General features: G+C 64.7%; 42 protein-coding genes. 15 read left to right on the top strand and 27 right to left on the bottom strand.

All coding sequences use genetic code 11. The annotated features are described in order from the left end of the window. The 6 genes from WCJ41_RS09045 to WCJ41_RS09020 form a co-directional block, all read left to right on the top strand. Positions 1-600: superoxide dismutase (locus WCJ41_RS09045; protein ID WP_336905523.1), on the top strand; the 600-nt coding region annotated here is incomplete at its 5' end. A 66-nt stretch (positions 601-666) separates the two neighbouring features. Beyond that, positions 667-1,716 (top strand): dipeptidase, encoded by a 1,050-nt coding sequence (locus WCJ41_RS09040; RefSeq protein ID WP_336905525.1) that lies wholly within the window; start codon positions 667-669, stop codon positions 1,714-1,716. Positions 1,717-1,765: 49 nt separating this feature from the next. Then, a complete protein-coding gene (ribB, locus tag WCJ41_RS09035) occupies positions 1,766-3,046 on the top strand; it encodes a 3,4-dihydroxy-2-butanone-4-phosphate synthase (RefSeq protein WP_336905522.1) in 1,281 nt (426 codons plus the stop codon). A gap of 28 nt (positions 3,047-3,074) precedes the next feature. Further along, positions 3,075-3,527, top strand: a complete 453-nt coding sequence (locus WCJ41_RS09030) for a RimK/LysX family protein (RefSeq protein ID WP_336905521.1) — start codon at positions 3,075-3,077, stop codon at positions 3,525-3,527. Continuing rightward, positions 3,524-4,429 (top strand): 30S ribosomal protein S6--L-glutamate ligase, encoded by a 906-nt coding sequence (rimK, locus tag WCJ41_RS09025; protein ID WP_336905520.1) that lies wholly within the window; start codon positions 3,524-3,526, stop codon positions 4,427-4,429. Before WCJ41_RS09030 ends, rimK begins: the two co-directional genes overlap by 4 nt. Next, positions 4,426-5,436, top strand: coding sequence for a succinylglutamate desuccinylase/aspartoacylase family protein (locus tag WCJ41_RS09020; protein ID WP_336905519.1), 1,011 nt, complete (start codon positions 4,426-4,428; stop codon positions 5,434-5,436). The genes rimK and WCJ41_RS09020 overlap by 4 nt, the downstream gene beginning before the upstream one ends. Positions 5,437-5,557: 121 nt before the next feature. Here the strand turns inward: WCJ41_RS09020 and WCJ41_RS09015 are convergent, their stop codons facing one another. Next, a complete protein-coding gene (locus WCJ41_RS09015) occupies positions 5,558-7,036 on the bottom strand; it encodes a helicase HerA-like C-terminal domain-containing protein (RefSeq protein ID WP_336905518.1) in 1,479 nt (492 codons plus the stop codon). Positions 7,037-7,127: 91 nt separating this feature from the next. Between WCJ41_RS09015 and WCJ41_RS09010 the strand changes: the two genes are divergently transcribed. From WCJ41_RS09010 to scpA, 3 genes are all read left to right on the top strand, one after another. After that, positions 7,128-7,523 carry a DUF2267 domain-containing protein gene (locus WCJ41_RS09010; RefSeq protein ID WP_336905517.1) on the top strand — a complete coding sequence of 132 codons (396 nt, stop codon included), beginning with the start codon at positions 7,128-7,130 and terminating at the stop codon, positions 7,521-7,523. Positions 7,524-7,607: 84 nt separating this feature from the next. Continuing rightward, positions 7,608-8,807 (top strand): methylmalonyl-CoA mutase family protein, encoded by a 1,200-nt coding sequence (locus WCJ41_RS09005; protein ID WP_336905516.1) that lies wholly within the window; start codon positions 7,608-7,610, stop codon positions 8,805-8,807. Further along, positions 8,804-10,954: a methylmalonyl-CoA mutase gene (gene scpA, locus WCJ41_RS09000; RefSeq protein ID WP_336905515.1), complete on the top strand. Its 2,151-nt coding sequence runs from the start codon at positions 8,804-8,806 to the stop codon at positions 10,952-10,954. The genes WCJ41_RS09005 and scpA overlap by 4 nt, the downstream gene beginning before the upstream one ends. Before the next feature lie 111 nt (positions 10,955-11,065). Here the strand turns inward: scpA and WCJ41_RS08995 are convergent, their stop codons facing one another. From WCJ41_RS08995 to WCJ41_RS08985, 3 genes are read right to left on the bottom strand one after another with little or no spacing between them, the layout of a single operon-like run. Then, the gene (locus WCJ41_RS08995; RefSeq protein ID WP_336905514.1) at positions 11,066-12,013 is read right to left on the bottom strand and encodes an endonuclease/exonuclease/phosphatase family protein; all 948 of its coding nucleotides are present in this window, start codon (positions 12,011-12,013) and stop codon (positions 11,066-11,068) included. A gap of 52 nt (positions 12,014-12,065) precedes the next feature. Further along, positions 12,066-13,043, bottom strand: coding sequence for an asparaginase (locus WCJ41_RS08990; RefSeq protein WP_336905513.1), 978 nt, complete (start codon positions 13,041-13,043; stop codon positions 12,066-12,068). Beyond that, positions 13,040-14,272: an MFS transporter gene (locus WCJ41_RS08985; RefSeq protein ID WP_336905512.1), complete on the bottom strand. Its 1,233-nt coding sequence runs from the start codon at positions 14,270-14,272 to the stop codon at positions 13,040-13,042. Before WCJ41_RS08985 ends, WCJ41_RS08990 begins: the two co-directional genes overlap by 4 nt. Before the next feature lie 126 nt (positions 14,273-14,398). Here WCJ41_RS08985 and WCJ41_RS08980 point away from each other — a divergent pair, with 126 nt between their 5' ends. Further along, the gene (locus tag WCJ41_RS08980) at positions 14,399-15,136 is read left to right on the top strand and encodes a type 1 glutamine amidotransferase (protein WP_336905511.1); all 738 of its coding nucleotides are present in this window, start codon (positions 14,399-14,401) and stop codon (positions 15,134-15,136) included. Positions 15,137-15,375: 239 nt separating this feature from the next. After that, the gene (locus WCJ41_RS08975; RefSeq protein WP_336905509.1) at positions 15,376-15,678 is read left to right on the top strand and encodes a hypothetical protein; all 303 of its coding nucleotides are present in this window, start codon (positions 15,376-15,378) and stop codon (positions 15,676-15,678) included. On the opposite strand, the gene WCJ41_RS08970 is transcribed toward WCJ41_RS08975, so the two are convergent. Beyond that, positions 15,675-16,556, bottom strand: coding sequence for a helix-turn-helix transcriptional regulator (locus WCJ41_RS08970; RefSeq protein ID WP_336905510.1), 882 nt, complete (start codon positions 16,554-16,556; stop codon positions 15,675-15,677). The genes WCJ41_RS08975 and WCJ41_RS08970 overlap by 4 nt on opposite strands. 448 nt (positions 16,557-17,004) lie before the next feature. Here WCJ41_RS08970 and WCJ41_RS08965 point away from each other — a divergent pair, with 448 nt between their 5' ends. Further along, positions 17,005-17,307 (top strand): hypothetical protein, encoded by a 303-nt coding sequence (locus WCJ41_RS08965; protein ID WP_336905509.1) that lies wholly within the window; start codon positions 17,005-17,007, stop codon positions 17,305-17,307. Here the strand turns inward: WCJ41_RS08965 and WCJ41_RS08960 are convergent. From WCJ41_RS08960 to WCJ41_RS08930, 7 genes are all read right to left on the bottom strand, one after another. Beyond that, complete coding sequence (locus WCJ41_RS08960; protein WP_336905508.1) at positions 17,304-17,981, bottom strand: hypothetical protein; 678 nt, start codon at positions 17,979-17,981, stop codon at positions 17,304-17,306. The genes WCJ41_RS08965 and WCJ41_RS08960 overlap by 4 nt on opposite strands. A gap of 18 nt (positions 17,982-17,999) precedes the next feature. Further along, positions 18,000-18,131 carry a hypothetical protein gene (locus tag WCJ41_RS08955; RefSeq protein WP_336905507.1) on the bottom strand — a complete coding sequence of 44 codons (132 nt, stop codon included), beginning with the start codon at positions 18,129-18,131 and terminating at the stop codon, positions 18,000-18,002. 177 nt (positions 18,132-18,308) lie between these two features. Then, the gene (locus WCJ41_RS08950) at positions 18,309-18,914 is read right to left on the bottom strand and encodes an amino acid synthesis family protein (RefSeq protein WP_336905506.1); all 606 of its coding nucleotides are present in this window, start codon (positions 18,912-18,914) and stop codon (positions 18,309-18,311) included. Beyond that, positions 18,911-19,495, bottom strand: coding sequence for an amino acid synthesis family protein (locus WCJ41_RS08945; RefSeq protein WP_336905505.1), 585 nt, complete (start codon positions 19,493-19,495; stop codon positions 18,911-18,913). Before WCJ41_RS08945 ends, WCJ41_RS08950 begins: the two co-directional genes overlap by 4 nt. After that, the gene (locus WCJ41_RS08940; RefSeq protein ID WP_336905504.1) at positions 19,455-20,327 is read right to left on the bottom strand and encodes a UPF0280 family protein; all 873 of its coding nucleotides are present in this window, start codon (positions 20,325-20,327) and stop codon (positions 19,455-19,457) included. Before WCJ41_RS08940 ends, WCJ41_RS08945 begins: the two co-directional genes overlap by 41 nt. Further along, the gene (locus tag WCJ41_RS08935) at positions 20,324-23,053 is read right to left on the bottom strand and encodes a molybdopterin cofactor-binding domain-containing protein (protein WP_336905503.1); all 2,730 of its coding nucleotides are present in this window, start codon (positions 23,051-23,053) and stop codon (positions 20,324-20,326) included. The genes WCJ41_RS08940 and WCJ41_RS08935 overlap by 4 nt, the downstream gene beginning before the upstream one ends. Continuing rightward, positions 23,050-23,880, bottom strand: coding sequence for an FAD binding domain-containing protein (locus WCJ41_RS08930; protein WP_336905502.1), 831 nt, complete (start codon positions 23,878-23,880; stop codon positions 23,050-23,052). Before WCJ41_RS08930 ends, WCJ41_RS08935 begins: the two co-directional genes overlap by 4 nt. 167 nt (positions 23,881-24,047) lie before the next feature. Here WCJ41_RS08930 and WCJ41_RS08925 point away from each other — a divergent pair, with 167 nt between their 5' ends. From WCJ41_RS08925 to WCJ41_RS08915, 3 genes are read left to right on the top strand one after another with little or no spacing between them, the layout of a single operon-like run. Continuing rightward, a complete protein-coding gene (locus WCJ41_RS08925; RefSeq protein ID WP_336905501.1) occupies positions 24,048-25,892 on the top strand; it encodes an adenylate/guanylate cyclase domain-containing protein in 1,845 nt (614 codons plus the stop codon). 2 nt (positions 25,893-25,894) lie between these two features. Then, entirely contained in the window at positions 25,895-26,674 is a 780-nt protein-coding gene (locus WCJ41_RS08920) for a fumarylacetoacetate hydrolase family protein (RefSeq protein ID WP_336905500.1), read from the top strand. Further along, on the top strand, positions 26,671-27,165 hold the full coding sequence (locus WCJ41_RS08915; protein ID WP_336905524.1) for an ureidoglycolate lyase: 495 nt from the start codon (positions 26,671-26,673) through the stop codon (positions 27,163-27,165). Before WCJ41_RS08920 ends, WCJ41_RS08915 begins: the two co-directional genes overlap by 4 nt. Here the strand turns inward: WCJ41_RS08915 and guaD are convergent. The 15 genes from guaD to WCJ41_RS08840 form a co-directional block, all read right to left on the bottom strand. Beyond that, on the bottom strand, positions 27,155-28,444 hold the full coding sequence (gene guaD, locus WCJ41_RS08910) for a guanine deaminase (protein ID WP_336905499.1): 1,290 nt from the start codon (positions 28,442-28,444) through the stop codon (positions 27,155-27,157). The genes WCJ41_RS08915 and guaD overlap by 11 nt on opposite strands. Beyond that, complete coding sequence (uraD, locus tag WCJ41_RS08905) at positions 28,441-28,938, bottom strand: 2-oxo-4-hydroxy-4-carboxy-5-ureidoimidazoline decarboxylase (protein WP_336905498.1); 498 nt, start codon at positions 28,936-28,938, stop codon at positions 28,441-28,443. The genes guaD and uraD overlap by 4 nt, the downstream gene beginning before the upstream one ends. Further along, positions 28,935-31,013 carry a urate hydroxylase PuuD gene (locus tag WCJ41_RS08900; RefSeq protein WP_336905497.1) on the bottom strand — a complete coding sequence of 693 codons (2,079 nt, stop codon included), beginning with the start codon at positions 31,011-31,013 and terminating at the stop codon, positions 28,935-28,937. The genes uraD and WCJ41_RS08900 overlap by 4 nt, the downstream gene beginning before the upstream one ends. A 71-nt stretch (positions 31,014-31,084) precedes the next feature. After that, positions 31,085-32,152: a BMP family ABC transporter substrate-binding protein gene (locus tag WCJ41_RS08895; protein ID WP_336905496.1), complete on the bottom strand. Its 1,068-nt coding sequence runs from the start codon at positions 32,150-32,152 to the stop codon at positions 31,085-31,087. A gap of 95 nt (positions 32,153-32,247) precedes the next feature. Next, positions 32,248-33,171: an ABC transporter permease gene (locus WCJ41_RS08890; RefSeq protein WP_336905495.1), complete on the bottom strand. Its 924-nt coding sequence runs from the start codon at positions 33,169-33,171 to the stop codon at positions 32,248-32,250. Next, a complete protein-coding gene (locus WCJ41_RS08885; RefSeq protein WP_336905494.1) occupies positions 33,168-34,274 on the bottom strand; it encodes an ABC transporter permease in 1,107 nt (368 codons plus the stop codon). Before WCJ41_RS08885 ends, WCJ41_RS08890 begins: the two co-directional genes overlap by 4 nt. Next, positions 34,258-35,793: an ABC transporter ATP-binding protein gene (locus WCJ41_RS08880; RefSeq protein WP_336905493.1), complete on the bottom strand. Its 1,536-nt coding sequence runs from the start codon at positions 35,791-35,793 to the stop codon at positions 34,258-34,260. Before WCJ41_RS08880 ends, WCJ41_RS08885 begins: the two co-directional genes overlap by 17 nt. Positions 35,794-35,796: 3 nt before the next feature. Beyond that, positions 35,797-36,699 carry a xanthine dehydrogenase accessory protein XdhC gene (xdhC, locus tag WCJ41_RS08875; RefSeq protein WP_336905492.1) on the bottom strand — a complete coding sequence of 301 codons (903 nt, stop codon included), beginning with the start codon at positions 36,697-36,699 and terminating at the stop codon, positions 35,797-35,799. Then, a complete protein-coding gene (gene xdhB, locus WCJ41_RS08870) occupies positions 36,699-39,008 on the bottom strand; it encodes a xanthine dehydrogenase molybdopterin binding subunit (protein ID WP_336905491.1) in 2,310 nt (769 codons plus the stop codon). Before xdhB ends, xdhC begins: the two co-directional genes overlap by 1 nt. After that, a complete protein-coding gene (gene xdhA / locus WCJ41_RS08865; RefSeq protein ID WP_336905490.1) occupies positions 39,008-40,474 on the bottom strand; it encodes a xanthine dehydrogenase small subunit in 1,467 nt (488 codons plus the stop codon). The genes xdhB and xdhA overlap by 1 nt, the downstream gene beginning before the upstream one ends. Before the next feature lie 6 nt (positions 40,475-40,480). Next, positions 40,481-40,828, bottom strand: a complete 348-nt coding sequence (uraH, locus tag WCJ41_RS08860; protein ID WP_336905489.1) for a hydroxyisourate hydrolase — start codon at positions 40,826-40,828, stop codon at positions 40,481-40,483. 128 nt (positions 40,829-40,956) lie between these two features. Then, entirely contained in the window at positions 40,957-41,865 is a 909-nt protein-coding gene (locus WCJ41_RS08855) for a LysR family transcriptional regulator (RefSeq protein ID WP_336905488.1), read from the bottom strand. A gap of 3 nt (positions 41,866-41,868) precedes the next feature. Beyond that, complete coding sequence (locus WCJ41_RS08850; RefSeq protein ID WP_336905487.1) at positions 41,869-43,116, bottom strand: glycerate kinase; 1,248 nt, start codon at positions 43,114-43,116, stop codon at positions 41,869-41,871. Positions 43,117-43,184: 68 nt separating this feature from the next. Next, positions 43,185-43,595, bottom strand: coding sequence for a universal stress protein (locus tag WCJ41_RS08845; RefSeq protein WP_336905486.1), 411 nt, complete (start codon positions 43,593-43,595; stop codon positions 43,185-43,187). A gap of 106 nt (positions 43,596-43,701) precedes the next feature. Further along, positions 43,702-44,605, bottom strand: a 904-nt coding sequence (locus WCJ41_RS08840; protein WP_336905485.1) for a neutral zinc metallopeptidase, incomplete at its 5' end; no start/stop codon positions are given.

The following is a 44,605-nucleotide window of genomic DNA, read 5'->3' as shown; positions in this document are numbered from 1 at the left end:
ATGGCTCTCGAACTGCCCGCCCTGCCCTATGCCTATGACGCGCTCGGACCCTACATGTCCAAGGAGACGCTCGAGTATCACCACGACAAGCACCACCAGGCTTACGTGACTAACGGCAACGCCGCGCTGAAGGACAGCCCGCTGGCGGACAAGTCGATCGAGGAGATCTGCAAGATCGCCTTCGCCGACAAGATCGCGCCCCTCGTGAACAACGTGGGCCAGCACTACAACCACCTGCACTTCTGGAACTGGATGAAGCCCAACGGCGGCGGCAAGAAGATCCCCGCCAAGCTGCAGGCTGCCATCGACGCCGACCTCGGCGGCTATGACAAGATGCGCACCGACTTCATCCAGGCCGGCGTCACCCAGTTCGGCTCCGGCTGGGCGTGGATCGCCAAGAAAGACGGCAAGCTCGTCATCATGAAGACGGCGAACGGCGAGAACCCGCTGATGCACGGCGCCTCGCCCATCCTCGGCTGCGACGTGTGGGAGCACAGCTACTACATCGACTACCGCAACCTGCGCCCCAAGTATCTCGAGGCCTTCGTCGACAATCTCGTCAACTGGGACTACGTCGACGAGATGTTCTCCAAGGCGTGATCGCCTGCGAGGTTATGAGACAACGAACGGCCGGGTTTCGCCCGGCCGTTTCCACATGAAGGATGCCTGATCTTGGTTCCAGTCTTCGACGGCCATAACGACGTGCTGCTCCGCCTGTGGATGAAGAAACAGGCCGACCCCATCGCCGATTTCCTGAACGGCGATGAGGGCGGCCACCTTGACCTGCCGCGCATGATCAAGGGCGGCTTCCAGGGCGGCTTCTTCGCCATCTTCGCGCCGAGCCCCCAAGACGCCGACCTTGATGACGACGAGGACATGAACCCGCCGCCCGCCAACACGGTGGGCCAGATCGGCGCACTCAACGCCACAATCGGCATGGCCTCCATCCTGTTCCGCATCGAGGAACGTTCGGAAGGCCGATTCAAGGTGTGCAGAAGCGCCGCCGAAATCCGCGACGCCGTGGCGCAAGGCAAGATCGCCGCGATCTTCCACATCGAGGGTGCGGAAGCCATCGACCCTGAACTGAAGTCGCTCGATGTGCTGCACAAGGCGGGCCTCCGCTCCATCGGCCTCGTCTGGAGCCGCGACAATGCATTCGGACACGGCGTGCCGTTCAAGTTCCCGTCATCGCCCGACACCGGGCCCGGCCTCACCGAGGCGGGCAAGGCGCTGGTGCGCCGCTGCAACGAACTCAAGATCATGGTCGACGTCTCGCATTTGAACGAGAAGGGCTTCTGGGACGTGGCGCGGCATTCGACGGCGCCCATCGTCGCCACCCATTCCAATGCACATGCGCTGTCCGCATCATCGCGCAACCTCACGGACGATCAGTTGAAGATCATCGGCAAGTCGGGCGGCATGATCGGCCTCAACTTCGCCAACGGTTTCCTGCGCGCCGACGGCCGCTGGCAGAGCGAGAATGGTTTGGACACCATGCTCCGCCACCTCGACCACCTGATGAAGATGGCGGGCGAAGATCACGTGGGGCTCGGCTCCGACTTCGATGGCGCCCGGATCCCCTCGCAGATCGGCGACGTGACCGGACTTCCCCGTCTGGTCGAGGCTATGGCCGCGCACGGCTATGGCGAGAAGCTCGCCCAAAAGCTGTGCTCCGAAAACTGGATGAAGGTTCTGGAGCAAACCTGGGGCGAATAGCCCGGCGAAGGGGTTTGCGCCCGATTATTAGCAGTGCTAATAATTCATCATGAAATTTTCCGAGTGGCTCGCTAATAGCGGCACATCGCAATCCGAACTGGCACGGCGGCTGGGCATCACCCAGGGCCGCGTCTCGCAGCTTGTGGCGGGGGCGCTCCCCTCGCTCGATCTGGCCAACAGGATTGCCGCCACCACGGGCAACAAGGTGCGCGCGCAAGATTTTGGAGACCAGACCATGGCGAATGAACAGAAGCTCGACCTCGTCGAAGAGGCGATCAAGGCAATTGCCGGCGGTGAAATGGTGGTGGTGGTCGACGACGACGACCGTGAGAACGAGGGCGACCTGATCGGCGCCGCCGCCAAGATCACGGCCGAGCAGATGGCCTTCATGGTGCGCCACACCTCCGGAATCGTGTGCACGCCGATCACCGCAGAAGACGCCAAGCGCCTGAAGCTCGACCCCATGGTGGCGCTGAACGACGCGCCCATGGGCACCGCCTTCACCGTCACCATCGACTACAAGGAAGGCCTCACAACCGGCATCTCGGCCAAGGAGCGCGCGGCCACCTGCCATGCGCTCGCCAACCGCAACGTGGTGGCCGATGACTTCGTGCGCCCCGGCCACATCTTTCCGTTGGTCGCCAGGTCCGGCGGCGTCCTCATGCGCTCGGGCCACACGGAGGCCGCCGTCGACCTTGTGAAGCTCGCGGGCCTCCACCCTGCTGGCGTCATCTGCGAACTCGTCAACGACGATGGCTCGGTGAAGCGCGGGCCCCAGAACTTCGCCTTCGCGCGTGAGCATGGCTTCAAGATCATCTCGGTGGCTGACCTCATCGCCTATCGCCAGCGCCGCGAGCGCCTCGTCGAGCAGACCGCGCAGTTCGACGTCGAAACGGTGATTGGCAAGGCCAGGGGCTATTCCTTCGTTACCCCGTTCGACCAGGTGGAACAGCTGGCGCTGGTGTTCGGCGACATCTCGGCGGCCAAGGCCGTTCCCGTGCGGCTCCACCGCGAGAACGTGATCGAGGACGTGTTCGGCACGCGCGCCACGCTCAACAAGGTGTTCGAGGTATTCAAGCGCGAGGGTTCCGGCATCCTCGTCTACCTGCAGGAAGGGGCCGCCGGCGTTCCGGCAGGCCAGCTGTCGGGTGCGGAAAAGACCGGCAGCGCGGCCCAGCGCCAGCAGTCCTGGCGCGACGTGGGGCTGGGTGCCCAGATCCTGCGCGACCTCAACGTCAGCACGATCCGCCTCATCTCATCCTCCAACCGCCACTATGTGGGGCTCTCGGGCTTCGGCATCGAGATCGCCGAGACGATCAAGCTCGACTAAGGCCCCGGGCGCGGCATAAGTTGGCGCCATGCAGACGGCGCGACCAAAACAGGCAAAGGACGACGAGCCCGTGATCATCGGCTGGCGCGAAAAAGTGAGCCTGCCGCAACTCGGTGTGGGCACCTTCTCCGCCAAGATCGACACGGGCGCGCGCTCCGCAGCACTGCACGCCACCAGCATCGAGCGCGACGATCATCATGTGAACTTCGTGCTGCCGCTACCCAAGCGCCACCAACATTGCCGCCTTCCGCTGAAGGGCCTGCGCCGCGTCAAAAGCTCCAACGGCCAGATCGAAACCCGCGCCGTGGTCGAGACCGACGTGAAGATCGGGGCAACCACGCTGCGCATGGAAATCACCCTCACGGACCGCACCGACATGGGTGTGGCCATGCTCATAGGCCGCAGCAGCATCGGCCATGACTTTCTCGTCCACCCGACGAAGACCAACATCCTGTCCGCGAAGAAACGCAAGGCACCATGAAGATCGCACTGCTCACACGAAACCAAAAGCTCTACTCCCACCAGCGCCTGATCGAGACGGCACAGAAGCGCGGACACGAGATGGTGCCGATCGACTATCTCAAATGCTACATGAACATCACGTCCAAGAAGCCCGAGCTGCGCTTCCAGGGTGAAAGGCTCGAGGGCTTCGATGCGGTGATCCCGAGGATCGGGGCGTCCCACACTTTCTATGGCCTCGCAGTGCTGCGCCAGTTCGAGATGATGGGCGTCTACCCGGTGAATGAATCGGTGGCCATCGGCCGATCGCGTGACAAGCTGCGCTCGCTGCAATTGCTGTCGCGCGATGGCGTGGGGCTTCCCGTCACCGCCTTTGCCCATGATTCAAAGCGCACCGATGACCTGCTTGACATCGTCGGTGGCGCGCCCGTCGTCATCAAGCTGCTGGAGGGCACGCAAGGGATCGGCGTGGTGCTGAGCGAGACGCACAAGTCGGCGAAGTCCGTGGTCGAGGCGTTCCATGGTGCCAACGTGGCGATCCTCGTGCAGGAGTTCATCAAGGAGGCGGAGGGCAGCGACATCCGCGTCTTCGTGGTCGGCCGCTCAATCGTGGCGGCCATGGAGCGCCGAGGCGCCAAGGGCGACTTCCGCTCCAACCTGCACCGCGGCGGCACCGCCAACATGATCGAGCTGACGCCGCTGGAGAAGGCCACTGCGCTGAAGGCCGCCCGCTCCATGGGCCTCAACGTGGCAGGCGTCGACATGCTGCGCTCGTCCCATGGGCCAGTGGTGATCGAGGTCAACTCCTCTCCCGGCCTTGAAGGCATCGAAAAGGCGACGGGCGTGGACGTGGCCAGCACCATCATCCGCTTCGTCGAGCGCCATGCGAAGCCCGGCCGCACCCGCACCCGGGGCAAGGGATGAGCGCCTTCAATCTCGGCGACGTGGACGTGCAGCCGGGCCAGCGCGCCACGGTAGATTTGCCGGTCAGCACGCTGTCGAACCACACCCATGTGACACTGCCAGTGCACGTGGTGCACGGCGAGGCGGCCGGCCCCACCATGTTCCTGTCCGGCGCCATCCATGGCGACGAGATCCAGGGCGTGGAAATCATTCGCCGCATCCTCACCCATCCGGCGCTGCAAACCCTGCGCGGCACGTTGCTGGCGGTGCCCATCGTCAACAGCTTCGGCTTCCTCAACCACACCCGCTACATGCCGGACCGGCGCGACCTCAACCGTTGCTTCCCAGGCTCCGACCGCGGCTCGCTGGCAAGCCTCGTCGCCGACATCTTCTTCCGCGAGGTGGTGCTGAAGAGCCGGTATGGCGTCGACTTCCACACGGCAGCACTCCACCGCTCGAACCTGCCGCAGGTGCGATTGGCGCCGGACGAACCGGAACTCCTCAGGATGGCGCAGGCCTTCGCGCCGCCGGTGATCCTGATCTCCAAGCTGCGCGAGCGCTCTCTCCGGCTTTCCGCTGGCGAGGCGGGCGTGAAGGTTCTGCTTTACGAGGGCGGCGAGGCATTGCGCTTCGACGAACTTGCAATCGACGCAGCGGTGCGCGGCACGCTGCGCGTCATGGCGCATCTCGGTATGGTGGAACCAACGTCACGGCCCGTCGGGCAGACGGTATTTTCGGATGCCAGCTCCTGGGTTCGCTCGCCAGAGAGCGGCATTCTCCACACCACGCGCAGCATCGGCGACCGCGTCGGCAAGGGCGAAGTGGTGGGCGTGGTCGCTGATCCACTGGGTCAGACATCGCTGCCGCTGTTCTCCGAATGGGACGGCATCATCGTCGGCCGTACCAACCTGCCGCTGGTCAACCGCGGCGACGCGGTGTTCCACATCGCGCGGGCCATGCCGCTGGCCAGCATTCATCAACATCCGGGCGAAGCGGTGGCGCTGGCGGACGAGGACGAGATCATCTAGCTCCGCACTCACCACTCATCATGCGCGGGCTTGACCCGCGCATCCTTTTCGCGGCCACTGAAAGAGATGGCCGGGTCAAGCCCGGCCATGATGAGAGAAGGTAGCGTGTCGTTCTGGCAACCTACTTCCACTTCATCCCGCCCAGTATTCCGCGGATGATGATGTTGCCGATCTGCCGCCCTGCGGTGCTGGCCATGTTCTTGACGAAGCGGTCGGTGGCGGTCTCGCGGCCCGACGTGCGGGACTGGGCGCGCGCCTGCTGGTCGGCCTCCTTCTGCGCGGCCTTGTCGACCTTTTCCTGCTCGGCCGCCACGCCGCGCTCCTCGGCGCGCTTCGTCAGTATCTCATAGGCCGACTCGCGGTCCTCGCTCTCCTCGTAGGAGCCATAGACCGGCGAGTTCTTGATGATCTTCTGGCGCTCTTCGGGCGTGATCGGGCCCATGCGGGATGACGGCGGACGCACTATGGTGCGTTCCACCATGGTGGGCACGCCCTTGAGGTCCAGCACGGAGACCAGTGCTTCGCCCTTGCCGAGCTGGGTGATCGCCTCTTCCGTCTTGAAGGCGGGGTTGGACCGGAAGGTCGAGGCGGCGGTGGCCACCGCCTTCTGCTCGCGCGGGGTATAGGCGCGCAGTGCGTGTTGCACGCGGTTACCCATCTGGGCGAGCACGCTTTCAGGCACATCCAGCGGGTTCTGCGTCACGAAATAGATGCCGATGCCCTTGGAGCGGATCAGCTTCACCGTCTGCTCGATCTTCTGCACGAGTCCGGGGGGCGCCTCGGAGAACAGGAGATGCGCCTCGTCGAAGAAGAACACCATCTTCGGCTTTTCGGGGTCGCCCAGTTCCGGCATGCGCTCGAACAGTTCCGACATCATCCACAGGAGGAAGGTGGCATAGAGCTGCGGCGAGTTGATGAGCTTGTCGGCGGCGAGCACGTTCATGTAGCCCTTGCCGGCCGGCGTGGTGCGCATCAGGTCATGGATGTCGAGTGCGGGTTCGCCGAAGAAGTTGTTGCCGCCCTGCTCCTCCAGCACCACCAGGCGGCGCTGGATGGCCCCGATGGTGGGCGCGGCGAGGTTGCCGTATTCGGTGGTGAGCTCCTTGCCGCGGTCGCCCAAATCCTTCAGCAGCGCGCGCAGGTCCTTGAGGTCGAGAAGGGCGAGGCCTTCCTTGTCGGCCAGCTTGAAGGCGATGTTGAGAGCACCTTCCTGCGCATCCGTCAGCCCCATGAGGCGCGACAGCATGAGGGGGCCCATGTCCGAGATGGTGGTGCGGATCGGGTGGCCCTGCTGGCCGAACAGGTCCCAGAAGATGGTGGGGATGGCCTCGAAGCCGTAGTCGTCAAAGCCCATGGACTTGGCGCGCTCGATCAGCGCGTCCTTGGGCTCGCCTTCCATGGCGATACCGGAGAGATCGCCCTTCACGTCCGCCGCGAAGACGGGCACACCCGCATCGCAGAAGCCCTCCGCCAGGATCTGCAGCGTCACCGTCTTGCCGGTGCCGGTGGCGCCCGTGACCAGGCCGTGGCGGTTGGCCATGGCGAGGAACAGCTCCTCGCGCTTGGCGCTCTGGCCGATGAAGATTGTCGAATCGGACATGGTCGCGGACCCCCGGAAAATTCGCTTTGAACAACCCTTTCTTGCTATAAGCGGCCGGGTTTCGCAACGAGAGTGAGCAGGATTTCAGAGCATGCAGGAGCTGATAGACCGTATCGTGACGGCAAGCGGGCTGAGCCCCGAAAAGGCCGAGAAGGGCCTCGGCATCATGCTGAACCTGATCAAGACCCAAGGAAACCAGAACAAGGTGCAGGAGCTGTTCGACAAGCTGCCCGGCGCGGCGGAGCTTGCGCAATCCCAGGGCGGCGACGGGGCAGGTTATGGCGGCGGTGGGCTGCTCGGCATGCTGGCCGGCGGCATGATGGGTGGCCCCCTGGCCGCCATCTCGAAACTCTCTGCCGCAGGCCTGTCCATGGACCAGATCAAGGCGCTGGGCACCGCCACGGTGGACTATGCCAAGGAGCAGGCAGGCCCGCAGCTGTTGAAAGAGGTCGCTGGCTCCATTCCGGGCCTTTCCGGCTACGTCTGACCCATCCCGATTAGACCAAGGGCGGTTTGCGGCGGCCCCCTGTCTTCGCTAGTGTTTTCGCAGTTGCAAAAGACTGGGTTTGACATGAGTGATCTGAAGCTGGCCTCCGAGTTCCCGGCGCTTGGCCGGGCCGACTGGATGAAGCGCGTCGAGGCGGTGCTGAAAGGCGCCTCCTTCGAGGAGAAGCTGGTCCATTCATCGGCCGACGGAATCAGGCTCGAACCGCTTTACGGCCAGCTGGCCGGCCCCCGCGCGGCACGGGCCACGCAGGTGCCGTGGACGCTGCACCAGCGCGTCGACCACCCGGATGCGGCGCGCGCCAATGGACTGGCGCTTGACGACCTTGCCAATGGCGCCACCGGCCTCGTGCTGGTGATGAAAGATTCGGCTACCGCACGCGGCTATGGAATCGATCCCTCGCTGCTGGCGCGCGTGCTGCAGGGCGTTCACCTTCACGCCGTGGCGCTTCGCGTCGAGGGCAGTGCCTCCATGGCGCTGGCCGAACTGATCGCCACGCAGCCCATCGACCCCGAGCGCCTCAACGCCTCATTCGCGCTGACCAATCCCGCCGACGCGGCGGAGCTCGCCCGGCGCGGCTATACCGGTCCCTACATGGAAGCCGACGGCCGCAGCTGGCACGAGCAGGGTGCCACCGAGGCGCAGGAGCTGGGTGCCACGCTGGCGACCGCCGTGGCCACGCTGCGCTCGCTCGAGAGACTGAACGACGTCCACCTCGTGCGGTCTGTCGGCATCACCCTGGCGGCGAACCAGGACATGTTCGCGACACTCGCCAAGTTCCGCGCCATACGCCTGCTGTGGCGGCGCGTGCTGCAGGCGGCGGGGCTTCCCGATGCGCCCTTGCGCCTTCATGCCGAAACCTCATGGCGGATGATGGCCGTGAAGGACCCGCACACCAACATCCTGCGCGCCACCACCGCCGTGTTCGGCGCAGGGCTGGGCGGGGCGGACTCGATCACCGTGCTGCCCTTCTCGCTGGCGCAAGGGTTGCCCAATGCTTTTGCCCGCCGTGTTGCCCGCAATGTGCAGAACGTGCTGGCGGAGGAATCGAACCTGTGGCGCGTCGCCGATCCGGCCTCGGGTGCGGGCTACATCGAGACCTATACGCAGGGCCTGTGCGAAGCGGCCTGGAAAGTGTTCCAGGCGGCAGAGGCTGGTGACTGGCCCGCACCCAACCCGTCTTCAACGGCAGGCCTGCCAGTCATTGGCACCACCGCCTATCCGCTGCGCGACGAATTTGCCCCCGAGACGGAGGCCCTGTCATGAGCCGCATCCCGAACTTTGCGCAGGTTGCGCTCGAGACCTCCCACGTCGACGGTTGTGCAGCACAGGACTGGCTGACGCCCGAAGGCCTGCACGTGAAGTGCGCCTATGGCCCGGAGGACATGAAGGGCATCGACTTCCTCAACACGTGGCCGGGCGCATTGCCCTACCTGCGCGGTCCCTACCCCACCATGTACACGACCCAGCCCTGGACCATCCGCCAATACGCGGGCTTCTCCACGGCGGAGGATTCCAACGCCTTCTACCGCCGCAACCTCGCGGCCGGTCAGATGGGCCTGTCCATCGCATTCGACCTCGCCACGCATCGCGGCTATGATTCGGACCACCCGCGCGTGGCAGGTGACGTCGGCATGGCGGGTGTTGCCATCGACTCGATTTACGACATGCGCACGCTGTTCGACGGCATTCCGCTCGACCAGATGACGGTGTCGATGACGATGAACGGTGCCGTGCTGCCGATCATGGCGCTCTACATCGTGGCGGGCGAGGAACAGGGCGTGCCGCCGGAGAAGCTGGCTGGCACCATCCAGAATGACATCCTCAAGGAGTTCATGGTCCGCAACACCTTCATCTACCCGCCGCCTGCATCGATGAAGATCGTCTCGGACATCTTCAGATACACATCCGAAAGGATGCCGAAGTTCAACTCGATCTCGATCTCCGGCTATCACATGCAGGAGGCCGGAGCGACGGCGGACCTCGAGCTTGCCTACACGCTGGCCGACGGCCTGGAATATGCCAAGGCCGGGGTGGACGCCGGCATGCCGATCGACAAGTTCGCGCCGAGACTCTCCTTCTTCTGGGCCATCGGCATGAACTTCTTCATGGAAGTCGCGAAGATGCGCGCGGCCCGCATGATCTGGGCCAAGCTGATCAAGCGCTTCGACCCCAAGGACGAACGCTCGCTCAACCTGCGCACCCATTGCCAGACGAGCGGCTGGAGCCTCGCCGCGCAGGACGTGTTCAACAACGTCACGCGCACCTGCATCGAGGCGATGGCCGCGACGCAAGGCGGCACGCAGTCGCTGCATACGAACTCGCTCGATGAAGCACTCGCACTGCCCACCGACTTCTCGGCCCGCATTGCGCGCAACACGCAGCTCTTCCTGCAACAGGAGGCAGGCACAGCCAAGGTGATCGACCCGTGGGGCGGCAGCTATTTCGTCGAGCGCCTCACGATGGACCTCGCGCAGAAGGCCTGGAAGCACATCGAGGAGATCGAGGCGATGGGCGGCATGGCCAAGGCCATCGAGGCCGGCATCCCGAAATCGCGCATCGAGGAAGCCGCAGCAAGGACGCAGGCCCGCATCGACACCGGCGAACAGGCGGTGATCGGCGTCAACAAGTACCAGGTGGCAACGGATGAGAAGATCGACATCCTGAAGGTGGACAATTCCGCCGTGCGCGCTGCCCAAATCGAGAAGCTGCAGCGCCTGCGCGCCGAGAGGAACGAGGCCGAGACGCAAGGCCTGCTCGCGAAGCTCACCGAGGTGGCCCGCACCGGCCAGGGCAACCTGCTCGCCGCCGCCATCGATGCCGCACGCGCCAAGGCGACAGTGGGTGAAATCTCGCTCGCACTCGAGAAGGTGTTCAACCGCCACACCCCGGCGATCCGCGCCATGAAGGGTGTTTATGCCGCCACCCCGCGCGACAAGCACAAGATCGAGCAGGTCCAGCATGCCGTGGCGGCCTTCAAGGAGTCGGACGGCCGCGCGCCGAAGATCCTTGTCGCCAAGGTCGGCCAGGACGGCCATGACCGCGGCCAGAAGGTGATCGCCTCGGCCTTCACCGACATGGGCTTCGACGTGGTGATCGGCCCGCTCTTCGCAACCCCGGAAGAAGTGGCGGAGCAGGCCGTGAAGGAGAGGGCCCATGCGGTGGGCGTCTCGACGCTGACGGCAGGCCATCTGACGCTGGTGCCGCTCTTGAAGGCCGCGCTCGACAAGGCCGGCCGCTCCGACATCATGATCGTGGTCGGCGGCGTCATTCCGCCGGAAGACGTGCAGACGCTCATCGACATGGGTGCCGCTGCCGTGTTCCCGCCGGGCACCGTGATCCCCGATGCGGCCCTGTCACTTCTCGAAAGGCTGAACCAGAAGCTCGGCTACGCCCAGCGCGCGGCGGAGTGAGCTAAAGGTAGCCACTTAACTCATCATGCCCGGGCTCGACCCGGGCATCCTTTTTGCGTCCACGGAAAAGAATCGCCGGGTCAAGCATGGCGATGATGAGGTGTGCGGCGATCAGAATTTCACCTTCGCCATGGTGGCGCGGTGGTCGCTGGGCCACGGCGTCACCACGATGTCGGCCTCGGGTGCCTTCTCGCCGACGATGCCGGCGGAGATCACCTGCAGGTCCTTGGCGCGGGCAAGCGCGAAGTCGATGCGGTCGTGGTGGTCGTCCTTGGCGGTGGGTTCGCTGGTGGGCGTCCATGTCATGCCGGGCTTGGCGCCCGCGTCCGGATAGATTGCGCGGAACGTGTCCACGAAGCCCTTGTCCTCGATGGCCTTGACCGTCGGGAACGGCACGACCAGCGGCTGCAGACCGGCCTTCACCGCAGAGTCGGTCCAGTCGCGGTGCGACGGCTCGTTGAAGTCGCCGAACACGAAGGCGGCGTCCGCCTCGCCTGCTGCCGCCATGTCATCGAACAGCAGCTTCAGGGCGGGGCCGCGGGTCGCCTCGGCGGTCTTCACCGCCTCATCCGCCGTCTTCAGGAAAGGCGCATCACCATATTCGATGCCGAGCAGCTGGTATGGTTGGTAGGGCGAGTCATCGAGGTGGATGTTGAACACCTGCACCTTGCGGCCGTCGACCATGATCTCGACGCCCGTGTCATTGGGCGTGGCCTTGCCGATCGGATAGCGGCTCAAGATGGCATTGGCCCACAGCGCATCGTTCTGCTTGGTCTGGTCATAATAGTGGTAGCCAAGCGCTGCTGCGAGCTTGGGGGCAACGCTGTCGCCGACTGCCGGGCAAACGTCGGCGGTGCAGGGATCACTCTCCAGCCGCGTTTCCTGAATGCCGATGATGTCGGGGTTCACGGCCTTGATGACCGCCACCGTCTCATCCACCGGCTTCTGCTCATTGGCACCACCGCCCCAGACGTTGAAGCTCATGACAGTGAGGTCGGTTGCCTGGGCCGCAGTGGCACCGGCAGCGACAAGAAGAGCGGCAAGCAGCGAACGTTTCATGGTGGTCCCCCAAGCTGATGCACAACCTTGGGGACACTATGTGACGGTCGGTTTACAACCGCAAGCCCCGCACCTCGCCCACCTCGATCTTGCGCCAGTTGGCGAGGTCGTGGTGACGGAAGCGCTCCAGCGTGGCTTTCTCTTCCGGCGTCCACACGTCGAGACCCGCAAGGACGGCGGCGATGCCGACTTCGGCGGCACGCCCCGCGCCGTCGTCAACCTTGAGCGCGATGCCGAGGCCGGCATGCGGGATACAGGCGCAGTAGACGCCCTCGGCACCAGTCTTGATGAACAGGCGCGGCACGGCTTCCATGATGAGGGTGTCGAAGTCACCCGTGCCTGCCACCATGAAGGGATGCTTGCGCACCGCCTCGGTGATGCGGCGGGCAGCGGCGTCGTCCGGGTCCGAGAAGCGCGCGAAGGCAAGGGCCAGGTTCTTCAGCGGAATGGCCCAGGTGGGCACCGAGCAGCCGTCGATGCCGACAGGCTGCTGCGATAGGTCGATGTCGCAGAGTTCGCCGATGCGCCTCGCGATGGCCTGCTGCACCGGATGGTCCAGCTTCACATAGCCGTGCGGGTCGGCTTTCAACTGGCGGGCCAGCGCCAGCATGCCGGCGTGCTTGCCCGAGCAGTTGTTGTGCACGGCCGCACAGGGCTGGTTGTGGCGCACGAGATCAAAGCGCGCCTCCTCGAAATAGGGCCAGTGGGCGCCGCATTCATAGAGGTTCTCGGCATTGCCGCCCTTGGCCAGCATGGCGCGCGCCACGCGCACATGCTCGGGTTCGCCATTGTGCGAGGAGCAGCACAGCGCGATCTCTTCGTCGGTGAAGCCGAAATGGTCCGCCGCACCACTCTCGATCACTGGCAGGCACTGGAAGGCCTTGATCGCCGAGCGCGGATAGACGGGCGCCGCGATGCCACCCTCGGCGGCCACCACGTGGCCCGCCCGGTCCACCACGGCATAGGCGCCGCGATGCCGGCTCTCGATGATGTCGCCACGGGTGACTTCGGCGATCACGGGGTTGTTCATGCACGCGTCTCCACAATCTTCCTGTGCGGCGAGGCCGCGAGGTACCATCCATAGGCCAGCAGCTGGGCGGCGAGGAAGATGCCGATGGCCCAGCTGTAGCCTTGCGGGCTGTAGCCCGTCCCGCTCGCCGGGAACAGCCCGATGATGAGGCCCACCAGGTATTGCGAGGCGAAGGCCGCAACGAACATGGTGAAATTGATCGTGGCGTTTGCGCGGCCCGCCACTTCCTTGCCGATGTGCGCGGCGAACCACGGGAAGGCCAGCACCGCCACCTGCCCGAAGGCGGCAACGAAGAGCCATGCCGGAAACATCAGCCCCTCCACCCGCAGCACGATCACCGCCTGCGCCATGAAGTAGAGCAGGTTGAAGCCCAGCATCACCTGCATCGGACCGATGCCGCGCCGCGCCAGCCGATCAGCGATGACGCCCACCGACAGGATGCCCACCATGAAGGCCACCGCCATGAACAGCAGGTGGTGGGCCACCTGCTCGCGCGAGAAGCCCATCACGTCGCGCAGCCAGGGGCCGGCCCATAGTGTCTGGATGCCGATCTGCACACCGGAGGTGAGGCCGAGGAGCGGTGCGATGCGCCAGAACAGCGGCGTCTTCATGATGGCGATCATCTGGCCGAACTGCTGCTTCAGCGGCGCAGGCGTGGTGAGCGTGTCCTTGCGTGGCGCTGCTGCAAGGATGAGGCCGGCGGCGAGCAGGATCAGCCCGGCGAAGACCAGGAAGGCGTTGCGCCAGCCGATGAGGCCGACCAGCCATTCGGTGGGCTCCGTCGCCACCACCACGCCGAGCGCGCCCATGGACATGATCGCCGTGTTGGCGAGCGAGCGGCGCTCGGCCGGAACCCAGGTGGCGGAGGACTTGTAGCTGGCCATCAGCCCGGCCGAGAAGCCAAGGCCGATCACCGCGCGGGCGGCAAAGAGGCCGAGGAAGTCCGGCGCGAAGGCAAAGCCCACGCAACCCGCGGCCGCCACGCTGAGGAGCCCGGCCTGCACCTTGCGCGGGCCATACCGGTCCAGCAGCACGCCCAGCGGCAACTGGAACAGCGCGAAGGCGCCGAGATAGGCCGCCGTGAGCAGGCCCAGTTCGCCCGGCGTGAGGCCGAGGTCCTTGACGAGGTCCGGCGCCACCACGGCGTTCACCGCACGCAGCAGGTAGGACATGAAATAGCCGGCCGCGAAGGGCAGCAGGGCGGAGAAGACGAGGCGAAGCAGTGTCATGACTGCAACACTCTCGTCGTAATCCGGTGTTAAGGCAACGCTGGGAAAAAAAGCGCTTGTGTATCGCGCAGGATTGCTTATGTGCGCGCCTTCACAACGCCATCACCTCTTCGAAGGACCTTGCCCGTGATCCGTCGCGCCCTTGCCTTCCAGCACATGGATGACGAACCGCCCGGCCTGTTCGGCCGCTTCCTTGCCGAGCAAGGCGCGGAGCTCGATGTGGTGATGCTGCACAGGGGTGAGGCGATTCCGTCGCTCGCCCCTTATGATTTTCTGCTGGTCATGGGCGGCGCCATGGACGTGTGGGAGACGGACGCCCACCCGTGGCTGAAAGACGAGATCGCCGCCATCCGCGAATGGACCCTCCAGCGCAACCGCCCCTACATTGGCGTCTGCCTCGGGCTGCAGCTGCTGGCCGTGGCATTGGGCGGCGAAGTTGGCCTCGCCCGCGCGGCCGAGGTCGGCTTCGGCAAGGTGGAACTCAACGCGCTGGGCCATGCTCACCCGCTGACGCGCGGCCTGCCCTCCACCTTCAAGATCATGCAGTGGCACCACGCCGAAGTGACCAAGCTTCCGGCCGGTGCGGAAGTGCTCGCCTCCTCCGCTGTGAGCCCCGTTCAGATCATGTCGGTCGGCCGCGAGATCATGGCAACGCAGTTCCACGGCGAGCTGACCCCAGCGCTGATCGACCGCTGGGCGCAGATCCCGCAGTACCTCGAATGGCTGGACCAGGCCGTGGGCCCGGGCGCTTACAGCCGCGTCAAGAATCAGTCCCGACTGCAGTTGACGCGAACAGAACGGGTGAGTCGCGCCATGTTCGACAATCTGCTGGCGTCCCGCCGCAACCTGCGCAAGGCGGCTTGAGCGCATCTCGGCACTGAATGCCTGTTTAACAGGCAGAATTTGCGCAGAATTTCATCATATTTCTTTGAGATTGCAAGAGAAACGGCTTCGCAGGCTGGCGTAGGTATAACAATTGCCACCCGTCGCTCGACTAAGAAATTTACACTATAGGTTGTTTTATAGCATCCCCACGCACACCAAAGGCGGGCCCGACGACAGCGGCAGCAAACCCTTGTGATAAAATGGGGAAACGTAAACACATGACGAACGTGACTTCGAAAAACCGTGCCGACAAGGATGTGCTGGACGCGGCAACAACCAGAACACGCCTTGAACTGATGTGGGGAAAATCCTTCGACCCGGAGGCCATGGGAACCAACCGCCTTCACCCGGCGGAGACCGCGCGCTTCATTGCCGATCAGATGCGCAAGCTTCGCATCGCGGCGATGCGATCAGGCCATTCGGCCCTCGTGTGGATGATCGAGAGTGCCTACTACGAGGCCTATACGCATGGGTGCAGCAAGCACGGGCTTGAGCCCGAGCCCGCCCGCCGCCGCGCCTAGGCCGGGAGACGGCGAAACGATACGAACTTGGGAAGATCAGAACCTTTAGGCCCTGCCTGGAGGTTCTTTTCTGTAATCGACTGCATCGAGTTGGTGCCCGCTGCGGGCTTGGCACGCATCAACTGGGCAATAACCGGGTCAAGTGTTGGACTGTCGAGACCGATGATCCCCAGTCCGGCCAGGGCACTTCGCACGGTGCAGCCAGCACCCAGGAATTTCATGACCCCTGATACTGCGAGCGGGCCATCGGGGCGGCAGGTCAGGAACATCGTGGAGAAGCAATCAGGGCCTGCCATCGGTTGAAGGTTGACGAACGTGATGCCGCGCAGGAGCCTCGACGCTTGGGCGGAGCCGATCAGGCTTGCCCCGCTCGGGCCATAAACGACCGGGCCGCCATGCCGGACGTGGTTGGCGGTATGGCCCATGGTGTCTGCATTGTGGAAAGAGTTGCGGCAAGTCTGAATTTGCCCGCCCCCTGGACGGTTCATGACATGGACGAGCCACGGCTCCAGAAGGTTCGGGTGTCCGAGGACCGGAAGGAAATTGTAATAGAAACCGTTCTGCAAGACGCCCTGCACCGATTGCCGCTGGGCATGGAGCCCTCCAAAGCTGGAGCGAATGGCACTAAAATCGATTTCTGAGTTGAAAATAAAATTCTCGCCGGGAGGTTCTGTCGCTTGGTCCGCCATGAGGTGTTCCACGCTCACGCCAAGATAGTCGCAGATCTTCCACATGTTGCGGGCGCTCGGGAGCATTTGCCCCGCGAGATACTTGTTGAACTGTTGGCGATTGATGCCCGTCCCCTTGCAGACACGGGCAATCGACCCAACCCTCATACAATGTTCACGCAATTCCTTCGAAAAGGCAGTCGCAGACATGGCCTTAACCCCGTGTAAATGGCGCCCGCAGTCATAGGTAAAATTACGATATTATTACAATCGAAAATGGCATCAGAATCACCGTGACGCAACAATTCCAGTTAGAAATTTGTTGATATCCTTCGGCATTCCCTTACGTCAATCAATGCAGCGCGTTCTCACGCTTGATCTCGGAGACCTTGAGCCCGCCTTCGCGTGGCAACGTGGCGGCCTGGCGGCCCCCCCTCAGTCTGCGAAATCGAAAGGTTCTATTGCGTTCTTTTCAGTATTTCTCCCAATCAGCTAGACACAAATACTTTCGCAAACGCGCGCATGGAAAACAAACTTTACGCTTCGCGAAACTGAGAAATTTGAATTTCATGTTGTTTGCAATAGCCTCATGTCTACCAGAGGTGTGGCTGACGATAGCTAAAACAACCTCTGTGATAAAATGGGGAAACGTAAACACATGACGAACGTGACTTCGAAAAACCGTGCCGACAAGGATGTGCTGGACGCGGCAACAACCAGAACACGCCTTGAACTGATGTGGGGAAAATCCTTCGACCCGGAGGCCATGGGAACCAACCGCCTTCACCCGGCGGAGACCGCGCGCTTCATTGCCGATCAGATGCGCAAGCTTCGCATCGCGGCGATGCGATCAGGCCATTCGGCCCTCGTGTGGATGATCGAGAGTGCCTACTACGAGGCCTATACGCATGGGTGCAGCAAGCACGGGCTTGAGCCCGAGCCCGCCCGCCGCCGCGCCTAGGCCGGGAGACGGCGAAACGCCATGATCTTGGGAAGATTGGAACCTTCGATCTCAGCTCGGAGGTTCTTTTCTGTAATCGACTGCATCCAATTGGTGCCCGCTGCGGGCTTGGCCCGCATCAAATCAACGATGACGGCGTCGGCCGCCGGGTCGTCAAGGCTCACAATGCCCATGCCGGACAAGGCACGGTGAGCCGTGCAATCAGCACCGAGGAAGTGCATGACGCCAGACAGGGCCAATGGAACCTCTGCGCGGCTTGTGAGAACCATTGCCGGGAAATAATCTTGGCCCACCACAGGCTGGAGCTTGACGAAGATATTGCCGTGCATGGGTCGCGGCGTTCGCGCAGTGCCGATCAGGCTCGCCTCATCCGGACCATAGGCCACCGGGCCGCGATATCTGATGCGGTCGGCGGCGTAACCCATGACTGCGCCGTTGCGGAAACGGTTGCGGCAGGTGTGGACCTGCGTCCCGTTGGGGCCGTTCGTGATGTGCACGAGCCATCGCGCCACGAGATTCGGGTGATTGCGGACGGGGAAGTAGGCGCGATAGGAACCATTGCCCAGCAAGGCCTGGTGCGGCGGAATCGACGTCGATGCCGCGAAGCCAAAATCGATTTCTGTCGGGACCGGGCGGTGTTCCCCGGTTGCTGGCGTGAGCCAGCCCGAAATCAATCGCTCTTCGCTGACACCTCAGTAGCTGCAGATCTTCCGCATGGTGCGGGCCCCGGGCATGATCTGGCCCGCGAGGTATTTGTTGAACTGCTGACGGTTGATGCCGGTGTGCTTGCAGGCCTGGACAATGGTGCCCCGGGCCAGAACCAAGCCTTTCAAATCTTTACTAAATTTCTCTGCAGCTCTCTGCATGAGTCGTCCCTTGTGGAAAAATTATTCTAATTTTTTCACTATCTCCCGCTTAAGTTACGTCGCGACCTGCAATCGATACTAATCAATCCAGGACACCGCTGGCTGCTGTGGAAAAATATTTGATAGGAAGCAGCGTCAACGCAACCCGTCTTCACCTTTTATTTCAGAGACTTGCAGGCCGCCGACGCGCGGCAGGGGGCGGCCGCCGGTGGTGACGGCAACGGCGATCACGATTTCGTTAGCGCGCGGCGCATCCGGGACGCGCACTTCCATGCCGTCGAAGTGACTCCGAACGAAGGCGGCGTCCTTGTGGCCCAGCGGAATGTCCAGCGCCACGCCCATGCCGCCGCGCTTCTTGGAGGACGGGATGAGGGCAGCACCCTTGCCCAGCACCTTGCGGAAGGGCGCGCCGAGCTTCGGATGGAGGAGCGCGGCGGCATGCTCGAGCTCGCCGTTTTCACCCACGGCGGCTGCCTTGCCGTAGCTTTCGACGTTGCCGCCGTTGCCACTTTCGTTGTTGCCCGATGCATTCAAAGCAGCAACCGCGCGCTCCGCCAGCAACTGGCCCAGTTCCTCGCCGACGTCGATGAGCTCAGAGAGGTCTTCCTGAAATTTTCCGGCGAAGGGGTTGGCGATGACGGCGATCGCCGCGGCGCGGCGGATGGGTGGTGAGACCGATTGACCCTGCTCGGTCAGCGTCTCGTCCACCACGGTCATGATCTTGCGGATCTTCGCCTTCATCGCAGTCCATCCTCTCCCTTGACGTCGGCCACGGCCAATCCGCCCGCCCGGGCGTGAACGCGCGGGCCTGTTGTCATGACCAGCCCCAGCACCAGCTCATTGGCGCGCGGCGCATCGGTGATGCCGACCTCGACCGAGTCGAAGTGGCTCCTCACGTAGGACGCGTTGATGTGGGTGACGGGAATGTCGAGACGGGTGCCCGGGCCCCCCACCTTCTTGGCGGAGGGCACGATGGCCTTGGCGCCGCCCAGCACCTCGCGCATCGAATAGCCGCCCGGCGCATGCCAGAGGGCGGCGTGCTCGAGTTCGCCCGCCTCGCCGACGATGGAGCCCTTGCCATAGCCCTCGATGGATTTGGGGTCGCCGCCCAGTGCCGCCAGAAGGCGCCGCGCCATGTCGAGGCCCAGCGGCTTCAGGTCGTCCATGAAGGGCAGGATGTTGTCGTGGAAGGACCCGGCATAGGGGTTCTCGACGACGGCGAGGATCACGCCGCGCTTCGGCGGCACGGCAGCGGGAGGGCCACCCTCATGATGGATCTCCTCAACGGAGACGAGGAATTTCCTGACTTTGACTTCCGGCATCGATCCTCCCAAGCGTGCGGGTCTGGCCCGCGAGGTGCAGTGCGACGGCGGTGATGCACCTTTCGCCCAGCAGCAGCTTGGCGAAGGCTACACCAGCATCAAGTGCGGCGGCAATTTCATTGCTGTGCAAGGCCCCGACGCCACGGGTGACCGGCCTTTCGCCAAGGTCGCTGTCGGGCTGGAGATCGACGGCCGGAACGCGGGTCACCGCGGGGTGGGCGGGCAGGTTCACCGCATTGGCGATGAGGGTGGCGGCGGCATCGGCCATTGAGGCACGCGCGGCCAGCACCGTCACCGCATCGGCAATGCCGAGCGAGAAGGAGCGCCCGCGCCAGCCGCTGGTGGCGATGCCGTGCACATGGTCATCCGGGGTTATGCGCGCGGTGGAGAACAGCGAGGGCCGGTCCGGCCGGTCAACGAGGCCCACATCATAGTGCTGGCCCTGCGCGAGGTGGAGCGCAATGTCGCCGCCATTGTTGACGAAGGCGCGGGTGAGCGGGGCTGCTGCGAGCATGGCCGACAGCATTTCCTCTGCCACGCTTCCCGCCACCGCCGCCATGGGCGTGATGAAGGCGTGGCGACCCAAAGGCTCCGTGGCGCGCCACATGCGCCGCGCCACCGCACCCTGCGGTTCCGCCTCCACGCGCCTGCGGAGCAACGGCAGTTCGGCCGTGAGTTCATCGAGCACGGTGGCGAAGCGGGCATGCACTGCGGCATAGGCGCGGCCCACCTCTGCCGCATCACCTTCCGCGCCGATGATCAGGTCAATGGGACCATCATTCAGGTGCAGCCTGCGGCCATCGGGCAGCATGCGCGCCTGAACGCGGGTCATGGGACACGTGCCTTGATCGCTTGCAGCACACGTTCAGGCGTGGCCGGGATCTGCGTGATGCGGGCACCCGTGGCGTGGTGGATGGCGTTGAGGATGGCGGGGGCCGTGGGGATCAGCGCCTGTTCGCCGATGCCCTTGGCACCAAAGGGCCCCGCGGAGGATGCGCGCTCGATGAGGATGGACTCGATGGGCGGCACGTCGCCGATCGTCGGGATGAGATAGTCATGCAGGTTCTCGCCGCGCCCCGGGGTGAACTCTTCCATCAGCGCCATGCCGATGCCCTGGGCGACACCGCCCTCGATCTGGCCCTCGACGAGGATGGGGTTGATGGCACGCCCCACGTCATGCGCCGCCACGATGCGCAGCACCTGCACGCAGCCAAGCCTGGTATCAACCTCGACCTCGGCCAGATGCGCGCCATAGCCATAGACGGCATAGGGAATGCCCTGGCCATTGGCATCGAGCGGTGCCGTCGGCGGATCGAAGGTTTCTTCCGCGCATTGCACATAGCCGAAGCCATCACGCGGCAGGCTTGCGAGATCGATGGTGCGGACGACAGTGTCCTCGCGCACGACAAGCCTTCCGTTGTCGAGCGACAGTGTCGCCCCCTCGCCCGCATTGGCGAGCCTGAGCAGCTTCTGGCGCAGCGCGCGGCCTGCACGCTCGGCGGCGGTGCCGGTGACGAAGGTCTGGCGCGAGGCGGAGGTCTTGCCGCAATCGGGTGTGAGGTCTGTATCCGCCGAGACGAGATCGATCAGCGACAGCGGCAGGCCCAGCGCATCCGCGGCGATCTGCGTGATCACGGTGTTGGCGCCCTGCCCGATGTCGACGGCACCCTGGTGCAGCGACAGGCGGCCATCGGGCTTCAAGCCGAAGCGGATGGTGGAGGGGTTGGGGAGCGAGGTGTTGCCGCAGCCATAGAACATGCCCGCGACACCGACACCGCGCTTGAAACGTTCGCTCGTCGCATTGAACGCCGCCGCCGCGCGGCGCAATTGCTGCCACTGCGGCTTCAGTGCCTCGAAGCAGTCGCGGATGCCGACGCCATCGCCCATCACTTGCCCCGTGACGGTGGGTGTCGTGTCGGTCAGTGCATTGTGGATGCGGAAGTCGAGCGCGTCGAGACCGAGCTTGTGCGCCAGCATGTCGAGCATCTGCTCCTGTGCCACCACGGTCTGTGGTACGCCGAAGCCACGGAACGCACCGGATGGCACGCAGTGGGTGAGCACGGCGCGCGTGTTGGCGCGGTAGTTCGGCACCACGTAAGGACCCGAGGCATGCACCGGCACGCGGTTGGCCACCGTCGGGCCCCAGGAGGAATAAGCGCCGGTGTTGAAGTCGCCCTCGAAATCCATGGCGAGCAGCTTGCCGTCCTTCGTGGCCGCCATGCGCGACCGCATGATGGCCGGGTGGCGCTTGGTGGTGGACTGCAGCGATTCAGGCCGCGTGTAGACCATGGCGGCGGGACGACCCGTCACCCATGCGGCAAGCGCCACATAGGGCTGCACCGAAAGATCGAGCTTGGAGCCGAAGCCGCCGCCGCAGGCGGAGGGGATGATTCGGATCGCTTCCGGCGGCAGGCCCATGATGGCGGCGGTGTCGTCACGGTCCATGTAAGGTGCCTGGGTGGAGGCTGTGATCTCGATGCGATCGCCCACGCGCCGCGCCCAGCCCGCTTCCGGTTCGATATAGGCGTGTTCGACGAAGGCCGTTTCGAACGTGCCTTCCACCAAGACTGCACCCAAAGCCAGTGCCATCGGCACGTCACCCGTCTCGACATGGCCGCGCACGAGGATGTTGCCGGGCCGCTTTTCATGCAGCTGTGGCGCTGCCGGGTCGAGTGCTGCCGCGATGGTGAGGACGGGTGCGCGTTCCTCCCACGTTACGGGGAAGGTGGAGAGATCGAGAGCCTCGATGGCGGCACGCTCGCCCACCACCGCCGCAACGGCCTCGCCACGGAAGCGTGCCTCGCCCTCGGCGAAGACCGGCTGGTCGGCGAAGGGCGGGATGACGCCGAAGATGTTGCGGCCGGGAATGTCTTGCGCGGTCAGCACGCGCTGGAGGCCCGGATGCGCGGAGATGAATCCTGCAATATCGCCGAAGCGGAAGGAGGCGCGATGATGCGGTGAGCGGATGGCCTTCATCCACAGCGCATCCGCCGGGATGGCATCGGCGCCATAGGCTTCCGTGCCGTCGACCTTCGGGACGCCGTCAAGCCGCGCAATGCGCGCGCCCACGGCGCGGCCCTGCTCCGGCATGGCCTCGAGATGAATGCTGCCGCTTGCCGCATCTTCGACTGCGTCGATGATCTTGGCATAGCCGGTGCAGCGGCAGAGCACGCCGCCAAGTGCATCCTCGATCATCGCGCGCGTCGGCTTCGCTTCACGCTCCAGAAGGGCAACGGCCGCAACCAGCATGCCGGGCGTGCAGATACCGCACTGCGCAGCACCGCGCGCCAGGAAGGCCTGCTGCAGCAGAGCACCCTTGTGAGAGGCCTTGAGGCCCTCGACCGTGGTGACGTGCGTGCCTTCCGCCTGTGCGGCGGGAACCATGCAGGCACAGGCGACCTCGCCATCGATCAATACCGTGCAGGCGCCGCAGTCGCCCGCGTCGCAGCCGCTCTTGGTGCCCTTCTGCCCGAGATCGGTGCGCAGCACCTCGCTGAGGCGCGTCGCCGGGGCGGCTTCGCAGCGGACGGCCGTGCCGTTGAGTTCAAAGGAAATCACGCGAACCCCGCTGCAAGGTCCAGCGCCTCTCCGACAGCCGAGCGTGCGGCCTCCAGCCGGTAGGTCGCACTGGCGCGCACATCATCGATGGGCGACAGGCCTGCGAGGTGGCGCGCGGCGACGATGGCGGATGGTTTTCCGGCAAGGCCGCGCAAATCACTTTCAAGCTCGGGCAGGCGTTGCGCCACAGGCGAGGCCGCACCAACCGCCACGGCCGCGCGCGCGATGCGGCCCTGCGCATCCTTCTCGACGACCGCCGCAGCCATGAGGATGGAGATCACGAGATAGCGCCGGGCACCCAGCTTCACGAAGGCGGAGCGCGCAGCGGGCGCCGGGCTCGGCACCAGCACCGCCGTCACGATCTCGCCTGGGCGCAGCGCGGTGCGGCGATAGCCGGTGATGAAGGACGATAGTGGCAGCAGGCGCAGCCCTGTGGGCGAGGCGAGTTCGACGCTGGCATCGAGGCTCAGCAATGGCGGCACGCCATCCGCCGCGGGCGAGGCATTGCACAGGTTGCCGGCGATGGTGCCGCGGTTCTGGATCTGGATGGAGCCCACCTCGCGCGCCGCCGCCTTGAGGCCGTCGAAGGCGGGGGAAAGCGTAGCGCGCAGGATGTCAGTCCAGGTCGTGGCAGCGCCGAAGCGGATGACATCCGCCGTTTCGGTGATGCCGCGCAGGCCTTCGACGCGGGAAAGATCAACCAGGGGGCGCGCCAGTGGCTTGCCAACATGCGCCGGGTAGATATCCGTGCCGCCGCTGACCGCCAGCGCACCTTCGGCGGCCATGGCGCGGGTTGCTTCCTCGATGGTTCTCGGCCGGGCATACACGCCGGGATTTCCTTTGCCTGTTCTTGCGGCAGATAGTGTGTCCCGCCTCCGGCCCTGTCAAGGACGGGTGGTGGCCGCAACCTGATTCATCGCGCGAAATCAAATTGCTAAGACTGAATGTTCACCGTAACTTGTGGTCTCTCACTTTTCCTGTGGAGTGACACTGCTTGGAACGGCGCCTTACCACAATCCTCTCGGCTGATGTCGCGGGCTATTCGCGGCTGATGGAGCGCGACGAGGCGGGCACGCTGGCCGAGCTGATGGAGCGCCAGCAGGCGATCATCGACCCGCTGATCGCGCAGAACGGCGGCCGCATCTTCAAGACGCTGGGTGATGGCTTTCTCGCCGAGTTCGGCAGCCCGGTGAACGCGGTGAGCTTCGCCGCCGCCATGCAGCAGGCCTCCGAGGCGCGCAATGCCAACCTGCCGGAAGACCGGCGCATGAGCTTCCGCATCGGCATCAACCTTTCCGACGTCATCGTCGAGCAGAGTGATATCTTCGGCGAGGGCGTGAACGTTGCCTCGCGGCTGCAGGCCATTGCCGAGCCGGGCAGCATCTTCATTTCCGAAACCGTCTACCAGCAGGTGGGGCGCCAGCTGCCGCTGGGCTTCGAGGATGCAGGCAGGCGCCAGCTGAAGGATACATCCGGCCTCACCCAGGCCTGGCGCGTGGCCGGCAGCACGGAGCGTCAGACGCGGCGGCGCGGCGGTGACGGGCACCAGGCCTCGATCGCGGTGCTGCCCTTCGTCAACATGTCTGGCGACCCGGAGCAGGATTATTTCAGCGACGGCATCACCGAGGACATCATCACCGACCTCTCGAAGATCTCCGCGCTCTTCGTCGTCTCGCGCAATACCGCCTTCACCTACAAGGGCACGACCGAGGACCTCGATCGCGTGGCCGCGAGGATGGGCGTGCAATATCTTCTCGAAGGCAGCGTCCGGAAGGTGAACGACCGGGTGCGCATCACCGCGCAGCTGATCGACGGGCGCACCAACGGACATGTCTGGGCCGAGCGCTATGACCGCAAGTTCGAGGACATCTTCGAACTGCAGGATGCCATATCACATGCCATCGTCGACGCGCTGCGCCTGAAGATGCTGCCAAAGGAACGCGAGACCATCTCACAGCGGCCCACCTACAACAGCGAGGCCTATCGCTTCTACCTGATGGGCCGCAGCTTCTTCCACCGCGGCCATACGCGGCGCTTCTTGAGGCTGGCGAAGCAGATGTTCCAGCGCGCCCTCGACATCGAGCCTGACTATGCTGCGGCCCATGCCGGCATTGCCGATTGCAACTCGCACCTGCTCGACGCAGGCGACACATCGATCACCACCAACGAAATCTTCGAGCAGAGCGAGCGGGCACTGGCCATCGATGCGACACTTGCCGAAGCCCATGCCTCGAAGGGCCTCGCGCTCTATACCGCCGGGCGCTACGAGGAGGCGGAGGCGAGCTTCGACCGCGCCATCGCGCTGAAGCCCGACCTGTTCGAGGCCTATTTCTTCTATGGCCGCAACTGCTTCAACCGCGGGCAATATGGCAAGGCGGCGGAACTGTTCGGCAAGTCGGCGGAACTGAAGAGCGATGATTTCCGCGCGCTGGGCCTGCAGTCCATGTGCTTCCAGTCACTCGGCAAGCTGGAGGAGGCGCGCCAGTCCGCCAAGGCGGCACTTGCCCGGACTGAATCTGCCGTGGCAGAGCGCCCGGACGATGCCGATGCGCTGGCCTTTGGCGCGGGTCTTCTCGCGGTGCTGGGCGAGAACGACCGCACGCGCGACTGGGCCGAGCGCGCCTCGATCATCGAGCCCGACGACTTCTACATGCATTACAACATCGCCTGCGCCTATGCGATCCTGGGCGAGACGGAACTGGCACTCGACCGGCTGGTGCGCATCATGGGACCCACGACGCTGCGCTCGCTGCAGGAATTCATACTGCATGACAGCGACCTCGACGTGCTGCGCCAGCACCCGCGCTTTGCCGAGATATTGAAGAAACTGGGAGACTGAGAATGACCGACCACGCCGCCGCGGCGGACCTGCTGCTGAAGAACTGGGCCGCGACGACACGCATCGCCGCACTGCCCGAGGCCGCACGCCCGAAGAGCCGCGGCGAAGGCTATGAGGCAGCAGCAGCGGTGGCGCGGCAAAGCGGCAGCGCGGTGGCGGGTTGGAAGATTGCCGCCACCAGCGAGGCCGGGCAGAAGCACATCAACGTCGACGGGCCGATCATTGGTCGCATCCTCAAGAGCAGGTTGCTGCCGGACGGCTCATCCGTCACGCTGGGCGACAACATCATGCGGGTGGCCGAGGCCGAATTCGCCTTCGGCTTCGCGAAGGACCTGGCCGCGCGCGCCACGCCCTACACGCAAGACGAGGTGCTTGATGCCGTGGGCTCCCTGCATCTTTCAATCGAGGTGCCGGACAGCCGCTACGTGGATTTCACCAAGGTGGGTGCCGCACAGCTGATCGCCGATACGGCCTGCGCCTCATGGCTGGTGCTGGGGCCTGCGGTGGACAGGCCGTGGCACGACCTCGATCTCTCGTCGCATGTGGTGAAGGGCCTGCTCAATGGCGCCGTGAAGGCCGAGGGCACCGGCAAGGCGGTGCTGGGTGATCCGCGCAAGGCGCTCACCTGGTTCGTCAACGAGGCGTCCACCTACTGCGGAGGGGTGAAGGCCGGGCAGTTCGTGACCACCGGCACCTGCATCGTGCCGATGGCGGTGACGCCTGGTGATGCGGTCACCATCGACTATGGCGTGCTCGGCACCATCTCATGCCGGATCGCATGATGGAGTTGTTGCGCCCTGAACCACTGACGCGCGAGGCGTTCCAGCCCTTCGGCGAGGTGATCGAGATGGCGGGCTCGGCCCACTACACCATCAACCAGGGCTTCACCGAGCGCTTCAATGACCTGTGCTTCGTGGACGTGGCGATGGAAGGTGGTGCCACCAATGTGAGCCTGTTCCTCGGCCAGCCACGGCCCGCACCCATCGCCATCAAGCTGATGGAGCGCCACCCGCTGGGTGCCCAAGCCTTCGTGCCGCTGCAGGACAGGCCATGGCTGGTGCTGGTGGCGGGCGATGTGCATGACCTTGCAAGCTATCGCGCCTTCACCGCCACGGGAAAGCAGGGCGTCAACTATGCCCGCAACGTGTGGCACCACCCCCTGCTGGTGCTGGATGCCGACAGCCGCTTCCTCATCATTGACCGCAAGGGGCCGGGGAACAATCTGGAGGAGGTATGGCTTGGTGAGGGTGAGGCGTTCGGGCTCACGCCGTAGCGCGGTCGTGCAGTTTCCGGCCCTTCACGTAGGTGGCTTTCACCGCGCGGTCATCACCGAGGATCATCAGCGAGAACAGCACGTCCTCGAGCGAGATGGAAAGCTCCTGGCGGCTGGCCAGAACCGGCGTTGCCTTCGGATCCAGCACCACGATGTCGGCGAACTTGCCGTGCTCCAGCGCGCCCGTCTCATGCGCGATCTTCAACCGCTCCGCGTTGCCGCGCGTGGCCATGGCGAAGAGTTCGTGCGCCGAGGGCTTGTAGCCGGCCAGCATCTGCACCTTGTAGGCCTCGCCAAGCGTCGCCAGCATCGAATAGCTGGTGCCGCCGCCCACATCGGTGGCCACACCGAGATGCACCGGCCTGCCCTTCTCGCGCAGCCACGGCATGGACATGAGGCCGGAGCCGAGGAAGGTATTGGAGGTGGGGCAATGCACCACCGTCGAGCCTGACTCCGACAGCCGCGCGCATTCGCGCTCCGAGAGGTGGATGCCGTGGGCGAAGAGGCTGCGGTCACTCAACAGGCCGAAGTGGTCATAGACGTCGGTGTAATCCTTTGACCACGGGAACAGCTCCTTGACGAAGGCGATCTCGCGCGGGCTTTCGGACAGATGCGTCTGCATCAGCGCGCCCGGCAGCGAGGCGAGCAATTCGCCCGACACTTTCAGCTGCGCGTCCGACGAAGTGGGCGCGAAGCGCGGCGTCACCGCATAGCGCAGCCGGCCCTTGCCGTGCCATTTCTCGTAAAGCTCCACCGTCTCGCGGGCACCTGTCTCTGGCGTGTCCTCGACAGCAGGGATGGCGTTCCGATCCATCATGGTCTTGCCGGTGACCAGCGCCATGCCGGCATCCTGCGCGGCGGCGAAGAGCGCGTCCGCACAGGTCTTGTGCACCGAGCAGAAGGCGAGTGCGGATGTGGTGCCGTGCTGGAACAGGCGGGAGAGGAAGATCTGCGCAGCAGCCCGGGCATATTCGCCATCAGCGTAGCGGCTCTCCTCCGGGAAGGTGAAGCGGGTGAGCCAGTCGAGCAGGTCCTTGCCGGGGGCGGCCAGCATCCGGTACTGCGGGAAATGGATGTGAGCATCGATGAAGCCCGGCATGACGAGCATGTCGCCATGGTCATCGGTCTCCGCCTGCTGGAAGGGCTGCGGCAGAAGGCCCTGCGGGCCGGTCCACAGGATGACGCCGTCGTCGCCGATGGCGATGGCCCCCCTGCTCTCGTGCACGGCCTTGCCGTCGGCGGTGAAACTCAGCGTCTGGCCCTTGATGACCCGCGTCATGGCGACACCCTATCCTCGATGCGAAAGCGGAAGATGCGGCAGACTTGGCTCAGCGCTGTCTCGAACTCGACTGCTTCGTCATTGCCGACGCGCGCCTCGAAGCTGTCGAGGATCATGTGCTTGGTCGCACCCTTGACGGCGAAGATGAAGGGAAAGCCGAAGCGCTGCTTGTAACGGGCATTGAGATCGGTGAAGCGGGCGAATTCCTCCGCCGTCAACGCGTTGAGGCCTGCGCCTGCCTGTTCCTTCGTCGAATCCTCCGTCAGCCTCGCCTTGGTGGCGAGATCAGGGTGGGCGCGAATAAGGGCCAGCTGCGCATCGCGGTTGGCGGCGCGGATGGCGGTTTCGAAGTGCTTCACCAATGCCTCGCGATTGGCGAAGGGGCGCGATGCATCGGCCTCGCGCGCCACCCAGGGTGAATGCTCGGCCACGTCGCCGAAGGCTTCGATGAAGGCTTTCGGGCTCATGGCATTCACTTGCGTGATGTTCATCATTGCCTGGCGATCCATGTTCCGAGCTTGGCGCGTTCTTCGTCGGTGATGCCGGTGCGGTTGGCGAGCGGCATGGCCTTGTTGGCGACCGCCTGCACCCAAACCTGCGCCGAATAGCGCTTCATCTGATCCAGCGTCTCCAGATGAACGCCCTTGGGCGCCACCTTGATGGTTGCATCGGTCGGGTATTCCGCATGGCAGGCGGCACAGCGTGTCTGGACGATGGACAGCGCCTCGGCATCCGACACCTCGCCCGGGAACAGCACCAGCTTCGAGGGCTGAGTGACGATCAGGCCGATGGCCAGCGCGGCGCCGATCAGCGGCAGCGTCCAGGCGACATCGGCATGGGCGTCGCCCACCTCGGTGCGCACCAGGAAGTGGCGCGCAAGGCTGCCGGCGAGGATGATCAGACCCGCCAGCAGCCATGCGTGTGGACTGTCGGTGATCATCGGGAAATGGTTCGACACCATCATCGCCAGCACGGGGAGCGTCAGATAGGTGTTGTGCAGCGAGCGCTGCTTGCCGATGGCGCCAAGCCGCGGGTCAGGCCTTTCGCCCTTCAGCAGTGCAGCCGTGATCTTGCGCTGGTTGGGGATGATCACCATGAAGACATTGGCCGCCATGATGGTGCCGATCAGAGCGCCGATGTGGATGAAGGCACCACGCCCCGAGAAGACGTGGGTGTAGCCATAGGCGAAGGCCAGCAGCATGACGAAGAGACAGGCGGCCAGCAGCCCGGTGTTGCGGCCGATGGGTGATTTGCAGAGCGCCGTGTAGAGCACCCAGCCGAGGATAAGGCTCGCCACCGAGATGCCGATGGCTTGCAGCTGGGTGAGCGGCATCACGTTCGGGTCAATGAGATAACTATCGGCCTGCAGGTAGTAGAGCACGACCAGCAGCAGGAAGCCCGTCACCCAGGTGAGATAGGCCTCCCACTTGAACCAGATCAGGTCCTTCGGCAGCGTCTCAGGTGCGGTGAGGTATTTCCGGACGTGATAGAAGCCGCCGCCGTGCACCTCCCACGCCTCGCCACCCACGCCGGGCGGCATGGAGGGCTCCTTGCGGAGCGAGAAGTCGAGCGCCACGAAATAGAAGCTGGTGCCGATCCAGGCGATGCCGGCGATCATGTGGCCCCAGCGGATGAACAGGTTCGCCCAGTCGAGCGAGAACAGCGGCGAGGAGGAAAGCAGCCACGCGCCGCCGAGGGAAACGAAGATGACCGGCAGCGTCCAGGCGATCTTCGACAGCGGGTCGCCCACCTCGTGCCGCACCAGGAAGTGGCGGAGCGCGGCGCCGCCGATGAAGATCAGGCCCACCAGCATCCACGCGTTCGGCGCATTGGTGAGCATGGCGAAATGGTTCGACACCATCATCAGCAGCACGGGCAGCGTGAGATAGGTGTTGTGCAGCGAGCGCTGCTTGCCGATTGCGCCAAGCCGCGGGTCCGGCACGTCACCCTTCAGCAGGGCTGATGTGATCTTGCGCTGGTTGGGGATGATGACCATGAAGACATTGGCCGCCATGATGGTGCCGACGACAACGCCGACATGGATGAAGGCGCCGCTGCCTGAGAACAGGTGCGTGAAGAGGTAAGCGAAACCGAGGATCAGCGCGAAGACGCAGGCCGCGAGCGCGCCGGTGTTGCGGCCGATGGGTGAGCGGCATAGCCCGTCATAGATCGCCCAGCCCGCGACGATGGACACGAGCGAGATGACGATGGCCTGCCACGGTGCCAGATCGGCAACGGCTGGATCGATGAGGTTGGCGCTGGCGTTGAAATAATACACCACCGCCAGCAGGAAGAAGCCGGTGACCCAGGTGAGATAGGCCTCCCACTTGAACCATGTGAGATGTTCGGGAAGCGTGGATGGTGCCGAGAGATATTTCTGCACATGGTAGAAGCCACCGCCATGCACCTCCCAGGCCTCGCCGCGCACGCCTGGCGGAAGGTCGCCGCGCGTCTTCAGCGAGAAGTCCAGCGCCACGAAGTAGAAGGACGTGCCGATCCACGCGATGCCGGCGACCATGTGGCCCCAGCGGATCACGAAGTTCAGCCAGTCGGCGATGAAAGGCTCCAATCTCACAGCTCCTCATGAATACGCCTGCCGGGGATTGCTCCCGCGGCAGGCGCTGGTTTTGTGGTCCGCGCTTACTGCGGCAGCTTGTCGTCGACGCCCTTGATGTAATAGTTCATGCCGAGCAGCTCGCCATCGGGAAGCGGCTTGCCGGCTTCACCGACCGTCGTTCCGTCCTGCTTGGTGATCGGGCCCATGAAGGGATGGAACTCGCCGGACTTGATCTTGGCGACCGAGTCCTCAGCCATCTTCTTCACGTCATCGGGCATGTTGGTGAAGGGCGACAGGACGACCATGCCGTCCTTCATGCCACCCCAGGTGTCATCCGACTTCCAGGTTCCGTCGAGAACGGCCTGGACGCGGGCGACGTAGTAGGGATCCCAGTCATCGGTGTTGGAAGTGAGCTGGGCCTTGGGCGCGAACTTGATCATGTCGGAAGACTGGCCGAAGCCAAGCTTGCCGGCCTTTTCGGCCTCCTGAAGGGGCGCAGTCGAGTCCGTGTGCTGGACGAGGATGTCCGCACCCTGGCCGAGCAGCACCTTGGCGGCGTCGGCTTCCTTGCCCGGATCATACCAGGAGTTCACCCAGACGATCTTGACCTTGAAGTCAGGGTTCACCGACTGGGCGCCGAGCATGAAGGCGTTGATGCCCATGACGACTTCCGGAATCGGGAAGGACACGATGTAGCCTGCCGTGCCGGTCTTCGACATCTTGGCGGCGATCTGGCCCATCACGTAGCGGCCTTCATAGAAGCGCGCGTTGTAGATGCTGACGTTGTCGGCCTTCTTGTAGCCGGTGGCGTGCTCGAACTTGATGTCCGGATACTTGGCCGCGACCTTGATGGTCGGATCCATGAAGCCGAAGGAGGTGGTGAAGATGATCTTGCAGCCTTCGCGCGCCAGGCGCTCGATGGCGCGCTCGGCGTCCGGGCCCTCTGCGACGTTTTCGAGGAACACGGTCTCGACCTTGTCACCCAGTGCCTTGTCGACGGCCTTGCGGCCGACATCGTGCTGGTAGGAATAGCCGAAGTCACCCACGGGGCCCACATAGACCCAGCAAGCCTTCAGCTTGTCAGCCGCGTTCGCAGCACCTGCCGAGGCGCCAAGCGCCAGGGCCGCTGCCAATGCCATCCATTTCTTCATTCTCGTTTGCTCCTTGTTCAAAACCCATTTCCCTGCAGCCCTTGTTCTTGTTGCTTCGAAGGCGGCTGCAGGCCGTGACGAAGCTTCTTCATGCTCTAGCGGTCAGGCACGAAAGGCTGACCGAGGCAAGCCGGCGTGTTGGCCCGTATGAGGGCCCGGTTCCGCGATATGAGGACCAGCACGAGGATGGTCACCAAATAGGGGAGAGCCGAGAGTAGCTGGGACGGGATGCCGATGCCATATGCCTGCAGCGAAAATCCCATCACCGTAATTGTACCGAACAGATAGGCCCCCACCACGATGCGCCAGGGCAGCCAGGACGAGAAGACCACGAGGGCCAGCGCGATCCAGCCGCGGCCGGCCGTCATGTTTTCCACCCATTGCGGCGTATAGGCGAGCGACAGGTAGCCGCCCGCGAGGCCTGAGCAGGCACCACCGAACATGACGCAGAGGTAGCGCACGCCGACCACCGAATAGCCCAGCGCATGGGCCGACTGGTGGCTGTCGCCCACGGCCCGGATGATGAGACCCGCCTTGCTGCGGAACAGCAGGTAGGACACCCCCGCCACGATGGCGAAGGACAGATAGACCATCAGGTCCTGCCCGAACAGGATGGGTCCGATGAAAGGAATGTCCGACAGCCCCGGAACATGCAGCCGCTCAAGGTGGACGCCGGGCTGGCCGACAAAGCTTTCACCCATCAGCCCGGCGGTGCCGAGCCCGAGCAGCGTGAGCGCAAGGCCGGTTGCCACCTGGTTCGAGACCATGGTGAGGGTGAGGAAGCCGAAGAGCAGCGACAGCAATGCTCCGGCGACGAGGGCCGCCAGCACGCCGACGTATGTATTGCCAGTCAGCAGCGCCGCGCCGAAGCCGGATACCGCACCTACCGCCATCATGCCCTCGACGCCGAGATTGAGGACACCCGAACGCTCCACCACCAGTTCGCCGATGGCAGCGAGCAGCAGCGGTGTTGACGCCGTGATGATGGTGAGGATGACGGAGAGCAGCTGGTCGTTCATGCCTTCACCTCCGCCAGCTTCGGCGTGCGCCCAATGAATTTCAGGCGGTAGAGGATGAGGCTGTCGCAGGCCAGAATGTAGAACAGCAGGATGCCCTGGAAGACGCGCGCCGTCTTGTCGGAGATGCCGAGCGCCACTTGCGCGGATTCACCACCCAGATAGCTGATGGCAAGTGCGAAGGCCGCAACCAGCGCGCCGATGGGGTTGAGGCGGCCGAGGAAGGCCACGATGATGGCGGTGAAGCCGTAGCCGGGCGAGATGCCGGGCTGCAGCTGTCCCACCGTGCTCATCACTTCGCAGATGCCGGCAAGGCCAGCGAGGCCACCCGAGAGGAGGAAGCAGAACCACACGGTCTTCTCACGCGAGAAGCCCGAGAAGCGCCCGGCGCGCGGCGCGATGCCCTGCACGCGCAGTTCATAGCCTTTCAAGGTGCGGCCCATCATGAAGGCCAGTGCCAGCACCGCGACGACGGCGAAGATGGCCCCGAGGTTCACGTAGATCGGGCCGATGGACGGCGGGATAAGCTGGAACTGCGGCAGCAGCTGCCAGTCGGTGAAGGCGATGGTCTTGGGGAAGTTGTAGCCCTTGGGATCACGCCAGGGCCCGCGCACCAGCCAGTCGAGCACCAGCTGGATGACATAGACCAGCATCAGGCTGGTGAGGATCTCATTCGTGCCGAAGCGGTTCTTGAGGAAGGCGGGGATCGCTGCCCAGGCCATGCCGCCGATGACGCCCAGTGACAGCATGAGCACAAGCGTGAGCGGCGACTGGAAATCGGGGAAGAACACCGGGATGGCCGAACCCAGGATGGCGCCCGCGGTCAGCTGTCCCTCGGCACCGATGTTCCAGACATTGGCCATGTAGGAGACGGCAAGCCCCGCACCGATCATGGCGAGTGGCGCGGCCTTGACGATCAGCTGCTCGATCGACCACGAGGTGGTGAGGGGCTCGACGAAGAACACGTAAAGCGCAGAAAAGGGATTGAGGCCACGCAGCGCGAAGATGATGCCGCCGGTGACGAGGGTGAGCAAGATGGCGACGATGGGCGACAGGATCGCCATGCGCCCCGAGGCCTCTGCCCGCTTCTCAAGCACGAGCCGCATGGGGCGTCTCCTTCAATTCATGGGCACCCGCCATGAGGAGGCCGATCTTTTCCGACGAGAGCTCGGAGGCCGGATAGGCCTCGGAGAGCTGGCCGCGCGAGATGACGGCGATGCGGTCGGCGATCTCGAAGATCTCGTCGAGGTCCTGGCTGATGACCAGCACGGCAGAGCCCTGTCGGGCGAGGTCGACGATGGCCTGGCGCACGGTGGCCGCAGCACCCGCGTCGACACCCCATGTCGGCTGGTTGATGACGAGGACTCCGGGCTTGCGATCAAGCTCGCGGCCAACCACGAATTTCTGCAGGTTGCCGCCCGAGAGCGAACGCGCTTCCGGGTCGGGCTTGCCCTTCCTCACGTCGAAGTCCTTGATGACGCGCTGGCTGACGCCTGCTGCACCACCACTGCTCACCATGCCGGATTTCACCAGCGCCTCGTCGGAGGAATGGCGCGTGAGCACCACGTTCTGCGAGAGCGTGAAGCCCGGCACAGCGCCATGGCCCAGCCGCTCTTCCGGCACGAAGGCGGCACCCACATTGCGGCGCTTGTTGACGCCGTCATGGCCCATCGGCTTGCCGTCGATGACCAGCATGGCAGCAGATGCCAGCGAGCGCTCGCCCGACACCGCATCGAAAAGTTCCGACTGGCCGTTGCCGGCGACGCCGGCGATGGCCACCACCTCGCCTGCCTTCACGTCGAGCGAGACGTTCCTGAGTTCCACCGCGAAAGGCCCATCGGCAGGAAGCCTGAGGTGATCGAGCTTGAGGCGCGTGGCGCCGCGCTGGTCTTCCCGCGCGCTCTTCACCACATGGATGTCACCGCCCACCATGAGGCGCGCGAGGCTGGCCGCCGTTTCCTTCTCGGGGTCGACATTGGCGACCACCTTGCCGTGGCGCAGGATGGTGACGTTGTGGCAGAGGCGCTTCACCTCTTCGAGGCGATGGCTGATGTAGATCACCGCGCAACCTTCGCCCGCAAGCCGCGCCAGCGTCACGAAGAGCTGGTCGGCTTCCTGCGGGGTGAGCACGGCAGTGGGCTCGTCCATGATGAGGAGCTTCGGCTCCTGCAGCAGGCAGCGCACGATCTCGATCCGCTGGCGTTCGCCCACCGAAAGGTCGGCCACCACGGCGGTGGGCGCCAGCGGCAGGCCATAGTCGCGCGAGACGCGCGTGATGCGCTCGGAGAGTTTCTTCATGTCGAAGGCGCCTGGCATGGCAAGCGCGATGTTTTCCGCCACGGTGAGCGCATCAAACAGCGAGAAGTGCTGGAACACCATGCCGATGCCGAGCTTCCTTGCCGCGGCGGGGCTGGGAATGGTGACGGGTTTTCCCATCCAGCGGAACTCGCCGGAGGTGGGCTGCAGCGCGCCATAGATCATTTTGACGAGGGTGGACTTGCCCGCCCCGTTCTCGCCGAGGAAGGCGTGGATTTCGCCCGGCTTCACCTTGAGAGTCACGTCGTCGTTGGCCTTCAGGGTTCCGAAGACCTTGGTGACGTGGAGTGCCTCGAGCAGGTATTCCATTGATCAGCCAGCGTTCCTTGCCGACAACATGCCGTGGGTTGCGGAGGCTGACAATGCCTCATCGAGGGTTATAAGCTGGGCTGCAACCGAGACCGCGATGGCGGCGGGAAGCTTGGAGCGGATGCCGCCGATGCCGATGGGGCAGATCATCGCCGCCACCCGGACCTCGTCGACGCCGGCGTCTCTCAGCCGGCGCTCAAACCGCGCCCGCTTGGTGGCGCTGCCGATGACGCCGACATGGGCAATCGCCGGCTTACGCAGGGCCGCATCGGCAACTGCCAAGTCGAGTGCGTGGGAATGGCTCATGATGAAGGCCAGCGATCCTTCAGGCGCCTCTGCCACCACCTGCAGCGGGTCGCCCACGAAGCCCGTCACGTTCTGCGGCATGGCACCGGGGAAGGCCTCCGGGCGGGGGTCCGCCCAGGTGACGTCAAATGGCAAGGGGGCGAGCGACAGGATCAGCGCGCGGCCTACATGGCCCGCGCCGAAGACCAGCACGGCGCGGCGGCGCTCGCCGAAGTTTTCCACAATTCCAAGCAGCCGGTTGGTAAGGCTGAACGGCACGGCCTGCTCGCGCGCCGCCATTTCCCTCGCCTCCGCCAAGGAGGTCGCATCGAAGCTTTCGATGGCGAGCGTTACCCGCCCGCCGCAGCACTGGCCAAGATCGGGGCCGAGTGACTGGGTGAGCATCCTGATCTGGCGCGGCTTGCCCAGCATGCGCTGCGCCTCCGCAAGTGCCTTCCACTCCAGCGTGCCGCCGCCGATAGTCCCGTGAAAACCGTTGGCGGTGACCACCATGCGGGCCCCCTCCTCACGCGGCACGGAGCCTTCGGCACGGGTGACGGAGACCATGGCGCAGGAGCCCTGCGTTTCCAGCGTGCGCGCAATCAGGTTCCACACCTTCATCACTGCATTCCGTTCACCGCGCGGAGGATCGCCTCCGGCGTGGCAGGCGCATCGAGCTTCGGGATGTCTCCGGGCTTGATGCTGGCAATCGCATCGAAGATCGCGGTCCACACCGAATTGCCCAGCATCAGCGGCGGCTCGCCCACTGCCTTGGAGCGATAGATCGTGTCTTCCTTGTTGCCTTTGGATTCGAACAGCTTCACCCGGAAATCGGCGGGAACGTCGGAGGCGCAGGGGATCTTGTAGGTCGAAGGCGCATGGGTGCGCAGGCGGCCCTGTTCGTCGAAGACCAGTTCCTCGGTGGTGAGCCAGCCCATGCCCTGCACGAAGCCGCCCTCCACCTGGCCGATGTCGAGGCCGGGGTTCAGCGAGCGGCCGACGTCATGGAGGATGTCGACGCGGTCAACCGTCATCTCGCCCGTCAGCGTGTCGATGGTGACTTCCGAGCAGGATGCGCCATAGGCGAAATAGAAGAAGGGACGGCCCTTGGCCTTGGGCCTGTCCCAGTGGATCTTGGGCGTCGCGTAGTAACCCGTGGAGGAGAGCGAGATGCGCGCGGCATGGGCCTGCTTAGCAAGGTCACCGAAGGCAATGGCGTGCTTGCCGCCCAGAACTCTTCCGCCCTCGAAGCGGATGCGGCTCTTCGGCACCTTCCACTGCTTCGCCACGAAGGCGATGAGGCGGTTCTTGATGGTGGCAGCGGCAGCCTTGGCGGCCATGCCGTTGAGGTCGGCACCTGAAGACGCCGCGGTGGCGGACGTGTTGGGCACCTTGCCGGTGGTGGTGGCGGTGATGCGCACTTGCGCGGCCGCGATGCCGAACTCCTCCGCCACCACCTGCGCCACCTTGGTGTAGAGGCCCTGCCCCATCTCCGTGCCGCCGTGGTTCAGATGCACCGAGCCATCGGTATAGACATGCACCAGTGCACCCGCCTGGTTGAGGTAGGTGAGCGTGAAGGAGATGCCGAACTTGACCGGCGTGAGCGAGAGGCCCTTCTTCAGCACAGCATTCTTCGCGTTGAAGCGGGCGATCTTTTTGCGTCGTGCGCGATAGTCGGAAGACGTCTCGATCTCTTCGATGATCTCGGGCGCGATGTTGTCCTCGACCTTCATGCCATAGGGCGTGACGCTGCCCTTGACGCCGTAAAGATTGGCCTTGCGCACATCGAGCGGGTCCTGCCCCGTGCGGATGGCGATCACCTCCATCAGGCGCTCGGCAAACAGCATGCCCTGCGGGCCACCGAAGCCGCGGAAGGCGGTGTTGGAGACAGTGTTGGTGCAAAGCCTGCGCGTGGCGATGCGCGCGGCGGGATAGAAATAGGCATTGTCCGCATGGAACATGGTGCGGTCGCAGATGGCATTCGACAGGTCCGCCGAATAGCCGCAGCGGGCGAGAAAATCGACATCAACACCGGTGACGCGACCCTTGCCGTCGAAGCCTGCCGTATAGTCGACGCGGAAGTCATGGCGCTTGCCCGTCAGCATCATGTCCTCGTCGCGGTCGAGGCGGCACTTGGCCGGGCAACCCAGAAGGCGCGCGGCGAGTGCGGCGAGGCAGGCCCATTGCGCGGCCTGGCTCTCCTTGCCGCCGAAGGCACCACCCATGCGGCGGCATTCGACCGTCACCATGGAGGCCTGCACATGCAGCATGTGGGCGACAAGGTGCTGAACCTCTGAAGGGTGTTGCGTGGAGCAATGCACGGTGACCGCACCATGCTCCTCCGGCACGGCGAGGCTCACCTGACCTTCGAGGTAGAAATGCTCCTGCCCGCCAATGCGGAAGCTTTCCGAGACGCCATTCTTGGCTGATGCGATGGCCTTCGCCGGATCACGGCGTAGGAACTGGTAGGGATCGCCCACGTCCTTGGTCTTCGCGGCCAGTGCGTCCTCGACCGTCACGGCGGGTTTTTCCGCCGCGATCTCGATCTTCGCCAGCTTGGCGGCGCGGCGCGCGGCCTCGCGCGTGTCGGCGACCACCGCGAAGATCACCTGGCCGTGGAACATGATGCGGCCATCGGCGAGGATCGGGTCGCCACCGAAGACGGGCGCGCAGTCGTTGAGGCCCGGAATGTCCTTGGCGGTGAGGACCGCGATCACGCCCGGAGCGGATTTCACCGCCGAGAGGTCGAGCGCCTTGATCTTGCCCAGCGCGCCGTCCCTGGCGAAGCCGGGATAGACGTGGACGAGACCCTCGGGCTCGCGCATGTCATCAATGTAGGTGGCGGAACCCTGCACATGCAGCGGTGCGCTGTCATGGGCCAGCGTCTTGCCGACAGTCTTCGTTTCGATGCGGCGGCGGGCCACGGCCATCACGCCACCGCCTTGCGATTGGCCAGCACGCGCGTGTTGCCGGCACCTGCCACTTCCATCAGCGCCTTCTTCAGCAGGCCTTGCGCCACGTCGATGCGATAGGCGGCGGAGGCGCGCATGTCGGAAATCGGTTGGAAATCCTTCGCCAGCGCGTCAATGGCGGCCGCCCATGATGCAGGCTGGTCGAGCGAGACACCCTGCAGCGCCACTTCGGTTGCGGCGCCACGCTTCGGCGTTGCCGCCATGCCGCCGAAGGCGATGCGGGCGGATGAGATGGTGCGGCCATCCAGCGTGAACTTGAATCCGGCCATGACAGCGGAGATATCCTGATCGAAGCGCTTGGAAATCTTGTAGGCGCGGAAGGCTTCGTTGCGCTTGAGCTTCGGCACGTCGATGTGCCAGACGAGTTCGCCCGGCTTCCGGTCCTGGCGGCCATAGGCGATGAAGAAGCTTTCGAGCGGCAGCGAACGTTCAGTATCGCCATGACGCAGCGTGAGCGTGGCGCCGAGTGCGATCAGCATTGGCGGCATGTCGCCGATGGGCGAGCCGTTGGCGATGTTGCCGCCGACAGTGCCGGAGGCGCGCACCTGCGTGGAACCCAGACGGCGCAGCACTTCCGCAACATCGGCGTCGATGGTTGAGAGTGCCGGTGTCGCCTCCGCATAGGTTGCCGCCGCGCCGAGACTGATGCGGTCCTTATCTGACTTGACGGCGTGGAGTTCCTTCACGCCACCGGTGAGGATGATCTTCGGCAGCTGGCGCATCTGCTTGGTAATCCACAGCCCCACGTCGGTGGCGCCGGACACGATGGTGGCATCCGGATTCTCTGCCGCGAGCCGTGCCAGCGTCACGGCCTGCGCGGGGCGCGCGATGAAGCTTTCGGGCGTGCCGACGAAGACGTCTGCGCCATCATCCAGCGCGGCGAGCTGGCGGGTGGCTTCCCTGGCAGCCTTCGCCCAGCGGTCCGCCGCCTTGCCGCTGCAACTCAGCTGTGCGGCTTCGATGATCGGGCGATAGCCGGTGCAGCGGCAGAGGTTGCCGGCGATGTGGGTGGCGATCTCGTCACGCGTGGGCGCACCGCCCTGCTGGTAGAGGGTGAACAGAGACATGACGAAGCCCGGCGTGCAGAAGCCGCATTGCGAGCCGTGGGTGTCCACCAGCGCCTGCTGCACCGGGTGCAGCACGTCGCCGTCGGCAAGGTCATCGACGGTCACCAGTTCCTTGCCGTCAAGCTGGCCGACCAGAATGATGCAGGCGTTGACCGGCTCATAGACCAGCTTGCCGTTCTTCAATGAGCCCAGCGCCACGGTGCAGGCGCCGCAATCGCCCTCGTTGCAGCCTTCCTTGGTGCCGCGCGCGCGCTCATCGAGGCGCAGCCAGTCGAGCACGCTGCGCATGGACGGCACGTGGGACAATTCCACGATCCGGGCGCGGCGCAGGAAGCGGATGGAGGCACGGGTGGTCACTTGGGATCAGCTCCCTCGGTAGGTGGAATAGCCATAGGGCGAAAGCAGCAGCGGCACGTGATAATGCGCCGATGCATCCGCGATGCCGAAGCGGATGGGAATGACGTCCAGAAAGGCGGGCTTGGGCAGCTTGGTGCCGCCGGCGCGCAGATAGGCCCCGGCGTGGAAACGCAGCTCATACTCGCCGGCGGCGAAATCCGCGCCTTCCAGAATGGGGCCTTCGGCACGACCGTCGGCATTGGTGTGAATGGTCTTGAGTGGAGCCGTCTCGCCCTGCCGGAACAGTTCGATTTTCAGCCCTGCCGCGGGCTTGCCCGAGGCGGTGTCCAATACATGCGTCGTCAGGCGGCCCATGTCGCTTGCGCTCCTCGCATCCCCTTATTTCAGGCTCTGGTGGCCCGAATTACCGAAAAAGCTATCATGCAGCGCGCGTTCGCAAAAGCAGAATAAAGGCGACGGACCGTGCGCATTTTGCGCAGCATTCAGAGCTTGCGGAGGTAGTGCTCCACGATCTCCAGAAAGGCCTCCACCGTGGGCCTGGCGCCGGCCCCGCTGCGGGCCACCAGGCGCAGGCGGTCCACCGGCAGGCGCTTGTCGGAGAGCGGCACGAAGACGAGCGTTCCGGAAGCGAGCTCGCGCTCGATGCCGATCACCGTCTGGAAAGCGACGCAGCTGCCGCGACGGCTGAGCGAGGCCATGAGCCGGAGCGAGTTGCACTCGAAGGCGGGCCTGAGCTTGCGTGCGGCCGGGATGGCATCGAGGATCGCCCGCAGGCTGAGGCCGGGCGAGGGCCAGGCGAGCGGATGCTCGGCGCAGTCGGCGAGCGACAGCTTCTTCGCCTTGGCCAGCGGGTGGCCGGGCGACATGATGGCACCGAGGTCGAGATCACGCGAGGCCAGCGCTTCGAGCCCGTCGAGCGTGGACGGATTGAACGTGAAGCCCAGTTCCGCCTGGTGCTCGCGCACCATCTGCGTGACGGCCTCGGAGCCCGCGACCGTGACGGACACCTGGATGCCGGGATAGCTGCGCATGAAATGCTCCAGCATGTCGGGCAGGACCGAGGCCGAGACACTCTCCACCGTGGCGATGCGCAGCAAGCCGCGCGTCAGCTTGCGCAGCGCCGAGAGTTCATCGAGCGTATTCTCATGGCCCTGCGCGGCGCGCCTGAGCCCGCGCAGCAGGATTTCGCCCGCGGGTGCCAGCTTGAGGCCGCGCCCTGAGCGGTCGAACAGGCGATTGCCGAGTGCGGCTTCCAGCTGGATCAGCTGGCGGCTGATCGCCGAGGCCGCGACGTTCAAATCCTGCGCGGCGGCGCGCACCGAGCCCAGTTCCGCCACCGCCATGAAGTAGCGGTAGGAAATGGCAATCAGTGCGGGTTCGCTCTTGGCCACGAATTACCTGATCAGGATGCCGCGAAAATCGTTGACGTTGGTGTGGGTCGGCCCGGTGATCACCTGGTCGCCCAAGCGCTCGAACAGCGAATGCGCATCATTGTTCTCGAGGAAACCCATGGGGTCGAGGCCGAGCGCTCTTGCACGATCGAGACTGGTGGGATCGATCACCGCGCCGGCGATCTGCTCCATGCCGTCGATGCCGTCCGTATCGGCTGCGAGCGCAGTGATGCGCTTGTCGCCACCCAGCGCGATGGCCAGCGCCAGCAGGAATTCCACATTGCGGCCGCCCCTGCCCTTGCCCCTCACGGTGACGCCCGTTTCTCCACCCGACAGCAGCAGGCAGGGTCTCTTCACAGGCGCATCACGGTCGGCGATTTCGAGCGCGATCGCGGCATGGACCTTCGCCACCTCGCGCGCCTCGCCCTCGATGCGGTCGCCCAGATAAAGCACGTTGAGGCCCTGCGCCTCAGCCTTGCTGCGCACCGCGCGGAAGGATTCATGGGGCGAGACGACGACGCGGGCTTCGGTGTGGGCGCTATGGATGGCGCGGTCATCATCAGGGCTCTTCAACCAGGCCTCGATGGACTGCGGCACCGGCACGCCATAGCGCGCGAGGATGGCGAGCGCATCCTTCTTGCGCGTCGGATCGGCCACGGTGGGGCCGGAGCCGATGATGGCGGGGTCATCGCCCGGCACATCCGAGAGCGCCAGCGTCCAGATTCGGGCGCGGCCCGCGGCGCGCGCCAGCCTGCCGCCCTTGATGGCGGAGACCTGCTTTCTGACGCAGTTCAACTCGCCGATGTTGGCGCCGCATTTGAGCACGGCCTTCACCAGACCGAACTTCTCCTCGATCGAGATGCCCGGCACCGGCTTCGACATCAGCGCCGAGGCACCGCCGGAGATGAGTGCGATGAGGAGATCGTCAGGCCCCAGCGTGGCGGCGAGCGCCAGCGCCTGCTCGGCGGCGGCGAGGCTGGTCTTGTCCGGCACGGGGTGGCTGCCATGGATGAGGCGCAGCCGCTGCAGATTGTGGGTGTAGCCGTGGGGCGCAATGACGAGGCCTTCCAGCGGTCCGTGCCAATTGTCCTCCACCGCCTTCGCCATCGGGACGGCAGCCTTGCCCACCGCAATGACCACGGTGCGGCCTTTCGGCTTTTCAGGAAGGTTGCGGGCCACCGCCTTCGCGGGGTTGGCGGCCTCGACCGCGGCATCGAAAAGGCCGCGCAGGATCGTCCTGTCATCAGTCACGTAACGAAATCTCCCTGGCTTCAGGCTTTTTGCGCCAAGCCAGGGAGATGTACAAGCCTATGGCTGGATCAGCGGGCGACCAGCACGCTGCAATGCGCACGGCCCGCGACGTCCGAGGCCACGGAGCCCAGCACGAGGCGCGAGACGCCACGCTTGTCGCCGGTGCCGACGACGATCTGGTCGTAGCCGTTTTCTTCCGCATACTGAACGATGGCCGAAGCGGCCTCGCGGCTCCTGAGGGCCAGTTCATCGACGCTGGCCACGCCATGCTTCTTGGCGATGGCGGCGGCGGCGTCGAGCACCTTCTTCACCTGATCGTCTTCCATGCTGTAGATGAGCGGCCCGCGGCTTCCGCCATTGGCCACGTTGACCACGCAGATCGACAGATGCGCGCCCAGCTTCTTGGCCATTTCAGCGGCCAGTTCCAAGGCATGCGCAGAGTGGGCCGTGCCATCGGTCGCACAGAGAATCTTCTTCATCGCTTTTCCCTCCATATCGTCGCGAGTTCTTTACTCACGTGAATGAATAGGGAGCATCCTGCCGTCAAACCTTGATTTCGGTCAAAAAATAGGCAGATCGCCGAAGTTAGAGGTTACTCTCGGAGAAGGTGTCGCAATCCTTCAGGCTCTGGGCGTTGAGGCCCTTCTTGAACCAGTCCACACGCTGCGCGGACGTGCCATGCGTGAAGGATTCCGGCACCACATAGCCCTGCGAGCGCTTCTGCAGCCGGTCGTCGCCGATGGCGGCCGCGGCGTTGAGGCCCTCCTCGATGTCGCCATCCTCGAGGATCTTGGCGGAGGCGTTGGCCTCCTGCGCCCAGATGCCGGAGAAGCAATCGGCCTGCAGCTCCATGCGAACCGACAGCGCGTTGGCATCGGCCTTGGAGGCGCGCATGCGGGCCTGGGTGACCTTGTCGGCGATGCCGAGCAGGTTCTGCACATGGTGGCCAACCTCATGCGCGATCACATAGGCCTGGGCGAAATCACCCGGTGCGCCGAGCTTGTTCTTCATGTCCTGGTAGAAGGAGAGATCGATGTAGACCTTCTGGTCGGCCGGGCAATAAAACGGGCCCATGGCGGCCTGGGCATTGCCGCAGGCCGACTGGACGAAGCCCGAAAACAGCACGAGCTTCGGCTTCTGGTAATTGCTGCCGAGGATCTCGCCCCAGACGCGATTGTTGGAACCCAGCACGCGGGCCACGAATTCCTTGCCGGCGTCAGAGTCGGCCGAGGGCACGTTGGGGGTCTGCAACCCGCCGCCGCTGGCGTCCGTCACCTCGGTGCGCTTGTCGGGCAGGGTGATCTGGGTGTCCTGGCCGGTTCCCGGCACGGACATGCCGCCGCCGTTCAGCACCTGCAGGAGGTCGAGGCCGAACAAGAACTTGACGATGAAATAGACGGCGATCAGGAACAGGATGGTCTTGAAGCTGAAGCCGCCGCGGCCCATGCCGATGGGGATGTTGACTCCCCGCCCGCCGCGGCCACCGCCG

The organism is Aestuariivirga sp., assembly GCF_037139295.1.
In the GTDB taxonomy this organism is placed as follows: domain Bacteria; phylum Pseudomonadota; class Alphaproteobacteria; order Rhizobiales; family Aestuariivirgaceae; genus Aestuariivirga.
Note: the sequence above shows the minus strand (reverse complement) of the source record. Positions and strands in the feature narration are given on the sequence as shown.

What these genes read in the sequence shown, in the direction of transcription:
- WCJ41_RS09030 (WP_336905521.1), top strand. Translation starts at nt 3,075, where the DNA reads ATGCAGACGGCGCGACCAAAACAGGCAAAGGACGACGAGCCCGTGATC.
- guaD (WP_336905499.1), bottom strand. Translation starts at nt 28,444, where the DNA reads ATGACGCGGGTCATCAAGGGCCAGACGCTGAGTTTCACCGCCGACGGC.
- WCJ41_RS08890 (WP_336905495.1), bottom strand. Translation starts at nt 33,171, where the DNA reads ATGAACGACCAGCTGCTCTCCGTCATCCTCACCATCATCACGGCGTCA.
- xdhB (WP_336905491.1), bottom strand. Translation starts at nt 39,008, where the DNA reads ATGGCCGTGGCCCGCCGCCGCATCGAAACGAAGACTGTCGGCAAGACG.
- WCJ41_RS08845 (WP_336905486.1), bottom strand. Translation starts at nt 43,595, where the DNA reads ATGAAGAAGATTCTCTGTGCGACCGATGGCACGGCCCACTCTGCGCAT.
- uraD (WP_336905498.1), bottom strand. Translation starts at nt 28,938, where the DNA reads ATGATGAACATCACGCAAGTGAATGCCATGAGCCCGAAAGCCTTCATC.
- WCJ41_RS08970 (WP_336905510.1), bottom strand. Translation starts at nt 16,556, where the DNA reads ATGTCTGCGACTGCCTTTTCGAAGGAATTGCGTGAACATTGTATGAGG.
- xdhC (WP_336905492.1), bottom strand. Translation starts at nt 36,699, where the DNA reads ATGAAGGTGTGGAACCTGATTGCGCGCACGCTGGAAACGCAGGGCTCC.
- WCJ41_RS09020 (WP_336905519.1), top strand. Translation starts at nt 4,426, where the DNA reads ATGAGCGCCTTCAATCTCGGCGACGTGGACGTGCAGCCGGGCCAGCGC.
- WCJ41_RS09010 (WP_336905517.1), top strand. Translation starts at nt 7,128, where the DNA reads ATGCAGGAGCTGATAGACCGTATCGTGACGGCAAGCGGGCTGAGCCCC.
- WCJ41_RS08950 (WP_336905506.1), bottom strand. Translation starts at nt 18,914, where the DNA reads ATGAAGGCGAAGATCCGCAAGATCATGACCGTGGTGGACGAGACGCTG.
- WCJ41_RS08895 (WP_336905496.1), bottom strand. Translation starts at nt 32,152, where the DNA reads ATGAAGAAATGGATGGCATTGGCAGCGGCCCTGGCGCTTGGCGCCTCG.
- WCJ41_RS08975 (WP_336905509.1), top strand. Translation starts at nt 15,376, where the DNA reads ATGACGAACGTGACTTCGAAAAACCGTGCCGACAAGGATGTGCTGGAC.
- scpA (WP_336905515.1), top strand. Translation starts at nt 8,804, where the DNA reads ATGAGCCGCATCCCGAACTTTGCGCAGGTTGCGCTCGAGACCTCCCAC.
- uraH (WP_336905489.1), bottom strand. Translation starts at nt 40,828, where the DNA reads ATGGGCCGCCTGACGACGCATGTATTGGACACCGCCTCGGGCAAGCCC.
- WCJ41_RS08945 (WP_336905505.1), bottom strand. Translation starts at nt 19,495, where the DNA reads ATGCCGGAAGTCAAAGTCAGGAAATTCCTCGTCTCCGTTGAGGAGATC.
- WCJ41_RS08920 (WP_336905500.1), top strand. Translation starts at nt 25,895, where the DNA reads ATGACCGACCACGCCGCCGCGGCGGACCTGCTGCTGAAGAACTGGGCC.
- WCJ41_RS09005 (WP_336905516.1), top strand. Translation starts at nt 7,608, where the DNA reads ATGAGTGATCTGAAGCTGGCCTCCGAGTTCCCGGCGCTTGGCCGGGCC.
- WCJ41_RS08995 (WP_336905514.1), bottom strand. Translation starts at nt 12,013, where the DNA reads ATGAAACGTTCGCTGCTTGCCGCTCTTCTTGTCGCTGCCGGTGCCACT.
- WCJ41_RS09015 (WP_336905518.1), bottom strand. Translation starts at nt 7,036, where the DNA reads ATGTCCGATTCGACAATCTTCATCGGCCAGAGCGCCAAGCGCGAGGAG.
- rimK (WP_336905520.1), top strand. Translation starts at nt 3,524, where the DNA reads ATGAAGATCGCACTGCTCACACGAAACCAAAAGCTCTACTCCCACCAG.
- WCJ41_RS08965 (WP_336905509.1), top strand. Translation starts at nt 17,005, where the DNA reads ATGACGAACGTGACTTCGAAAAACCGTGCCGACAAGGATGTGCTGGAC.
- WCJ41_RS08940 (WP_336905504.1), bottom strand. Translation starts at nt 20,327, where the DNA reads ATGACCCGCGTTCAGGCGCGCATGCTGCCCGATGGCCGCAGGCTGCAC.
- WCJ41_RS08990 (WP_336905513.1), bottom strand. Translation starts at nt 13,043, where the DNA reads ATGAACAACCCCGTGATCGCCGAAGTCACCCGTGGCGACATCATCGAG.
- WCJ41_RS08985 (WP_336905512.1), bottom strand. Translation starts at nt 14,272, where the DNA reads ATGACACTGCTTCGCCTCGTCTTCTCCGCCCTGCTGCCCTTCGCGGCC.
- ribB (WP_336905522.1), top strand. Translation starts at nt 1,766, where the DNA reads ATGAAATTTTCCGAGTGGCTCGCTAATAGCGGCACATCGCAATCCGAA.
- WCJ41_RS08915 (WP_336905524.1), top strand. Translation starts at nt 26,671, where the DNA reads ATGATGGAGTTGTTGCGCCCTGAACCACTGACGCGCGAGGCGTTCCAG.
- WCJ41_RS08880 (WP_336905493.1), bottom strand. Translation starts at nt 35,793, where the DNA reads ATGGAATACCTGCTCGAGGCACTCCACGTCACCAAGGTCTTCGGAACC.
- WCJ41_RS08885 (WP_336905494.1), bottom strand. Translation starts at nt 34,274, where the DNA reads ATGCGGCTCGTGCTTGAGAAGCGGGCAGAGGCCTCGGGGCGCATGGCG.